The organism is Longimicrobium sp., from assembly GCF_036399255.1.
Classification (GTDB): Bacteria; Gemmatimonadota; Gemmatimonadetes; order Longimicrobiales; family Longimicrobiaceae; genus Longimicrobium.
The window spans coordinates 1-55,511 of record NZ_DASWNM010000040.1 but is presented as its reverse complement, the minus strand read 5'-3'; the positions used below and the strand labels follow the sequence as shown (position 1 = coordinate 55,511).

Below are 55,511 nucleotides of genomic sequence, written 5' to 3'. Positions count from 1 at the left end.
CGCCAAAGCAGGCGCCATAGCGGCCGGGACGGAAAAGACGCAGGCGCGGAGAGAGATCTCTCCGCGCCTGCGCGTGCTCTCGCCCAGATGATCTGGGTGCGGCTGCACCCTGGTGACCGAGCGTCAGACCGGGTTTTCCGCGGCCTGTTCGTCTTCGGCGGCGGGCTGCGCATCGGACGCGTCCTCCACCTCGTTCTCCGAAAAGCCGACCACGGTGCCGTCCTCGAACTGCACCATGAAGCCGTCGCGGCCCTCCTGGTTGTTGTCGGCGCCCCAGTGGCCGATCACCTCGCCCACCTTACCGACGTGCGGCTCCGACTGGTCGTAGAACGACCGCACCACGCGCACCCTGTGCATTGCGACTCTCCGGTTTTCGTCCGCCGTTCGCGTTCTCCGGCGGGCAGAGCATGCATGGAGTGCGCCCGGCAGGGGAAACGCGAGATTTCCCGGGCATCGGGCTGCGTCCGACGCGGTGCCCCTCCCCCGGCCCCTCCCCGTTCGTTCCTCACGGAGAGGGGAGAATTCGATCGCGCGGCGGAGGGATCACGCTGCGTCCGCGGGCGGCCCCCTCCGGCTCGCTTAGGCTCGCCACCTCCCCCAAAACTGCTGGGGGAGGTTGGGGTTGCCGCTCGATCCTCGCGGAGAGGGGAGAATTCGATCGCGCAACGGATGGATCACGCTGCGTCCGCGGGCGCCCCCACCGGCTCGCTTAGGCTCGCCACCTCCCCCAAAACTGCTGGGGGAGGTTGGGGTTGCCGCTCGATCTCGAGACTCGACGAAAAGGCTTTGGGCTGGCGTCCGAAAGGCCCCCTCTCCCCCGCCCCCCTCCCCACTGCGCGGGAGAAAGGGGAGAATTCGATCGCGATGCCGCGGCTCACGTGCCTGGCGGCTGACTCAGAACTCGCCACGTGGCAGGTACTTGACCGTACTGCAGAGCCGCCAGTCCGCGAAGGCGGTCTTCGTGTGGTTGTTGCAGCGAATTCATTCGCCCGTGCCGCCCGTGCCCGCCGCACCCTGCCGCCCCCCCAAAAACCTCCGCCCTCCCCCCGGAAGCACCGGAGGAGGGCGGAAACCATCCATCGAGGCCCATCTGAACCGTCAGAGCCCGTTGTTGCGCTGGGCCTGCTCGGCGGCGGCCTTGCGGAGGTTGGCTTCACGCAGCGCCTCCTCGGCGCGGGCGGCGTCCTGCTCGGCCACGCCCTCGGCCTGCTCCAGCTGGCCCTCGGTCTTCAGCTGCCGGTCTCCCAGCAGGTCGCCCAGCCCTTCCTTCAGCTTGCCGCCCAGGTGGGTGGCCTTGCCGGTCACGTCGTCCGCCATCGTTCGCCTCCGGGGTATGGCGTACAGATCTCCCGATTCACGGGGCTGCTGACACGGTGGCAAACAATATGCCCTGCAACGGATTGCGTCTTATCGACACGCGCCGGGGACCACGCTTGGAGGGGTTGGGGATGGGGGATGATCGGCGGCCGGGGCCGTGGGAGGTGGTGCGCGACGAGGACAAGGGCGACTTCGAAGTGTTTCGCGTGCGGGCGCTCCACGCCCGCTCGCCGCAGGACGGCTCGGTACAGGCCTTTCACGTGGCCCAGGCGCCCGACGGCGTGGCCGTGCTGGCGCTGACGGACACAGACGAGCTGGTGATGGTGCAGCAGTGGCGCCATCCCGTGCAGTGCGTGACGCTGGAGCTCCCCGCCGGGATCGTGGAGGAGGGCGAAGCCCCCGGCGACGCCGCCGCCCGCGAGCTGCGCGAGGAGACGGGGTACGCGGGGGGCGAGCCGGTGTGCATCGGGTCGCTCATCATCAACCCCTCGTGGACCACCGCGCGCCTGCACGTGGTCGTGGTCCGCGGCGTGCGGCGCGCGGGAGAGAAGGAGCTGGACGAGGGCGAGGACACCCGCGTCTGCTGCGTTCCGCTGGCCGCGGCCCGCCGGCGGGTGCTGAGCGGGGAGATCGACACCGCCCCGTCCGTGGCCGCGCTGGCGCTGTACGACCTGTGGCGCGCGGACGCCCGGGACGGTGCGTGACGGAGAACCGGGCGCGCGTTCCTTGCGGATGCGTGGCCCTGACCTTATTTCTGCTGAATTGCCCAGCGTGTGCGCGTGACCGATTCAATGTTCGTGTTCATCTCCCACCTCACCGTTCCCGAGGAAGACCAGCCGGAGCTGGAGCGCCACTTTCGCGAGCGCTCCCGGCTGGTGGACGGGTTTCCCGGCTTTCTGTACCTGCAGCTGATGCGGCCGCAGGCCGGCGGGGCCACCCACACCTTCCTGACCGCCTGGGAGAGCCGCGAGGCCTTCAGGCGCTACATGGGAAGCGAGGAGCACGCCGTCTCGCACGGCCGCGAGCCGGGCGAGATCATGGCCCGCACGAGCGTGCGGCACGAGGCGTTCGAGGTGCTGATGGACTCGCGCGCCGCGCCGGAATGGGTGCAGTGAGCGCGGGCCCCGCCGCCGCCGTGGCGCTGCTGGACCTCAAGGAGGTCGTCGCCCGCTCCGTCACCGGCCTGCTGTACGCCGAGATGCCGTGGATGGTGGAGAAGTACGGCGAGCGCGGCCGGCTGAAGTGCCTGCAGGACATGCGGTACAACCTGGAGTACCTGGCGCCCGCGGTAGAGCTGGACGACCCCGCGATGTTCGCCCGCTACGCCACCTGGTGCGACGGCGTGCTGCGGTCGCGCGGCGTGCCCACGGACGAGCTGGCCCGCTCGTTCGAGCTGATGGAGTCGGACGTGGCCGCGCGCCTGCCCCCCGAGCAGGCCCAGGCCGTGGCCGGGTGCCTGCGGGCGGGGGTGCAGGTGCTGCGCGCGGCGGGCGAAGGATGACGGCCGAGGAGGTGCGCGAGGAGTACCTGCGGGCGCTGCTGGCCGGCAGCCGACGCGACGCCATGGCCGTGGTGGACGGGGCGGTGCAGGACGGGATGGGGATCCGTCCGCTGTACCTGGAGGTATTTCAGCCCGTGATGCGCGAGATCGGCCGGCTGTGGCAGGAGAACCAGATCACCGTGGCCGACGAGCACCTGGCGACCGCCATCACCCAGGCGGCCATGGCGCGGCTGTACGACCAGCTCTTCGCCGGGGGCGCGCAGCCGGGCCCGCTGCTGGTTGCCGCCTGCGCCGACCAGGAGCGGCACGAGCTGGGGCTGCGGATGATCTGCGACGTGCTGGAGATGGAGGGGTGGGACACCGTCTTCCTGGGCGCGTCCGTCCCCGTGGAGGACCTGGTGCAGATGGTGGTGGAGCGCCGGCCGCAGGTGGTGGCGCTCTCGGCCTCCATCGCCCCGCACGTGGCGCGGGTGCGGGCGGCCATCGACGGCATTCGCGCGGCGGTGCCGGAGGGCGGGCCGGTGATCGTGGTGGGCGGCCGCGCCTTTGCCGACGACGCGGGGCTGGCGGAACGGCTGGGGGCGGACCTCACCGCCGCGGATGCGGTAGAAGCCGCCGAGCGGCTGAAGGAGCGGTTCGGCGGCATGAAGGACGCTGCATGAAGGAGAGATTCGCGGGATGAAGGAGCTGGCTTCCCTTGGGCTGCACCCGCTGCTGCGCGGCTTTCCCGGCTTCGTGCTGGAGCTGGCGCGCGACGGCACCGTCCTGGACTCCAACGGGCGCCTGGAGCGCGCGCTGGAGCGCGGGGTGGTGGGCGCCCCCTTTGGAGCCGTGCTCGACGAGGCCTCGCGCCGCAAGCTGGACACCATCCTGACCCGCGCCGCCTACGAGCCGTGCGACGACCTGGGCGCCGCGTGGGAGCTCATGCTGGAGGGGCGCGACACCCTGCAGCCGCACTCGTTCTACCCCGTCTGCGACGAGGAGGGCACGCGGCTGTGGCTGGTCGAGGCGCCGCGGGACCCGCGCTTCGACCAGATGTACGAGGAGCTGGCCAGCGCCAACAGCGAGCAGGCCAACGCGCAGCGGCAGCTGGCCAAGGAAAAGGCGCGCCTTGCGCGGGCCCTGGACGAGCTGGAGCGCGAGTTCAGCCAGAACGAGCGGCTGGCGCGCACGCTGCAGGCGCAGAACGAGGAGATGCAGGCGCAGAACGAGGAGCTCCTGGCCATGACCGAGCAGCTGCACTCCGGCCAGGACCACCTCCTGAGTGCCAATCAGCAGCTGGAGCGCCGCAGCCGCGAGCTGCAGATCGCCCTGGGCGCGCGCAACCGCTTCTACGCGTCCATGAGCCACGAGCTGCGCACCCCCATCAACGCGGTGATGGGCTACAACGACCTGCTGCTGGCCGAGGTGTACGGCTCGCTGAACGAGCAGCAGGAGCTGGCCGTGGAGCGCGCCCAGCGCGCCGCGCGGCACCTGCGCGAGCTGGTGAACGATGTGCTGGACCTGTCGCGCCTGGAAACCGGCCGCCCCGACGTGCAGCCCGAAGAGGTGCACGCGGCCGAGGTGGTGGAGGACCTGCTGGAGAGCCTGCGTCCGTTGGCGGAGAGCACGCGCACCCAGCTGCGGCTGCTGCGTCACGGCGAGGTCCCCGTCATCCGCACGGACCCGCGGCGGCTGCGGCAGATCCTGATGAACCTGATCTCCAACGCCATCAAGTTCGGCGCGGGGTCGCCGGTGTGGGTGCACGTGTCGCCCGGGCGCTCGGGGGGGATCACCATCGAGGTCACCGACGGCGGCCCCGGCATTCCCGACGAGGACCAGGCGCGCATCTGGGACGAGTTCGTGCAGCTGGGGCGCGCCGACAACGTGGCCAGCGCGCGCGAAGGCACCGGCCTGGGCCTGCCCATCTCGCGCCGGCTGGCGCGGGTGCTGGGCGGCTCGCTGGACGTCAGCTCCACCGTCGGGGTCGGCAGCACCTTCCGCCTCACGCTCCCCACCGCGCCGCCCAAGGGCGAGTAGCGGTCGATACGAGGGATCGGAGCGGCGCGGATGTCGCTTCGTTGCGGACGCGCAGGTGCGTTGGACGCCGCGCACCGCCGGGCCGCCGAGTCCGCGCAGGCGGACTTTGCGATTTTCCAGCGGCGAATTCATTCGCTCCAGCGGGCGGACGGCACGCTACCGCATTAGAACCGCAACGGGCATCATTCGCTCCCGCAGGCGGACGCCCGTTACCGGTCCGAATCGAGGCGAGCGCCGCAATCCATTCGCGCGAACCGCGGCGGAGCATCGGCCGGGGACACGGCACAACCCTGCCCGAGCGGCGGGCATCGAACGAAAGACCCGCGGCCGGCGGCACGCGCGCGGCCGGGTCCACGATAAGAAACACGTCCACAGGCAACGCATGTCGCAGCAGACGGAGGAAGGGCCGCAGCACCCGCCCCGCGCGGGCGACCGCCGCGGAAACGACCGCAGGCGGGTGGAGCGCCGCTCGCCGGCCCCGCCCTGGCGGCGGCCGTGGGCGCTGGTGGCGTACGGCGTCATCGGCACGCTGGCCGTCGTCATGCTGCTTCGCGGGGGCGGCGACGAAGAGCCCGTGGCGCCCCGCGACGAGACGCTGGTGGAGCGCCCGGCCGAGGGCGGCACCACCGTGGCCCCGGCCAACCCGCAGGCCGCCGCGGGCGGCCCGGAAGACGCCTACGGCACCGCCGGCTACGAGCGGCTGGTGGTGGAGGGCGAGGCCGCGGTGGGCAAGGTGGTGCGCGCGGAGGTGTTCTGCGAGGCGCCCCAGAACTTCACCATCATCGTGGGCCACACGGCGCCGCGCTCGGTGGCGTCGCTCATCCGCGACGGCAGCGTGCCCGCCGCGGTGTGCAAGTACGGCCGCTCCGGCGAGCCCCGGCGCGAAGACCTGCTCCTGCTGGTTCCCCCGGACAAGGCGCAGGAGTTCTCCACCGCGCCGGTGGTGAACGACGCCTTCGTCGAGCGGCGCCGCGTGGTGGCCGAGATGGAGTGGGTGGGCCGCTCCGAGACCCTGGCGCTGCGAACCGCCGCCGTGTTCCGCGGCATGATCGCGCAGTAAACGTTGCGCGCCGAGGATCCCGCGGCGGCGCCCGTTCCGTCCCCACACCCTCCCCAGATGAAGCATCGCATGATCGTGGCGGCCGCGCTACCGGCCGCCCTGGCCGCCGCCGTTCCCGCCGCCGCCCAGGACGACGCGCTGCTGGAGCGCGCGCGCCGCATTCACGCCGCGGCGCCGCTGGTCGACGGGCACAACGACCTGCCGTGGGAGATCCGCGAAAAGGCGCAGGGCAACCTGTCGGTGATGAACCCCGGCGGCGGCCTGCCGCGGCAGCACACCGACATCCCGCGGCTCAGGGCGGGCGGCGTGGGCGGTGTGTTCTGGGCCGCGTACGTCCCCGTCGAGCGCATCGGCAACGGGGCGGCGGCGTTCGCGCTCGAGCAGATCGGGCTCATCAAGCGGATGACGGACGCGTCGCCGGAGCTGGAGCTGGCGCGCACGGCCGACGACGTGGTGCGCATCCATCGCGCGGGAAAAGTGGCGTCGCTCATCGGCATCGAGGGGGGGCACGCCATCGAGAACTCGCTGGACGCGCTGCGCCAGTTCCACGAGCTGGGCGTGCGCTACATGACGCTTACGCACACCAGCACCATCGACTGGGCCGACGCGGCCACCGACAGCGCGCGCCACGGCGGACTGACGAAGTTCGGCGAAGAGGTGGTGCGGGAGATGAACCGGCTGGGGATGCTGGTGGACCTGTCGCACGTGTCGGACGAAGCCATGGCCGACGCCATCCGCGTGTCCGCGGCGCCCGTCATCTTCTCGCACTCCTCCGCGCGCGCCCTTGCGGACCATCCGCGCAACGTGCCCGACGACGTGCTGCGGATGCTGCCGGCCAACGGCGGCATCGTGATGATCAACTTCTACTCCGGCTTCGTGGAGCCCACGGCGGCGGCGCAGGCGCGCGGGATGTACGCCGTGCAGCGCCGCTTTCGCGAGCAGTTTCCCAACGATCCGCCGGCCGCGCAGCGTGCCTACGACGAGTGGCGCCGCGCCAACCCCGTCCCGCGCGGGACCACGGCCACGCTGGCGGACCACATCGACCACGTGGTGAAGGTGGCGGGCATCGACCACGTGGGGCTGGGCTCCGACTACGACGGCGTGACCTCGCTCCCCGCGGGGATGGAGGACGTCTCGCGCTTCCCGTACCTCACCGCCGAGCTTCTGCGCCGCGGCTACTCCGAGGCGGACGTGCGCAAGGTGCTGGGCGGCAACGTCATCCGCGTCATGCGCCAGGCGGAGGAGGTGGCCGGGCGCCTGCAGCGCGAGCGCGGCCCCTCGCAGGCCGTCATCGACGTGATGGACGGCTGGCTGGTGCAGCCGAAAAGATAGGGGACAGGGGATAGGTTACAGGTTACAGGGGACAGGTTACAGCCTGCACGAGAAGGGAGCCGCGGTCGCCGCGGCTCCCTTTTCCGTGTGATAGATGGTCCGCCCTGCCGTTGCGATTATTTCGATTGTGGCTATACTTGATGCAGATGAAGAGGTACGCTGAACCAGAAGGAACGAGCCATGACTTCGACCGAGACGCTGATGACGCCGATCCGGCCCAGCGAAGAGGATGTGCGCCTGGCACGGCGGAGCTCGTCGCAGATGAGCCGCCTCGACAGCCGGCCGAGTGAATTCAAGGTCACGGTGGCTTCGGGCGAAACGGAAGAGGAGCTTACGATTCCGGCGATCGCGTTTCGCATGCTGGAGATGATCCTTGGCGAGCTGGCGCAGGGACATGCGGTGGCGCTGTCTCCCATCGACCGGGAGATCACGACGCAGAAAGCCGCGGATCTCCTGAACGTGTCCCGCCCGCACCTGATCAAGCTGCTGGAGTCCGGCCGCATTCCGTTCAAAAAGACCGGCTCGCATCGGCGAATCCGGGTTGCGGACGTGCTGGAGTACAAGGCGCGTATGGATGCGGAAGCGGACCGCGCGTTCACCGAGCTCGTGGAGCAGGCACAGGAGCTCGGGATGGGCTACGAGTGACGGCGACGCCGGTCATCGCGGTCTACGATGCCAACGTCCTGTATCCCGCCGCGCTCCGGGACTTCCTGATTCGGCTGGCGCGCCAGGGACTGGTCAGCGCGCGATGGTCGAGCGTGATCCACGAGGAGTGGATCCGGAACCTGCTGATCAACCGCCCTGATCTGACCCGCGAACAGCTGGAGCGCACCCGCAGGTTGATGGATGCGGCCGTTCCGGGAGCGGTGGTGGAAGGATTCGAGCGGCACATGACCGACATCACGCTGCCCGACCCTGATGATCGGCACGTCCTGGCGGCGGCGATCGAAGCATAGGCGGAAGCGATCGTGACCTTCAACACCAGGGACTTCCCGAGGCGCGCCGTCGCGCGCTACGGCATCGAAGTCCGCCGCCCTGACGCGTTCGTCCTGGACCTGCTGGGGCGCCATCCCGAAGAAGTCTACGCCGTCGCTCGCCGTCACCGGTCCGAGCTCCGCAAACCGCCAAAGACGGTGGAGCAGTACCTGGATCACCTAAGCCAATCCGGGCTGAAGCGAAGCGCCGAGTATCTGCGGGAGGCCGGCGTGGATCTATAGCTGCCCCCCGACGAACGACAGCCCCCGCCGGCATCTCTCGCCGGCGGGGGCCGTCCCCCGTAACCTCTCCCCTATCCCCTGCAGTTACACCACGCCGGCCGCCGTCTTCGCCCACTCCAGCCGGCGGCGCAGCTCCTTCTCGCTCATCGTGCGGATGGCGAAGCCGGCGGCGTCCAGGCTGTTGAAGTCGATGGGCGCGGTGACGGTGGCCCCGGCCTCGCCGCGAAAGGCCAGCTGGGCGCCGTCGCGCAGGTGCGCCACCTTGGTGGGGATGGCGATGGCCTCCCAGGGGCGGCCGTGGTCGTCGTTGATGGTGCGCATCGTCCTCGTATCCTCCAGTACGGTCGCGCCTGATGATCGTGGCGCGGCGGTTTCTGATGATGTGCGTCAGCGGCGGATGGCCTTGAGCAGCCCCTCGCCGGCGGCCTCCACCTGCCAGCGGCGCACGCCGGGCACCGCCTCCAGCGCCTCCAGCGTCCTGGGCTGCGCCCGGCCGATCTCTTCCAGCAGCGCCTTGCTGATCAAAAAGCCGGGGTCCAGCTCCAGCTCGTTGGCGATGCGGGTGCGCGCGTCCTTGAGCGCCTCCACGCGCGCCTCCAGCTCCACGTCGCGCTCCCAGCGCTGCGAGCGGGGCCAGCGCGGCAGCTCCTCTTCGGGCACCGCCAGGCCGCGGCCGATGGCGGCCATGATCTCGCGCCCGCGCCGCTGCGCCATCCCCTCGGACAGGCCGGTGACGCGCGGCAGGTCGCGCACGTCGGCGGGGGGCGAGGCGCTCATCTCCAGCAGCGCCTGGTTGCCCAGGATGCGGAAGGTGGCCTGGTCGCGCTCCTTGGCCACGCTCTCGCGCCACTCGTGCAGCTCGCGCAGGATGGCCAGGCCGCGCGGGGCCAGGTCGCGCGCGCCCTTCATCCGCATGAACGCCTCGCGCCCCTCCTCGGGCTCCGTCCAGCGGGTCTGCTCGCGGCGCAGGAACTCTTCCTGGGCCCAGTGCAGCCGGCCCTTCTGCTCCAGCGCCTCCTTCAGCCGGTCGCGCAGGTCCGGGAGGTGGGCGGTGTCGGTGGCCGCGTACTCCTTCATCCCGTCGCTCAGCGGGCGCTCGGCCCAGTCGGCGCGCTGGAACTCCTTGGGCAGCTTGAGGCCCAGGTACTTTTCGGCGATGTTGCCCAGCCCCAGCTGCCGCTCGCCCAGGAACGCCGCGGCGATCTGCGTGTCGAACAGCCCCGACAGGTGCAGCCCCGCGTCGCGGTCCAGGATGCGGACGTCGTAGTCGGCGTCGTGGAAGATCTTTTCGACGGCGGGGTCGGCGAACAGCGCACCCAGCGGCGCCAGGTCGCCTACGGAGAACGGGTCGACCAGGTAGTTGCGGGTGCGCGACGAGATCTGCAGCAGGCTGAGCCGGTCGAAGTAGCGGTGGTACCCCGCGGCCTCGGTGTCGACCCCCAGCAGCGTCTCTCCCCTCAGCTCGTCCACCAGCGCCAGCAGCTGGTCGGGACGTTCGATGTATTCGTGGTCCATGCTCTCGGCGTCGAGGAAGCCCGCAAAATCGCCGCGCGGTGCAGCCGTCGCAAGGTCCGCGCTCGTTTCGCGGCCTCAACCGGAACGCCCCGCGCTCCACCGGGCGCCTTCGGCCACCGCCGGGGGACGTGCACCGCCGGGATGACCGTTGTAGAATTCCGCCGACCGTGTGTAGAACGACTCGCTCATCCTTTCCTTTCCGAGGGGCATCCACTCGCAACCGTCGCAAGGTCCGCGCTCGTTTTGCGGGCTTTTCCATCGGCCAGCGCGGGTTGGGGGGCGAAGGGACGATGCCTCGTCGAAGGGCACTGGACTGGCGCCCGCCGGGGTGCCCCTCCCCCGGCCCCTCCCCGTTCGTTCCTCACGGAGAGGGGAGAATTCGATCCCGCTCCGGAAGCACGTGGGTCGCGTCACCCTCCCCCGCGTTGTTTGCGGGGGAGGGCCGGGGTGGGGGGCGCCCGCGGACGCAGCGTGATCCCGACCGAAACCACCCACTCCCTGCCCCACGGTCCGCAGCCGGCAGAACATCGAAGGACGCAGGGACGACCCGGTCCCTGCGTCCTTGCTCGTTTCCGCCGCGGGTTGCACGGCGCGGGGGCGCGGGCGCATCTTCGGCGGATTGCTCCGAGCATCCGCATCCACAGATCGCGAATCGCATGTCCACGTATCCCGCGCCCGACCTGGTCCTGACCGCCCGCCGCATCCACCTGCTGGGCGACCGTCCCTCCGTCACGGCGCTGCTCATCCGCGGCGGGCGCGTCGCCGCGGCGGGGACGGAGGACGAGGTGCGCGCGGCGGCGCTCCCCGGCGCCCGGACGGAGCACGTGGACGGCGTGGTGACGCCCGGGCTTACGGACGCGCACGTGCACCTGACCACGTGGGCGCTGGCCCGCCGGCGCGTGGACCTGAATGCCGCGCGCACACTCGAGGACGGCGTGGCCGCGGTGGCGCAGGCGGCGCGCACGGGCGAGGGGTGGGTGCGCGGCCTGGGGTGGGACCGGCACCGCTGGGGCGGGCTTCCCACGAAGGAGGCGCTGGACGGCGCGGTGCCGGACCGGCCCGTCTTCATGCTGAGCCACGACATCCACGGCGCCTGGGTGAACACGGCGGCGCTGCGCCGGTGCGGCATCACCCGCGACACGCCGGACCCCGCCGGCGGCGAGATCGTACGCGACGCGGGGGGCGAGCCCACCGGCGTGCTGCTGGAAAAAGCCGTGCGGCTGGTGGAGTCGCATCTCCCGATCGAGTCGGCGGAGGAGATCCGCGGCGCGCTGCTGGAGGCGCAGGCCGAGGCGCACCGGCTGGGGCTGACGGGCGTGCACTCGGTGGAGGTGACGGGGCTGGAGGACTTCACCGCCATGGAGCTGGACGGCGTGCTGCGGCTGCGCGTGCTGCAGTCCATCCCCCTTCCCCGGCTGGACCACGCCATCGGCGCGCGGCTGCGCAGCGGCTTTGGCGGCGAGTGGCTGCGCATCGGCGGGGTAAAGATGTTCACGGACGGCGCCCTGGGATCGCGCACCGCCTGGATGCGGCAGCCGTACGAGGGCGGTGGGGCGGCGGACCTCGGGATCTGCACGCTGGAGCCGGACGAGTTCCGCGACCACGTGCGCCGCGCCGCCGCTGCGGGTATCGCGTCCACGGTGCACGCCATCGGCGACGCGGCGGTGGAGATGGCGATCGACGTGCTGGGCGGCGCGGACCGCTTGCCCGCGATGCCGCACCGCATCGAGCACGTGCAGCTGTGCCCGCCGGACCTGTGGGAGCGCGCCGGCCGCTCGGGCGTGGTGGGGTCGATGCAGCCCATCCACCTGATGACCGACATTCCCACCGCCGAGCGCCACTGGGGCCACCAGCGCTCGCGCGGCGCGTACCCGTTCGCCCCCCTGCAGCGGGCGGGGATGACGCTGGCGTTCGGCAGCGACGTGCCGGTGGAGTCGTGCGACCCGCGGCTGGGGCTGTTTGCCGCCGTGCGCCGCGTGGGGTGGGACGGCGCGCCGGCCGAGGGGTGGTGGATGGAGAACGCCGTCACCGCGGAGCAGGCGCTGCGCGCGTACACCGAGGGCCCGGCGTTCGCCGCCGGCCTGCCGCACCGCCAGGGCCGCCTGCTCCCTGGCTACGATGCCGACCTGGTGGCCTGGGACACCGATCCGCTGAACTGCGAGCCCGACGCCCTCCGCGAGATGCGCTGCCTTCTGACCATGGTCGCCGGCGAGGTGGTGCAGCGGGTGTGATCCAGGTGGACGGGGATGAGGGTTTTGGCTGCGGGGCGGGAGGATCGTCGAACGGCATCGAGCTGACGCCGGACGGGGGGCCCCTCCCCCGGCCCCTCCCCGTTCGTTCCTCACGGAGAGGGGAGAATTCGATCGCGTGGCGGATGGATCACGCTGCGTCCGCGGGCGCCCCCTCCGGGCTCGCATTACTCGCCCACCTCCCCCAAAACTGCTGGGGGAGGTTGGGGGGGCACTGGTGGCGGAGGCTCGCCGACCGGTGTCGAGTTGGTGCCCGGACGGAGCCCCCCCGGCCCCTCCCCTCTCGTTCCTCGCGGAGAGGGGAGAATTCGATCGCGCGGCGGACGGATCACGCTGCGTCCGCGGCGCCCCCTCCGGGCTCGCATTACTCGCCCACCTCCCCCAAAACTGCTGGGGGAGGTTGGGAGTGCCGCTAAATTTTGAGACCCGACGAAAGGCTTCGGACTGGCGTCCGAAAGGCCCTGCTCCCCCGCTGCGCGGGAGAGAGAGGAGGGTCCAATCACGATGCCTCTGCTCACGGCCCGGCGGTTTGCTCCCAACCCGCCACGTGGCAGACACTTGCCCGTACCGCGGGGCCGCCAGTCCGCGAAGGCGGCCTTCGTGTGGTTGTTGCAGCGAATTCATTCGCCCTTGCCAGCCCTTGCCAGCCGATACCCCCACGCAGATTTGACCCGCCCGGCGCCGCGCGGCTATCTTCCCGGCCGATTCCTGTTGATGTCGGGCCGCGGGCGCGGGGAGAAATCCGCCGCGCCTTCTGCCATCCCCTACCGAACGCACGAGCGATGATGCGCATCCGTGTGCCGCTTCCGCGGCGCTTTTGCACCCTGGCCGCCGCGGCCCTGCTGATCACGGCCACCCTGGCGACCAGCGCCTGCGGCCAGTCGCAGGGCGCCACGCCCGCGTCCGGCGCCAGCGCCGTGAACCCCGATTCCGTGCTGGGGCGCGCGGACCGCGGCCGCATGAAGGGGGCGGAGGGCGCGCAGGTCACCATCATCGAGATCTCCGACTTCCAGTGCCCGTACTGCCGCGAGTTCGCGGCGGGCACCTACAAGCAGATCGACAGTGCGTACGTGCGCACCGGGCGGGCGCGCATCATCTACATCAACCTGCCGCTCTCGTCGCACCAGCAGGCGTTCTCGGCGGCCGAGGCGGCCATGTGCGCCGGGGCGCAGGGCAAGTTCTGGCAGATGCACGACCGCCTCTTCGCCACGCAGCGCGAGTGGAGCGGCCAGGCCGACGCAGTGACCCGCTTCGAGCGGCTGGCGGGGGAGCTGCAGCTGGACATGGCCGCGTGGCGCGACTGCACCGTCAACGACCGCACCGCATCCATCATCGTCTCCGATGCCATGCAGGCGGCCGAGGCGCGCATCAACGGCACGCCCACGTTCATCATCAACGGGCGCGGTGGCCAGCGCAGCCTGAGCGGCGCCGTGCCCTACGACCAGTTCGCCCGCGAGATCGACGCCGTCCTCAACGGCCAGCCCGCCGCCCCCGGCGCGCAGACGCCGCCCGCCGCGACGCCGCCGCAGCCGTAGCGCGGCTTTACGCATCAGCGGGACGCACGTCGCCCCTCCTCCGCGCCGCGGGGAGGGGCGATGTGTGTTCGGAGGATGCGTCGTTCCGGTCTGGCCCCGCACCGCGTCCGCCGGCGCCTCCTCCTCCGCAGACCGCGCGGGCAGGGTGACGCGCACGACAGCGTTTCGAAGCGGGATCGAATTCTCCCCTCTCCGTGAGGAACGAACGGGGAGGGGCCGGGGGAGGGGCCCCCAGCCGGCGCAGGGAGAAGCAGCCGAAGCACGATCGAATTCTCCTCTCCCCCATGCAGTTTATGGAGGAGAGGCCGGGAGAGGGGGGCCGCGTTGGGCGCAGTGCGATTCCCGCCACCGCACCTCGACCCGGCCCATACGAGAAGCGCATGATTCAAAACCGTTGACAAGCACAGTCGCCAAAGGCACACTGATCGATCCTTTCACGTCCCGCCGATCGGTCCCGTTCATGCGCCCCACTCCCCTCCTCGCCCTCCTGCTTCTCAACACCACAGCCACCGCCTGTGATCGCGTACAGCCGGAGCGGGCGCCCACCATGGCGGCCACTCCGTTCGATTCCGTATTCCGGCTCGCCGATACGCTGACGCCCGAGCAACCCGACAGCGTGCCCATCGGCCTGGTTTCCGGGATCGACTTTGCGCCGGACGGCAGCTTTGTGCTTACCGATGTCAGAAGCGTGCGGGTGATGCGCTACGCGCCTGACGGGCGCCTCCTGGGCCGCATGGGCCGGCTTGGCTCCGGGCCCGGCGAGTTCCAGATGCCCATGTTCCCCAAGGTGGATGATCGCGGACGGGTTCACGTGCTGGACCTGCAGGTACCCAGGATCACCGTCTTCGACGCCGACGGCTCATTCCTTCGCACCGTCTCGACCCTCCATCTGGGGAACCGGATCGGCGAGATGACGGTGCTCCCCGGCGGCGACTACCTGCTGGTTGCGTGGCACGGCCCGACGCGCGACCTGCTGTTCCGCACCGACAGCCTGGGGCGGGTGCGCGACAGCTACGTTCCGCACGCGCAACTCATCCCGGAAGGGGAGCCGGCAAAGCCCGTCTGGGGCAACATGCGCAGCGTGTCGCTGTCCGTTGTTGGCGAGCAGGCGTTTGTGGTCACTGCGCTGTCCGACAGCCTGTGGACCGTGAACCTGCGGGATGGACGCAGCTCGGCGCAGCGAATCACGCCGCCCACGTACGTCACGCCAAAGGCTCCACATGGGGACCTGTCGGCCGAGGGCGCCTTTTCGCGCTGGGCTGATTCGTGGACTTCGAACATCCTGGTTCGCGCGAGCGACAAAGCCGTAATGGCGATGTTCGTCCGCGGAATTCTGATGCGCGGTGACTCGGCGGTCGCTGCCTACCGCGGTCCCGACGGCACGTGGCGGGGGCTGACGAGCGCCCCCATCGTGCTCGCCATCCGGAACGACACCGTTGTCAGTCTGCTGGATCCCAACGCGGAAACAGTGCGCTTTGGCGTTCACGTTCGCCGGTAGATTGGCGGGCGCGTATGCCGCGCGCTCATGTTCAGCACCCTCAATCTCACAGGAGACGGATCATGCTGCGGAATCAATTTGGCCGGCTGACGTCGGGAATCGCGCTCGCCACGCTGATCTCGGTCGGCAGTGCGACGACACAGACCAAGTGCCGTGGGTACAAGACGCGCAGCCCTTTTGGCGAAGTATGCTCCTGGGGATGTGGAGGATCGATTCTATGCAACTGCATCGTGGGCGCGTGCGCAGACGGAACGGTCGTGGTGATCTGATCGCGCAGTCCGCCTATCGAGGAACACGAAAAAGCCCCGCCGCCGGATCTCCGGCGGCGGGGCTTCGTCTCGAGTGTCTCGATGGCGCGGCGGCGGGCTACTCCTCGTCGCCCACTACGTAGGCGCTGACCAGGCGGCCCATGTCCACGAACAGCTGGCGGGTGACCGCCTCCTCTTCGCGCAGCAGGTCCACCAGCCGGTCGTAGCGGCCCAGCATGTCCATGGGCACGTGCACCGTCTCGGCGTGGAACGTTCCCTGGTCGGCGAACACCAGGCGCACGCGCACCGTCTGGCCGGGGGTCTGCGACATCCGTCTATCCTCTCTGGTTCAGCGGGCCTGCCGCAGCCCCGGAAGGCTGAGCAGAAAGATCAGGGTGATCAGGATGGCCGAGATCACGCACCACTGGCACCATGCGTGGATCACGAACGCTTCCAGGTACGTAAGGTAGGCGCTGAACACCACCCCCACCGCCGACATCGCGAACAGCGCCAGCGCCACCCACCGCTCGCGCATGAACCGCGGCTGCACGCCCAGCAGCGCCACGGCCAGGATGGCGACGTAGGCGCCCACGCCCCACGCCGAGACCGGCAGCCCCAGGAAGTACGACCAGCGCGAGGTCTGCACCTTCTCGCACCCGCCGATGGTGCACTGGATGGTGCCCAGCAGCCCCACCTTGTACATCGTCAGGTAGCTGGAGATCAGCAGCCCGGCCAACGCCAGCAGGGCGATGGCCATGCGGCTGAGCGGCGGACTGGCCTCCAGCTCCTCGGCCCCCGTGAGCTCGTCGCCGTGGGCGCCGTCCAGGGCCGCGTCCATCAGCCGGCGGCGCTGTCCGCGGGCGCCGCGGCGGGAGCGGAGCCGGTGGTGGCCGGCGCGGGCGCGGCCGGGGTGGCGCCACCGGCGGCCGGGGCCGCGCTCCCCGCTTCCTGGCGGATCAGCTCGTCCCAGGCGGCGCGGGTGCGGGGCGTCTGCTGCACCTTCTTGCCGTTGATGAGCAGCGTGGGCGTGCTCGTGACGCCCAGCGTGTTGCCCAGCTCGTAGCTCTCCGACACTTCCTTCTGGTACTTTTCGCTGCGCAGGCAGGTGGCGAACGCGTCGCGGTTCAGCCCGGCCTGCTGCGCGTACCCCTCGAACAGGTTCGCCGCCTTGTTGGATTCGGACCACTCGCCCTGCTGGCCGAAGAGGTGGTCGTGGAAGGGCCAGAACTGGTTCTGCTCGTTGGCGCAGCGGCCGGCGCGCGCCGCCAGCATGGCGTTCTTGTGGATCTGGACCAGCGGGAAGTCGTACCAGACGAAGCGCACGGTGCCGTTGTCGATGTGGTCCTGCAGCAGCGGCTCCGAGAAGCGCGCGAAGTCGCCGCAGCCGGGGCACTGGAAGTCGGCGAACTCCATGATGACCACCGGCGCGTTGGGCTGGCCCTTGCTGATGCCGGGCACCCGCTGCAGCTGCGCGGGCGTCATCACCACCGGCGTAAGCGTGGTGGCCGGGGTGCCACCGCCGCCCATCTGCCTGAACAGGAACCAGGCGCCGCCAAGGGCCACCACGCCCAGGACCACGTAGAACAACGGAAGCGAATTACGCCGGGCTTTGGGCGCGGGACGGGGCACGGGTGTTTCTCCGGTCTGTCTCGTTGCGGCGCGCGGTCGCGCGAAAGTAGTGTGGGGCGCGAAATGATAACGGGAGCGCGGCGCCCGGTGCAAGCCGCGCCCGGAACGCTCCTTGCACCCCCGGCACCGGTTTAACGCGACTCTCACGAACGGTTTTCCGATGGACATTCGGCTGGTGCGCGGGCGCGAGTCCCGCGTGTGGCTCTGGGTGGGGCTGCTGGCGGGCCTCTCCATCGCGGTGCTCATCGGCGCCGCGGTCTTTGGCGACCAGACCATGGCGGCCAAGCGGCGGGTGGGCGCCGCCGCCAACTTCGGCGCCGACCGCGCCGAGGTGCTGCCCATGCGCACCGAGGAGTTCGAGACCCTGATCCCGCTGGACACGCGCGAGCTGGGGCGGCTGGTGCACCTGACGGCCACGGCCGAGTCGGTGGTGCGGGCCAACGCGGTGTGGGTGCGCACGCCCTCGGGGCGGCGCATCCTGGTGCGCTTCGAGCCGGACCCGCCGGCGGGGGCGCTGCGGGCGCTGGGGCCGGGCGGGCGCGTGGAGGTGAACGGCTACCTGCAGAAGGTGTCGCGCGCCGAGTTCGACATGTGGGCCGACACGCTGAACGTGGTGATTCCGCGGCCGCGCCCCGGCACCAAGTTCGGCGACGTGCCCGACAGCGGGTTCGCCAAGATCGACTCGCTGTTCATCCGCGACTTCTACGTTTCCGTCCGTCCCGAAGGGCTGCGCCGCGCCCGCACCACGGCCACGCTGCGCCCCGACACCACGCTGGTGCGCTACGACAGCGCCGTGGCCCACGCCGCCGACAGCGCGCGCGCCGACAGCGTTCGCCGCGACAGCGCCGCCCGCACCGCCGACACCGCGACCGCCGGCACGTGAACTGGACGCCCGACGCGCTGGACCGGCTGGAGCGCGCCATCGACGACGGCTCCCGGGTGCGGATGCGCCGCCTGGGGGCCGAGCTGGTGGTGCTTCCCGACCGCCTGCGCCACGACTACGGCGGCGAGATCCTGGTGGGGCGCCACGTGGGCACCGGCGACCGGGTGGAAGTGCCGCTGGACGAGGTGGAGTGGTTCACGGTGGTGGAGTAGGGCGGGGCGGCGGAATGAGGACGGCGAGTTCGGGATGGGGATGCGCGGCGGGCATCACCATCCCGAAATTCGTTTCGGGGACGGGTTCGAACTGCGCCCGCCGGGGTGCCCCTCCCCCGGCCCCTCCCCGTTCGTTCCTCACGGAGAGGGGAGGATTCGATCGCGCTCCGGCGATTCTCCGCGCTTGAGCGTGGGATTCCGCCGGACTCATCCGAGCCAGCCGACGGGCGACGAGCCTTCGACACGGATCAACCTCCCCCGGCAGTTTCGGGTGAGGTGCGAGCCTAAGCGAGCGGAGGGGGCGCCGCGCGGTACACTCTCCGGATCACCGCGAAGCCAGCACGCCTTTCGCCCGCGAAGAACCGTCCGATGCCACCGCCGGGATGGCGAAGGCGCGGCCGGCGCGGCGCTTGACCACGCGGATGGCGCCGGGCACGCCGCACCGCACGCACAGTTGGTCGAACCGCGCGCCGATGCGGGCCTCCGACTCCACCCCCCACCGGCACAGGCGCTCGCGGTACACGTCCAGGTCCGCGGGGCGCGCGCGGCGGAACGCGAACAGCTCCGGGCGGCAGAGGAGGTCGACGTCGGACTCCGGATGGGTGGCGGAGCCTGCGCCGGCGTGCACCCAGCGGCTCCACCAGCCATCGTCTTCCGCCAGCGGCTGCCAGTCTTCGGCGTGGCCCACCAGGCACCGCGAGCCGTCGGGCCCGCTCACGGCCGCCACGCACCAGTCCTGCGCCTGGATCAGCCGGTCGCGCGCGTGCGGCGGCAGCCCGTCGATGTAGCGTCCCAGCACTCCCATCATCCCCTCCCCTCGCACTCGTTCCATCTCGCGGGGCGGCACGGCTTTGCGAAGACCGTTCCACGCCGCCGCGTCCGCATCCGCATCCCTCCGCCTCCCCCTTTGGTACGTGGGATGTAGATTCAGGAGATCTCCATCAGAATACCCACTTCTCGCTCCGATCCCATGCGCATCCACCGCCCCGCCCGCATCGTTTCCGCGCTCCTGCTGGCCGTTGCCGCCTCGACCGCCGCGAGCGCGCAGACCGCGCCCGCGGCGGATGCCGCGCGGGTGACGGCGCTGGCGGACGACTTCGTGCGCGCGTTCGTGGCGTCGTTCCCGGAAGAGGCGCACGTCTCCGGCCTCACCATCGAGCGCCACGACGGGCTGAGCGACAACTCGCTGGCCGGCGTGCGCGCGTGGCAGGCGCGCGAGGACGCGTGGGCCGCGGAGCTGGCGCGCATTGACGGGGCGGCGCTGCGGGGGCGGCCGGAGTGGGTGACGTTCGGAATGCTGCGCGAGCGGCTGGAGGCGTCGCGCGCGGCCCGCGTGTGCCGGAGCGAGCTGTGGCCGGTGAACCAGATGTCCGGCTGGCAGGTGGGATTTTCCACCATCGCGGCGCTGCAGCCGGTGGGCACGCCCGCGCTGCGCGAGCAGGCGCTGGCGCGGTGGCGGCGGATGCCCGACTACCTGGACAACGAGCTGGCCAACCTGCGCGAAGGGGTGCGGCTGGGATACACCACGCCCCGCCGCAACGTGGAGCTGGTGATCGAGCAGCTGGACGCGCTGCTGGGCGCGCCGGCGGAGCAGGGCCCGTTCTGGTCCCCGGCGGAACGCGATTCCACGCCGGAGTTCCGCGCCGCCTGGGCCGCCCTGCTGCGCGGCCAGGTGATGCCGGCCGTGGCGCGCTACCGCGCGTATCTCGCGGACGAGTACCTGCCGGCGGCGCGCACCACCGTGGGCGTGGGCGCGCTGCCGGACGGGCGCGCCTGCTACCAGGCTTCGTTCCGCGCCTTTACCACGCTGGACCGCGCGCCGGAGGAGACGTTCGCGCTGGGTCAGCAGCGGGTGGCGCGCAACCAGGCGGAGGCGGTGGAGATCGGAAGGCGGGCGTACGGCACGGCGGACCTGGACTCCATCCGCGCGCGGACCACGGCGGACGGGTTCGCCTCGCGGGACGAGATGCTGGCCTTTGCCAACGCCGCGGTGGACCGGGCGCGGGCGGCGGTGCCGCGGGGCTTCGGCGCCATGCCGCGCGCGGGGGTGGTCATCGCGCCCCATCCGCCGTTCCTGGAGGCGACCGCGTCGGACCAGTACTTTCCCGCGGCGGAGGATGGAAGCCGCCCCGCGGAGTACCGCATCAACCTGGGCAAGGCAACCACCAGCTCGCGCGCGCAGGCCGAGATCACGGCGTTCCACGAAACGTATCCCGGCCACCACCTGCAGATCGGGATTGCGCAGGAGCTGCCGGGGGCGCACGTGGTCACGCGGCTCATCTCCAGCGGCAGCTTCGTGGAGGGATGGGCGCGCTACGCCGAGGCGCTGGCGGAGGAGATGGGGCTGTACACCAGCGACGCGGCCCGCGTGTCGCGGCGGATGTGGCCCGCGCGGGGGATGGTGCTGGACCCCGGCATTCACCTGTTCGGCTGGACGCCCGAGCAGGCGCGGGAGTACATCGTGCGCAGCGGGCGGATGGGCGCGCACGAGGCCGACGCGCTGGTGGACCGCGTGGTGGCCTGGCCCGGCCAGCTGACCGCGTACGACACCGGCGCGCTGGAGTTCTTTGCCCTGCGCGAGCTTGCCGAGCGCGAGCTGGGCCCCCGCTTCGACCTGCGCGAGTTCCACGAGGTGCTGCTGCGCAACGGCGCCGTGACGCTGCCCATGCTGCGGGAGAGCGTGGAGGCGTGGATCGGGGAAAGGAAGTAGTGCGGAAGTGCGGGAGTGCGGGAGTGCGGGAGTGCGGGAGTGCGGGAGTGCGGGAGTGCGGAAGTGCGGAAGTGCGGGAGTGCGGGAGTGCGGGAGTGCGAAAGTGCGGGAGTGAAACGCCCCCGCTCTCACGGTGAGAGCGGGGGCGTTTCGAGAGCAGAATCCTGGTCGAGCGTGGTTGCGGACGCGCAGGTGTTTCAGGCGCCGCACACGTCCGGGCCGCCGAGTCCGCGCAGGCGGACTTTGCGTAGTTCCAGCGGCGAATTCATTCGCTCCAGCGGGCGGACGGCACGGTTCCGTTTAGAACCGGAAGGAACATCATTCGCTCCGCGCGCTCCCGCGCAGGCTGTAACCTGTCCCCTGTCCCCTATCCCCTATCCGCTAGTTGCTCCCCGGCAGCACCACCACGATGGCGCCGGCGACGCGGCGCGAGCCCAGGCCGGGAAGGGTGTTGCTGGCCGTGGTACCATCCAGGAACCGAAGCGACTCGGCGTAGCCGGGCGACATCTGCCGCAGCGCCTCGAGCCCGCCCAGCTGCGTGCTGTTCTGGTACACCACGTAGCCGCCACCACCACCCCCGAAGTTGCTGGCGTTGCCGCCGCGCAGCCACGCCGGGCGAATCCGCTGCACCACCTCGTACAGGTTGGTGGCGCCGCTTTCGGCCATCTCTTCCTTGGTGATCACGTCGCGGCGGCGGCGCGGCTCCCGGCGGCGCTCCACCTGTGTCTGCGCCGCGGCGGCGGGCGCGGCCTGCACCTGCGGGGCCGGGGCCGGCTCCTGCGTCTGCGCGGCGGCGGTGTCCACCGCGGCGAACATGGCAAGGGCGCCGGCGACGACGAGCGTGCGGGAAGCTATGGTCTTCATGGACGTGGCTTTTCGTTGAGGTCCGTGTGGGGCGGGCAATGGAATCCGCACCTCCTGAACGCAAATCCCAACCGCTTGGAACCCGCGGGGGACGCCAGAGTTGCCTGGCTCCCGCGGCACCAGTACGGCGGCGGCACACAGAGGTTTCAATCCACCGACACCCGGGGGACAAATTTAATCCGGAGCTCATCCTCGCGCAAAAGGAAAACCGGATAGCTGCCAACGCCCCGCACGACTGCTTTCTGACGGAGGCGCCGATCGGCAACCCGGCCGTACCATGCACTCTGGCGCCGACCAAAGGATCTCGCCGGCAGAACCGAGGGGCTGGCTCCCGCACCCGGGAGCCAGCCCCTCGACGAGGCAGACGAAGTCCTTCGGTCGCGCACAATGGGTCGTGCGACTTCTGGTTACACGCGGCGCGCTCCCTGAGTGGAAACCTTCCCGGCCTCGCGCCGGACTGTCATTTCGAAGGAGGCGCCACACGGCACCCTCCTCTCACCGGAATCCTTGCGCGCCGACTGAGAAATCTACTCGCCCCAAGCGGGTGACCCATCGCGCGCCACGGCACCGGCCCTGTCCGGCCGCGGCGCAATCGCGAGTCTTCCGCGGGCTGCCGCGCCCACCCTCCAGCAACCCGACAGTAGATTCCTCGGCCCTGCAACCTGTCGAGCGAACGGCAGGCGCCAGCGTGGCCGGGCCTCGGAATGACAGCCGGTTTTCATCCTCCCGGAGTGCGCTTCGCGCCGAATGACTCGGGACCGGAGTCTCGCAATCCCTCGGAAACCCTGTTCTTCAGGAGCGTCGCCTCAGTAGGCCATCAGCGCGTGGACGGGAAGGCCAGGGAGCGCGGCGCGGCCGTTCAGGAAGGCGAGCTCGATGACGAACGCCACCTCGGCGATCTGGCCGCCCAGCTCGGCGACCAGCTCGGCGGCGGCGCGGGCGGTGCCGCCGGTGGCCAGCAGGTCGTCGATCAGAAGCACGCGCTCGCCGGGACGCACGGCGTCGCGGTGCATCTCGAGCGCGTTGGTGCCGTACTCCAGCGCGTACTCGCGGCTGATGCACTCGGCCGGCAGCTTGCCCAGCTTGCGGATGGGGACGAACCCCACCCCCAGCGCCAGCGCCAGCGGCGCGCCGAACAGAAAGCCGCGCGACTCGATCCCCGCCACCAGGTCGATGCGCTGGTCCCGGTAGCGTTCGGCGAGCGCATCCACCACCTGCCGCAGGCCGCCGGGATCGCGCAGCAGGGGGGTGACGTCGCGGAACAGGATGCCCGGCATGGGAAAGTCCGGCACGTCGCGGATGAGCGCCTTGAGGTGCTCCATCAGGCCCGTCCTGTAGGGTGAAAGGGGAACGCGGGGGATGCGTGGACGGCGCCCAATCTAGCGCGCGCCCCGGCGCATCGACAAACCGGCGGCGTTGACCGGCCGGTGCGGGCGCCGTATCGTGCCCTGCGGAGCCGCACGTTCACCCGCCTGGGACCCCCATGCTCTTTCACAGCATCACCGAGGGCATTCGCGTCACCGTGACGCCCTTCTACCTGGACCGGCAGTCGGACCCGGGGGAGCCGCGCTTCGTGTTCACCTACCGCATCCGCATCGAGAACGTGGGCGACGTGGCCGCCACGCTGCGCTGGCGCCACTGGTACATCCACGACGCGGCGGGGACGGACAGCGAGGTGCAGGGCGAGGGCGTGGTGGGCGTCGAGCCCGAGCTGCGCCCCGGCGGCGTGCACGAGTACGAGAGCTTTTGCGTGCTGCAGGGCCCCGAAGGCCACATGGAGGGATACTACGTGATGGAGCGCCCCGACGGGTCGCAGTTTCGCGCGGCCATCCCGCGCTTTCTTCTTCGCACGATCACGGCATGAGGCACGCGTTCTTTCTGGCGGCCGCGCTGGTGCTGGCGGGGTGCGGCGACGGCGGCACGGACAGCAGCAACCTGCCGCTGCGCCTGACCGTGCAGCCCTCCGGCCCGGTGAACCCCGGCGACAGCCTGCGGATGACGGCGCACCTGGTGAACCCGGGGCGCACGCCGGTGCGGCTGGAGTTCGACGACCAGTGCCAGGTGGTGTTCTACGTGATGGCGCCCGACAAGACGGTGCTGCACCCGGCGGGCGGCGGCGCCAGCTGCATGGGCGGCCCTACCGTGCTGGAGCTGCCGGCGCGCGACTCGCTGCCCTTTTCCGACGTCTGGCTGGTGGCCTCGACCTTTGCGCGGGAGCACACGGCGTACGCGGTGCTCTGGGAGCATTACGAGGCCGTGGGCGGCGAGCGCGAGTACGAGAAGGGGCACCGCTCCAACATCGTCACGTTCAGCCTGGCGGCACCGGCGCAGTAATACCAGATCCTGGAAAAGAATGATCGTACAGAGGAACAGAGTCAGACAGAGGAAACGAGATCATGCTTCCACTCGCTTTCTCTGTCTGACTCTGTTCCTCTGTACCCCAAAGCTGTTGTTTTTCTGGATCTGGTACAACCGGATTCCACCCAAGCGGACGCGCCTACGCCGCGCCGGCCGGCGCGGCGGCGGGGGCGGCGCGCAGGTTGTGGCAGGTGACCGTGTCGGTGCCCTCCAGGTCCGCGCCCGTAAGATCCGCGTCGCCCAGGTCGGCGCCGTTCAGCGTGGTGCCGCGCAGGACGGCGGCGTTCAGGCGCGCACCCTCGAGGTTGGCCTCTGTAAGGTCGGCGCCGCTGAAGTCCGCGCGCTCCAGCCGGGCGCCGTCCAGGTTGGCGCGCGCCATCCGCGCGCCGATGAAGCGTGCGCCGGCGGCGCTCGCGTTGGCCAGGTCCGCCGTCTCCAGCCCCGCGCCGCTGAAGTCGGCACCGTCGGCGCGGGCGTGGCGCAGGTTGGCGCCGTCGAGCTCCGCGCGCTGCAGCCGCGCGCCCGTCAGGTCCGCGCGGCCCAGCGCGGCCTCGCACAGGCGCGCACCGGTGAGCGTGGCCTCGCGCAGGTTGGCGCGGGTGAGGTCCGCCCCGGTGGCGTCGGCGTCGGTAAGGTCGGCGCGCTCCAGCACCGGCGGGCCCTGCGCGCCGGAAACGGTGGTGTTGGCGTCGCGCAGGATGGCGCCGGCCAGGTTGGCGCCGGTGAAGTCCGCCTCCTGCATGCAGGCGCCCGTCAGGTTGGCGCGTGACAGGTTGGCCCCGGCGAGCGACGCCCGGCTGAGCTCCGCGCCGGAAAGGTCGGCGCCCGACAGGTCCAGCCCGGAGAGGTCCGCCCGGCTCAGGTTGGCGCCCGCCAGCGAGCGCCCGCCGCCCCGCAGCCGCGCCTCGACCTCCGCCCGCGACAGGGCGGGAGACGCGGGCGAGGAGGATGCGCCGTCGCCCCTGAAGATTCCGGAGATTCGATCGAACAGCTGCATGTGGGCCTCCCGGTGAGCCGTGGGCGGTGCCGCCGGGGAAGCGGCGGCGGAAAGGCTCGACCGGCGCCCCAGGGACGCCGGTGCCGATCACGGATGATCTCGCCGCACGCTTCGTTCCGTCAGGATTATTCCCACTCCTCGGGTAGGGAAAACTCCCACAGCGCCAGGTCGATGGGGATGATCCACATCAGGCCGATCATCCCCGCCCCTCCCCTGGATTCGCCGCGAACGGCGACACGCTGTCCCGCCGCGCGACAGCGTTCGTCATCATCCGCAGAAACGAGAAGGCCTCACGCGGAGACGCGGCGGCACGGAGAGATGCTTCCTCTCCGCGCCCCCGCGTCTTGCGTGAGGCCCGTCTTTTCCAGGGTGCGGATCAGCTGTTGGCCTGCTCCAGCACGGCTTCCATCTGGATGTCGACGCCGGACAGGGCCTTGGAGACGGGGCAGCCTTTCTTGGTGGCTTCGGCGGCCTGCTGGAAGGCGGCGTCGTCGATGCCGGGCACCTGTGCGCGCACGCGCAGCTTGATGGTGGTGATCTTGAAGCCGTCTTCCACCTTTTCCACCGTGCAGGCGGCGTCGGTGTGCACGCGCGTGGCGGGCGTGCCCGCCTGCTCCAGCCCCACCGCCAGCGCCATGCTGAAGCACGCGGCCTCGGCGGCCGCCAGCAGCTCTTCGGGGTTGGTGCCGCCGGAATCGCCAAACCGCGAGCCGAACGAATAGCTCGCGTCGATGGCGCCGCTCTCGCCGCGGAAGCTTCCCTTGCCCTCCCGAAGTCCCCCCTCCCACGTCGCGCTCGCGTTGCGTGTAGGCATCCTGCCCCTCCCTGTCCCGTGGTTCGCCGTGATGATGTGCGGATGTCGGTCTCCCGCCCGGTGAACCTACACGACGCGTGCGCCGGCGACCAGACGGAGGGGCGGGATGCCGGCGGAATGCCGGCGGAATGCCGGCGGAATGCCGGCGGGGGAGCCGGGATCGGCGCGAACGGCGGGGGGCCCCTCCCCCGGCCCCTCCCCGTTCGTTCCTCACGGAGAGGGGAGAATTCGAGCGCGCGGCGGATGGATCACGCTGCGTCCGCGGGCGCCCCCTCCGGCTCGCCTAGGCTGCCACCTCCCCCAAAACTGCTGGGGGAGGTTGGGGGTGCCGACGGATCCGCGCTCTGCGACTTACATCGAACTGCGCCGGACGGGGGCCCCTCCCCCGGCACCTCCCCCCTCGTTCCTCACGGAGAGGGGGAGAATTCGAGTGCACGGCGGATGGATCACGCTGCGTCCGCAGGCGCCCCCTCCGGCTCGCTTAGGCTCGCCACCTCCCCCAAAACTGCTGGGGGAGGTTGGGGTGAGGATGGGGCGCGGCTCGGTGACTGGACTCGCGTTGCGCCGGACGCGCCCCCCCGGCCCCTCCCCCCCCTCTCGTTCCTCAGGGAGAGGGGAGAATTCGAGCGTGCTTCGGAGAGCCTGTCGAGCGCGTCACCCTTCCCCGCGCTGTTTGCGGGGGAGGGCCGGGATGGGGCCGCGGGCGGACGCAGTGAGATGCTTACGCCTGCTGCACGTCGGTCGTCGTGGGGCGGGAGGGCGGCACCTCGTCTTCGGGAAAGGCGCTGCCGTCGGCGGCTTTCTGGGTGATCTCGGCCAGCCAGGGGGGCGGGGTTTCGCTGTGCTCGGCGTACAGGATGTTCAGCGTGTCCAGCAGCGAGTGCAGGGCGCGCTCGCGCCGGTCGGGCGGCAGGTCGCGCACCAGCGAGCCCAGCGCGGCGGCAATGCCGTCCACGGTGAGGTCCGCGCCCAGGTTGGCGCGCTCGCGGTGTAGCCAGTCGAACAGCTTGCGCCGGCTCTTCTGGTACGGCATGCCCCCGGCCAGGAACTTGTCCAGGCCGCTGGGGCTCATCCCCACCTGCCGCGCAACGGACCGCAGCGAGGTGGCCTGCACCCGGATGGTGACCGCCTCGCGAAGGCGGCTGATGGAGGTTGGCGGACGATCGGTCATGCGTGACCCTCGCTGTGCGATAGTAGCCATTGTGGACGTGAATCCCCGTAAGGCTACTTTGTCCACTATCAGAGCGCAAGGCCAGTGGCTGTGCGCCTCTTGGCGCATGTGGGGCGGTCATGTTAGGGTGTAGACTGGCCGCCCGGCCACGCTTAGAATGAGCCTCAACGCCGGGCGCGGCTCTGGCGCGATCATGCCCACACTCATAACCCGACGCACTCCGTCAGGAGGCTCCATGCCCGCCAGCCCGCTACGCCCCGGCCATGCCCTTCGCGGCGCGGATTTCACGTCTCCGCTCACTATTCCTGGCGGAGAAGTGGCGGGCACGGAGGTGGTGCGCGAGCTGCCGGCGGAGCTGGCGCTGACGGTGTGGCAGGTGCTGCGCAGCGTGCTGATGTGGGCTGCGGAGATCCCCGCCCAGCGCGGCGACCTCTTCGAGCCACGGGCCATGGAGCAGTGGGAGCGCGAACTGCTGGAGGGCACCTTCGACAAGGAGTTGCGCTACCCCCTGGCCGTCATCGTCGGCGAGTTGGCGGCGCTCGAGTCCGCCTCGCCCGAGCAGCTGGCCCACGCGTGCCTCTGCGTCACGGAATGGGGCCTCGCCCGCAACGCCACGCGTACGGCGCTCGCCTACACCGAGGCCGCGGCGCTCTGCCGTCCCGATCAGCCGCGGTTTGCGTGGATGGCCGGACGGCTGCTCAGGACGCACGGCTTTCTGCGCGAAGCCGAGCAGTGGATCAAGCGCTCCGTCCGCGTCGCCGCGAGCATGGGGGATTGGGAGACGCAGACGCTGGGGCTGAACAGCTTGGGAAACGTGTTTTATGAGGCAGGCAACTACCCGATGTCCGGGCGCACGCTGCGGGAGGCGCTGCGGGTGGCACGTAAGCATCGGTATGTACAGCGGGAAGGTGAGATTCTGCACGATCTATTCGTCCTCGCGACCTGGTGCGGAAAACTGGAGGAGGCGGAACAGTTTGCACGTGATGCCTACGAGATTTACCGGCACGGCCACCACCGTCTTCCCGCCCTTGCTCATGACGTGGCCGTTCTCTGGATGAAGCGGGGGCACTTCTCCCGCGCGCTCTTCGTTCTGAGGGAACTACCTGCGTATATCACTGCTCCGGAAGAGCGAAGCCGTGTGTATGCGGTACTGGCGCGTGCAGCCGCGGCGTGCGGCCACGAGCGGCTTTTTCTGGAAGCATGGAAGGAAGCCTGGGACTTCTTCGAGGATCCAATCGCTGAAAGGCGGGCTGCTCCAGACCTTGTAGAACTCGGACTCGGAGCCTCCAGCCTCAACAAGTGGGAGATGGCGGAATCCGCCCTCAATCGCGCGCTTCTTCTCGCGGAAAGAACTGGCGAGGCGGATATTCGCATTCGCGCCGAGACTGCACTTGCGGCGGTATCGGCCCGGCGCGTGGCGGAGCACGAACAAAGCCTTTCCGATGCCCGCCTAGAACCCGAAGAAGATCGGTTCGCATCGGGCTTTCTCCTGTCTCTCCAGAAGCAGGAACACAGCGCCGCGGCGGCATGAGCCAGGGCCGGCACGTGTACTACGCGCCGGCCCTCGTTCATCAGTTCCCCGAGCCGAGACTGCCGCCGCCGCGCTGTGTTCCCGTGGTGTCAGACCCAGCCGCCCCGCTGCCCGAGCCCAGCATGCCACCGCCGTCCTGCGTCGCGTCGTTGCCGGACCCGATCGTGTTGCCGCCGTCCCTGTTCCCTGAGCCGAGCGAAGCACCACCGTCGAAGCTGGCAGAGCCGGCCTGGGCGGGCTCGGTGGGGGCGGAGGTGGAGCAGGCGGAGAGCAGCAGGGCGGCGGCGAGAGCGGAAAGGCGCAGCGACTTCATGGATTCATCTCCTGAGAACGGAATACGGGGCAGGGTTGCCGTGGCTGGAATGTTGTCCGCTTTGCCTGCGGGTCAACGCGACCCCCGTCGCAGATGACCGCTCTTGCTGCGCCACTATTTCCATCCTTCCCCGCCAACCTGCGTCCAGTGCTGGTGATGGAGCCGGCGCTGCTCCCCCTGTTCTCCGCGGCCGGCGAGCCCTTCCGCGTGATGGGCGACGTGGCGTGGAGCGAGCTGGACGCCGCGCTGCGCCGCGCGCCCGCCACCACGGTGGTGGTGGTGGACCCGTACGCCGGCACCCACCCGGGCGACTGCTTTCCGCGGGTGCGCACCCTGCTGCGCAGCTTTCCCTCGGTGCCGGTGGTGGCCGCGCTGCAGATTCGCCCCGAGATGACGGGCGACGTGGCGATGCTGCTGGAGTGGGGGGTGAGCGAGGTGGTGGCGCTGGGGCCCGAGAGCACCCCGCGCGCCCTGTCCGCGCGGCTGCGCCTGGCGCACGCGCGGCCGTTCAAGCGCGCGCTGGAGCGGTCGCTTTCGACGTACGTGAGCCTTGAGGCGCGGCAGATGCTGATGGCGGCCGCCGAGGTGGCGGCGGAGGGCGGGCTGGCGCCGGAGCTGGCGGCGCGGCTGGGAGTGACGCCCCGCACGCTGACGGTGCGGTGCGCGCGGGCGGACCTGCCGGCGCCGCGGCAGGTGCAGGCATGGATGCGGATGCTGCTGGCGTGCGTGCTGCTGGACGACCCCGGCCGCACCGTGTACGGCGCCGCGTACGCCAGCGGCTACCAGACCGAGCGGTCGCTGCGTCGGGCCATCACCGCGTTCCTTGGGATGGACAGCACCACCCTGCGCAAAGCCGGCGCCTTCGCCACCGCCGCCGAAGCCTTCAACGCCACGCTGCGGGATGCCCGGGAAGCCGCCCGCGAGCGGAGGGATAGGTGACAGGTTACAGGGGACAGGTTACAGCGGGCATTGTTTCCGCCGGTTGCGGAGCCGGGGCGTGGCAGGCACCTGCTGCCAGCCAACCGCCGCCAGCCCGCGAAGGCGGTCTTCGTGTGGTTGTTGCAGCGAATTCATTCGCCCTTGCAAGCTTTGCAGGTCCTGCAGGCCGCTTGCCGCCCACCCACACTCCCCTCGCGGAACGAGCCCACCCGGCACGCAGATGCCCGGGCAGGCTGTAACCTGTCCCCTATTCCCTATTCCCTATTCCCTATTCCCTATCTCCCAGCGGAACCAGCCCACCCGGCGCGCAAAGGCCCGGGCAGGCTGTCCCCTGTACCCTATCCCCTGTAACCTATTCCGAGTACCAGCCGCGGACTTCGGCGATCCAGGCGGGCACCGGCGTCTGGCTGTCGACGCAGCGGCGCTCCAGCACGTCCACCAGCTCCAGGGTGGTCTCGCGGGCAAAGCCGGCGGCAAAGTGCCCCACCAGCAGCCTGAGCGCGTTGTTGGCGGCCTCGGGCGAGACCGCCTGCACCTGGCGCTGCGCCTCGCGCAGGTACCACGCGCGCAGCTTCCGCTCCGTCTTTACGTACGGCGCGGCCCCGTCCAGAAATCCGCGCAGGCCGGTGGGGCTCATGCCGATGTCGCGCGCCGCCTGGCGCAGCGACGTGGCGTCCATGAACGTGCGCGCGGCCTCGCGAAGCGTCTCGACGGAGGCGTCGTCTTTACGCGGCGGCATCCGTATCCGTTCCGTCCCGCCCGCGAACGGGCATCAGGGTTTTGTGTCAGGACTGCGTCCAGGCGATAGAGTAGAGCCCTGCCCGCTCGTTCACAAGAGGAGCGGGCTATCTGCGCCACCCCCGGCCCCAAGTGGCCACCCCGAAGAAGGCGGAGTAGACGCGCCGGGGCGCGCCGGATTCTGCCGCGAGATGGAGCGCGTCCGCCGCTACTTCTTCTTGCGGGTGCGCTTGCGGCGGGCGACGTCGACCGCCTTGTCCATCCAGGGGCGCAGGCGGTCGGGGTCCTCCAGCAGGTCGGCGGGCACCTCGTAGTACTGCATGGCGCCCTCGCCGTCGAAGGGGCGAAAGGGGCCCATGCCGGCCGCCTCGAAGTCGGGGCGGTTGGTGTCGTCGACCTTGAAGTACAGCGCGTCGCCCCCGATAAGGGCAAAGAAGAACCCGCCGGAGTAGATGCCCACGCCGCCGAACATGGGGCGCGCGGTGACCGGGGCCACGCGCCCCAGCTGCTCCAGCACGAACTCGCGGTACGCGGGGGTGACTGCCATGGGGCGCTCCGTACGCGTCAGCTCCGGCGGCCGGAGCGGCTCCAGAAGTAGGCGTGCCGGGTGCGCGGGTCCACGGCCAGGTAGCCGCGGTCCGGCCCGGAATCGATCTCGTACACCTGCAGGTACTCGCCCTGCCCGCCGGAGAGCGTGCGCGAGGTGATGGGCCACCATTCGCTCCACCCGGGCGTGGGCACCATCACCTTTTCGACCTGCTCGGGCGGCAGGCGCCGCATGCCGCGCGTGATGGCGGGCAGCGCCTCGTCCGCGTAGGTAAAGCGCACGAAGCGTTGCCCTGAGTCGCGGTTGTTGCGCGCGTGGATCTCGGTCGCCGTGGCGGGGACGAACGCGGGCACGTCGCCGGCCTCCACCGCGGGACGGGCCTCGGCGTGGGTGGCGTAGAACTGCTCCGGCTGCTGAAACCGGCGGTACGTGGCGGGGATGGCGGCCAGCACGGCCACGACGATCACCAGGATCCCCATGGTCTTGAGGTTCTTGCGGCGCACCGCCGGATCGTACGGGTCCGGCCCCCTGCCGTCTGGATGGATGGTATCGGTCACGGAAACTGCCTGGTCTTCGCTGTTGATGGACTCGGTCGGACGGATTCGGGCTCGGCGAACGGCGCCCCCTCCGGCTGGCTTAGGCTCGCCACCTCCCCCAAAACTGCTGGGGGAGGTTGGTGGATCGGAGAGATTGGGGCGCAACGAACGGGATCGAACTGCGCCCGACAGCGCCCCTCCCCCGGCCCCTCCCCGTTCGTTCCTCACGGAGAGGGGAGAATTCGATCGCGCGGCGGATGGATCACGCTGCGTCCGCGAGCGCCCCCTCCGGCTCGCTTAGGCTCGCCACCTCCCCCAAAACTGCTGGGGGAGGTTGGTGGATCCGGAGAGATTCGGGCGCGGCGAACGGGATCGAACTGCGCCCGACAGGGCCCCTCCCCCGGCCCCTCCCCGCTCGTTCCTCACGGAGAGGGGAGAACTCGATCTCGCGGCGGATGGATCACGCTGCGTCCGCGAGCGCCCCCTCCGCTCGCTTAGGCTCGCACCTCCCCCAAAACTGCTGGGGGAGGTTGGGGGATCGGAGAGATTGGGGCACGACGAACGGGATCGAACTGCGCCCGACAGGACCCCCTCTCCCCCTGCCCCTCTCCCCCGCGGAGCGGGAGAAAGGGGAGAATTCGATCGCGCTCCGGCACGGCTCCGCACGCGGAATGCGTTCGCGGCCATCAAGATATGCATCGCCGCCGCGCCCCGCGAGCCGCAAACGCAAAGACGCCGGCCGGGAAAGCTCCCTGGCCGGCGTCATCGTCATCCCCGCCCCCTTCACCCCTTCACCCCTTCACCCCTTCACCCCTTCACCCCTTCACCCCTTCACCCCTTCACCCCTTCACCCCTTCACCCGCTCACCGTCACTCCGCCTCCCGCACCCGCGAGCAGTCATCCCGCTCCGGCGACGGCTTGCGCGCGTCCACCAGCTCCGTGACCGCCATCCCGCGGCGGTATCCGCCCATGTGGCCCCACTGGCCCTCGGTGGTCAGGTCCACGCGCACCGTGACGAAGATGGTGCCCCAGTCGCCCTCCACCAGATCGCGGTAGGGCCCCATCATGGGCCCCGGGTTGTTGACCCACCACTTCTGCCGGCTGCCGCACGGCGTGAACGACTGCTCTTCCCAGCCGACCGTGTAGTAGCCGGACACCAGCTGCTCGTCGGACATGGCGGGCGCGGCGAAGGGAAAGAGGGAAACGAGCGGGAGAAACAGGGAACGGAGGCGCATCTTCTGGCTTCGCAACGGGTTGGCTGTGTCCATCAACCCCCTTTGAACCCCGTTTGGCCCATAAGGTTGCCCGGTCAGCGCCCCTGCTCGATGGCCCGGCGCGCAATGCGGTCCACCACGCCGGGCGCGACCAGCTTGATCCACTGCCCCACCTTGCCGCGCGCCGTCATCACCAGCTCGCGCCGCCGCCCCGCCATGGCGGCGATGGTCTGCCGCGCGCACTCCTCCGGCGTCATCACCTCGCTCTCGCGTACCGGGCTGCTGGCCAGCACCCGGCCATCCGGACCGTACGCATGCTGGCGGATTGCGGTAGAGACGAAGCCGGGAAAGACCATCGTCACCGTGACCCCTTCGTCCACCAGCTCGATGCGCAGCGAGTCGAAGAAGCCGGTCATGGCGTGCTTGCTGGCCGCGTAGCCGCTGCGGGTGGGCACGCCGGTGCGGCCGGTGAGGCTGCTTATGCCCACGATGCGCCCGCGCGACTTCTTGAGGTGCGGCAGGGCGGCATGGGTGCAGTACACGCCGCCCATGTAGTTGACGCGCATCATGGTTTCGAACGGCGCCAGGTCCGTCACCTGGTCGAAGCGCGCCCACATGCTGACGCCGGCGTTGTTCACCAGCGTGTCCACCCGGCCGAACTCCGCCACCGTGCGGTCGATGAGCGCGCGGCACTGCGCCTCGTCGCCCACGTCGGTGCGGACGGCGACGGCGCGGCCGCCGCGCGCGCGGCACTCGGCGGCCACGGCCTCCAGCTTTTCCGCGTCGCGCGCGGCGAGCGCCAGCCACGCGCCCTGCGCCGCCAGCTGCCGCGCCATCTCGGCGCCGATGCCTTCGCTGGCGCCGGTGATCACCACCACGTTGTCGCGAAAGAGCGCGGCCATCGTCGTCTGCCCGTCAGCTCTTGGGGGCGGGCTGCTCTTCCTCCATCGCCTCCATGATGGCCTGCATCAGCTGCGGCATGGCGGCCTGCAGGCGCTCCATGGCAATGCGCTGCGAGGCGGCGGTGATCTCGGGAAGCGTCTCCACCACCCGCTGGCCCAGCGGCGTGCGGTAGAAGGCGGCCAGGTCGCGGATCTCCTGCTCGGTAAAGGCGTCGGCGTAGACCTTTACGAACTCGGGCTCCAGGTCCTCGTAGCGAAAGTGCTCGTCCATGAACGCCCGCAGCACGGCGCGAATCTGGGGCGTCATCTCGCCCATCCCGCCCTGCTCCATTCCCATCTCCATGGCCGCGATGAAGTTCTCGCGGGTGCGGCTGGCCTCCAGCAGCTCGCGCACGGCCGCCACCTCGCCCGGCGTGGGCTCGCCCTGCGCGGCGGCGGGCGCGGCGCAGAACAGGGCAAGGGCCAGCATCGTCAGCAGCTTCTTCATCAGTCTTTCTCTCCAGTGGATGAACAAAAGGGATTGGTTGCGGCCCTCAGCCGCGGCGGCGCTCCAGCAGCAGCATGGTCAGCAGGCTCAGCACGCCCAGCGCCTCGGCCTCCACCGAAAGGTCGGCCGTCTTCTGCACGGTGTACAGGCCCTCCCACAGGGCGGGCTGCTTGGCGGCGCGCAGCACCTCCACCCCGTCGGCGCGGGACACCACGTACACGGGGTGGAACACGTAGCCGGCAAAGATGCCGATGACGGGGATCTCGCCGAACAGGGCGTCGCCCACCTTGGCCCAGGGGTTGGCCTCGCGGATCAGCAGCACCACGTCTTCGCCCTGCATGACCTCGTAGTGCGCGCGCAGCAGCGACTTGCGTCCGCGCCGGCGCACGCTGCCGATCTGCCGCCCGTCGGCCGTGGTGAAGTCGTAGCGCGCGTTGAAGTCGATCACGCGGTCGGCCTTGATGTGGTACAGCGGCTGCCCCTGCGACTCGTCGCCGAAGACGGTGACGTTCTCCTTGAGCTTGAACATCTTCTGCTTGACGTACATCCGCACCCGGCCGGCGGCGTCGCGCACGAAGATCTGCGGCGTAAGGGCCATCAGCTTGAAGGAGAGCTGCAGCGGGTAGTCCATCCGTGCTCCGGAGTGTGGGGGCGGGCGAAGGGCCGGATCCTGCGGCGGGATGAATGGTACGGCGGCGGGTGCGCGGGGGCCAGAGCGGCGGTGTGGGGGATGGGGGAGGGCTTGAGGATCGGGCGGGCACGGGCGAATGAATTCGCTGCAACAACCACACGAAGACCGCCTTCGCGGACTGGCGGCTCTGCAGTACGGTCAAGTACCTGCCACGTGGCGGGTTCTGAGTCAGCCGCCAGGCACGTGAGCCGCGGCATCGCGATCGAATTCTCCCCTTTCTCCCGCGCAGTGGGAGGGGGCCGGGGGTGAGGGCGGGGGAGAGGGGGCCTTTCGGACGCCAGCCCAAAGCCTTTTCGTCGAGTCTCGAGATCGAGCGGCAACCCCAACCTCCCCCAGCAGTTTTGGGGGAGGTGGCGAGCCTAAGCGAGCCGGTGGGGGCGCCGCGGACGCGGCGTGATCCATCCGTTGCGCGATCGAATTCTCCCCTCTCCGCGAGGAACGAGCGGCAACCCCAACCTCCCCCAGCAGTTTTGGGGGAGGTGGCGAGCCTAGGCGAGCCGGAGGGGGCGCCCGCGGACGCAGCGTGATCCATCCGCCGCGCGATCGAATTCTCCCCTCTCCGTGAGGAACGAACGGGGAGGGGCCGGGGGAGGGGCACCCCGCCCGCGCAGTGCGATCCGCTTCGACGAACTTCCTCCCAGAAAAGCAACGACCTCCCCCGGCAGGCCCCGGAGGAGGTCGTGAAGATCGAGCGGGGCGAGCCCTTCGGCTCCGCCTACAGCCAGAAGGGAATGTAGTGCGGCTCCTGCGGGGTGCCGCGCACGCGGTCGCGGATGCGCTGGTCGTCCAGGTCGCGCGGGGACACGCCCACGGTCAGCAGGTTCTCGCCGCGGGGCAGGCCGGCGGCGGGAATGTAGGCCATGATGCCGCGCAGCCCCGACTCGGGGTGCGTGTAAAAGCGAAAGTCCGGGCGCAGCGGCCGGCCGTTGAGCGTGACCGGCTGCAGGCGCGTCCAGCATTCCAGCACCGCCCGCACCTGCGCGGCCGGCGGCGGCTCGTCCACGTTCATCCGCAGGCCGCCGCGCGAAAGCCGCGGCGCGTCGGGGCAGCCCTCCACGAACGCTTCGCCGTGGCGGACGGGGGTGTAGGGGATGAACAGCTTGATGTACGGGTCGCGCACGATGTCGGACTGGATGGACGGGGTGCGGTCGTACACGGCGCCGGGCTCGCGCTGGCTCTCGTAGTACTCGGCCCCCACGCCGAACTTTCCGGGATCGTCCGGCAGGTACAGGTGGTCGGCGGCCAGCAGCACGCCCCGGCCCAGGAACACGTCCTTGGTGATGAAGAACCCGAACAGCACCGCCATCAGCGCGTACATCACGGGGTAGCGCGCGCCCTTCCGGGCGTTGGTGAACAGCGTCATGAACACGGTGCCGTACGCCGGCATGGCGTTCACGTAGTACGACGCCAGCGACAGCCGCCGGATCACCCGCTCGCCCCGGTCGCCGGGCCGCACCCGGCCGCCGATGGCCTTGTCCAGCGCCCACGCCGTCAGCGGAAGCAGGAACGCCAGCAGAAAGATGACGGCGGACACGCGCATGAAGTGCTCCCCGTTCAGCAGCAGCCGCGACACGCCGAACGCCAGGGCCGCCACGATGGCGATCATGGCGGTGGAGTACACGCACAGCATCACCAGCGTGAACGCCAGCGGAAACAGGATGCTGCAGAAGCGGTCCGCCGCGTCGATGCGGGGCTGCAGGCGGCCCAGCTTCTTGCGGTACACCTCCGTCATCACCGGCCCGTACGAGCTGTCTTCCCAGCGCACGCCGTGCGGAAACACCGTCTCGAGCCCGATCAGCCCCACCCAGTACGCCCGCATCCCCAGGTGCAGGATGAAGCACGAGATGAGCGTGTAGAGGGCGATCTTGACGTACGTGTACATCATGAACGCGCCCAGGTGGGCGCGCCCGGCCAGGTGCGGCTGCGCGTGGTTGAAGATGCCGTCCACCACGCCGGGCATCTGCAGCAGCGAGAACACCACCGCGCCCGAGATGAGCAGCTCCAGCTCCCACGGCCGCACGGCGGGCTCGTGGATGGACGTTTCGGGACCGGTGACGATGGGCGCGGGCGGCGCCTGGATGCGCTCCGGCGCGGGCGCGTCGGCTCGGGTGGTTTCCATCGGGAGAGACTGCGTGGATGGGCGTTTGATGGGGAAGTGCGGTGGAAGAACGCGATGCGGGGGCGTAAAGTCAAGGGCTGGTGGGCGTTGGAGGGTGAACGGGTGAACGGGTGAAGGGGTGAAGGGGTGAAGGGGAATGATGCCGAACGGCGTCCGCGGGGACCTCACCCTGCTCCTTCCCTCGCAAACCGCGCAGGAGGGGGAGAATTCGATCCCTCCTCAACCCAGTTCGCATCCTCAGCACCATCATCCCTCCCCCCACACTTTGCTCTGTCATTCCGAGGGAGCGCCGCGCGGAACCATCCGCATCCTCCTCACCCGGCGCGCGACCGAGGAATCTACCGTCGGAATTCTCGTGATCCGCCGAAGCGCACAAGACCGGCGGCCACATCCGCCATTCGCACCGGGCCTCCGTAAACCGCCTCTTTTACAAGAAAGTGCACCAGCCACCCACATGCACTCCGCGGCGGCACAGAATGGTGCACCCGGACCAAATCCGGTGCAACCGTCGCAGAAACACAGCGCACCTGATCAACACTCAAGTGCCTGTGATTACATGATTTACGTAAATTTCGCCATGTGGCCCGCGCAGTGCAAAGGCTCTCCACCGTTCAGGCATGCAATCCCCATCCCTCCCCCGGCGGCACCGTCTGCCGTGGAGAGTCAGCCCAGCGGGCGGTGGATGCACGGCCGTGGCAGCGCACTATGCGCCGCGGCGGCAGCCTGATCGGCAGGGCGGCATCCCCCGCCTCCGTCATCCCCCCAGATGGGAGAAGCTCCGATGAAGCGCAGCCTTACCCCCCTTGCCATGGCCGCCCTTGGCCTGGCCGCGGCGTGCTCCGACGCCGACGTCACCCAGCCGGCGGCCGCCCCGGGCGGCACGGCGCCCCTGCTGGCCGCGCAGGCCGGCGGCATCGAAGGCCAGTACATCGTGGTGCTGAACCCGGGCGCCAACCCGCGCTCGGTGGCGGCGGTCGCGGGCGTGAGCCCCCGGTACGTGTACACCACCGCGGTCAACGGCTTTTCGGCCGCGCTCAACCAGGGCCAGCTGAACGCGCTGCAGCACAACCCCGGCGTGTCGTACATCGAGCAGGACCAGGTGGTGCAGGCGTCGGTCCTGCAGGCCGGCGCCACCTGGGGGCTGGACCGCATCGACCAGGCGAGCCTGCCGCTGAGCACCACCTTCAGCTACAGCAACACCGGCCTGGGCGTGCGCGCCTACATCGTCGACACGGGCATTCACCTGGCGCACGGCGAGTTCACGGGCCGCGTCAGCAGCGGCTTCGACGCGGTGGACGGCGGCAGCGCCGACGACTGCAACGGGCACGGCACGCACGTGGCCGGCACCGTCGGCGGCACGGTGTACGGGGTGGCCAAGGCGTCCAGCCTGGTGGCCGTGCGCGTGCTGGACTGCGCCGGCAGCGGCACCAACGCCGGCGTGATCGCGGGCGTCGACTGGGTGGCGGCCAACCACGTCAAGCCGGCGGTCGCCAACATGTCGCTGGGCGGCGGCGCCAGCACCACGCTGGACAACGCGGTCAAGAACGCCATCGCCAAGGGCATCACCTTCGCGGTGGCGGCGGGCAACGGCAACTTCCTGGGAATCGCCGCCAACGCCTGCAACTACTCGCCGGCGCGCGTGCCCGAAGCCATCACCGTGGGCGCCACCGAAAAGACCGACAAGAAGGCGTCGTACAGCAACTACGGCACGTGCGTCGACATCTTTGCCCCGGGCAGCGGCATCACCAGCGCCTGGTACACGGGCGTGGCCGCCACCAACACCATCAGCGGCACGTCGATGGCCTCGCCGCACGTGGCGGGCGTGGCCGCGCTGTACCTGCAGAGCAACCCGGGCGCGACGCCCGCGGGGGTGGCCAGCGCGCTGATCGCGGGCTCCACACTGAACAAGGTGACGTCGCCGGGCACCGGCTCGCCCAACCGCCTGCTGTTCACGGCGTACTGAGCCTGAAACCGGCAGTCTGACAGGAGGACGCAGAGAGCACCGGTTGCTCTCTGCGTCCTTCGCGTTTTCCGCGAGTGCGGTGGCACATACCGGCTCCGGAAGAAGAATGTCTCGTGCCAGATCCTGAAAAAGAATGATCGTACAGAGGAACAGAGTCAGACAGAGAAAGCGAGCCGAAATATCATCTTGGCTCCTCTGTCTGACTCTGTTCCTCTGTACCCCCGTGAAGGTGTTGTTTTCCCGAATTCGGCATCACGCAGTGGAACGACGGATACGCAGGGGCCACTCTGCCGCACCGCCCCGGTGCACCAGATCGGTGCGCCCGCACCATTCCACGGCACCTCACCGATCCGGCCCCAAAACGTTAATACCAATCGCCGCAACGGGTTTGTCGCAGATTTCGCCGCGGCCCAGCCTCTGCGCTGCATCGGTCCACCTCATCAAGAGACGGCGTGGCGGATCGGGGAGGACTGCACGGGCCCCGTGCGCCATCGCGTGGGCACCTGAAGGCCGGGTGTGGAGGACGTGGGAACGCGGAGAATCCTTCGGGCGGGTCCGGGGGGCGTGCCGCGGCAGGAGACGCAGGTTGATCAAGGGAAGCCCAGGCGCACGACGCGGCCTGTTTCCGCGGCACGGCACCCCCGCCGGACGCCGCCAACCCACCCTGTTGGAGGAGCCTGATGAAACGCACCCTCACCCCCTTCGCCCTGGCGGCGCTGGCCGTTACGGCGGCCTGCTCCGACGGCGGCCCCACGCAGATCGCGGCCCCCGGCACCGGCGGCGCCCCCCTGTTCGCCGCGGCGCCGGGCACGGGCGTGGACGGCGAGTACATCGTGGTCCTGAAGGACGGCGCCAACCCCCATTCGGTGGCCGCCATCACCGGCGCCGGCCCCCGCCACGTGTACACGGCGGCGCTCAACGGCTTCTCCGCTTCGCTGAACCAGGGCCAGCTGAACGCCCTGCGCAACAACCCCGCGGTGGACTACATCGAGCAGGACGCCCGGGTCGAGGCCAGCACCACGCAGACCGGCGCCACCTGGGGCCTGGACCGCGTGGACCAGCGCAACCTGCCGCTGAACGGCAACTACGACTACACGCCCACCGGCGCGGGCGTGCACGCGTACATCATCGACACCGGCATCCTCACCTCGCACACGCAGTTCACCGGCCGCATCGGCAACGGATACGACGCGGTGACGTCGGGCGGCAACGCGGTCGACTGCAACGGCCACGGAACGCACGTGGCGGGCACGGTGGGCGGCACCACCTACGGCGTGGCCAAGGGCGTGACCCTGCACCCGGTGCGCGTGCTGGGCTGCAACGGCAGCGGCACCAACGCCGGCGTGATCGCGGGGATGGACTGGGTGGCCAGCAACCACGTGAAGCCGGCCGTGGCCAACATGTCGCTGGGCGGCGGCGCCAGCACCGCCACCGACGACGCCATCAACCGCATGCACAACGCGGGCGTCACCGTGGTGGTGGCCGCCGGCAACGAGAACCAGAACGCCTGCAACGTGTCGCCGGCGCGCGCGCCCAACGCCATCACCGTGGGCAGCACCACCAACACCGACGCGCGCTCGTCGTTCAGCAACTACGGCACCTGCGTGGACGTGTTTGCCCCGGGCAGCAGCATCACCAGCTCGTGGTACACCAGCACCACCGCCACCAACACCATCAGCGGCACCAGCATGGCCAGCCCGCACGTGGCGGGCGTCGCCGCGCTGTACCTGCAGGGCGCGCCGGCGGCCACGCCGGCCACGGTGGCCAACGCCATCGTGACCACCTCCACCACGGGCGTGGTGACCAGCGCCGGCACGGGCTCGCCCAACCGCCTGGTGTTCTCGCTGCTCACCGGCGGCGGCACCACGCCGCCTCCGACCGGCACCACCTACACGGGCTCGCTCAGCGGCACCGGCGCCAACAGCTACCAGCCCAGCACCACGGGCTACACGGTAACGGTGTCGGGCGCGCACACCGCGCAGCTCACGGGCACGGGTGCCGACTTCGACCTGTACCTGCAGAAGCTCAGCGGCAGCACCTGGAGCAACGTGGCCAGCTCGCTGGGCACCACGTCGTCCGAGAGCATCAACTACAGCGGCACGGCCGGCACCTACCGCTGGCGCGTGTACTCGTACAGCGGCAGCGGCACCTACACCCTGGTGACGACGAAGCCCTGAGCCTCGTCCCGCTGAACGCACCCCGGGCCGCCCGGCGCACCGTTGCGCCGGGCGGCTCTTTTCATCCCCGAATCCCCCAGACAGCGGGACTCATCCCCATACCAGATTCTGGAAAAGAATGATCGTACAGAGGAACAGAGTCAGACAGAGAAAGCGAGCTGAAATATCATCCTGGCTCCTCTGTCTGACTCTGTTCCTCTGTACCCCTGAAGGTGTTGTTTTCCCGGATTCGGCATGAGGCCAGTTTTCCAGGAACCCCGGAACGCAACGGCTCTCCAGTGTCGCGCGCACTGCACCGCAACGGTGCACCGGATCGGTGCGATCGCCCCATTCTCTCCCGCCAGTTTTCACGGTGTGGTAGAACTATGTCGTTGCACGCACCGGAGATAGGCAAACAAGGATTTGCGGTCCATCGCCTGCACTTGGAGGACGCACTTCCATCAGCGATGGCGCCTGCGCGAAGCCGGGGCAAAACTGCCCGGCACGTGGCCGCGTTCGTGGATGAGGGGGGATCCGGCACCCGGGATCGGGACGGCGGGCGCGGAAGGGATTTGGGATGGGATCGGGAGCTACGGGCCGCGGACGCGGCCTTTGCACGCGCCGCGGCACCCCTGCCGCCGACGCCACACCACCCTGCTGGAGGACTGATGAAGCGGACCCTCGCACCCCTCGCACTCACGGCGCTGGCCTTTGCCGCGGCCTGCTCCGACGCCGGACAGGCGCCGACGGCCGCCCCCAACGGCCGCACCGCCCCCCTGCTCTCCGCCGCCGAAGGGCGCGGCGTGGATGGACAGTACATCGTGGTGCTGAACGACGGCGCCAACCCCGCCTCGGTGGCGGCAGTGGCCGGCGTGAGCCCGCGCTTCGTATACACGGCGGCGCTCAACGGCTTTTCGGGCGCGCTGAACCAGGGCCAGCTGAACGCGCTGCAGCACAACCCGGCGGTGGCGTACATCCAGCAGGACGGCCGCGTGGCCGCCAGCACCACGCAGAGCGGCGCCACCTGGGGGCTGGACCGCGTGGACCAGCGCGACCTGCCCCTGAACAGCACCTACACCTACACGCCCACCGGCGCGGGCGTGCACGCGTACATCATCGACACGGGCATCCTCACCTCGCACACGCAGTTCACCGGCCGCATGGGCAACGGCTACGACGCCGTGACGTCGGGCGGGAGCGCCAACGACTGCAACGGCCACGGAACGCACGTGGCGGGCACGGTGGGCGGCACCACCTACGGCGTGGCCAAGGGCGTGACCCTGCACCCGGTGCGCGTGCTGGACTGCGCCGGCAGCGGCACCGACGCCGGCGTGGTGGCCGGCATGGACTGGGTGGCCAACAACCGGGTCCTTCCGGCGGTGGCCAACATGTCGCTGGGCGGCGGCGCCAGCCAGGCCATCGACGACGCGGTGAACCGCATGCACAACCGCGGCGTGACCGTGGTGGTGGCGGCCGGCAACGAGAACCAGAACGCCTGCAACGTGTCGCCCTCGCGCGCGCCCAACGCCATCACCGTGGGCAGCACCACCAGCACCGACGCGCGCTCGTCGTTCAGCAACTGGGGCAGCTGCGTGGACGTGTTCGCCCCGGGCAGCAACATCACCAGCTCGTGGTACACCGGCACGTCGGCCACCAACACCATCAGCGGCACCAGCATGGCCAGCCCGCACGTGGCCGGCATCGCCGCGCTGTACCTGCAGGGCGCGCCGTCGGCCACGCCGGCCACGGTGGCCAACGCCATCGTGACCACCTCCACCACCGGCAAGGTGACCAGCGCCGGCACGGGCTCGCCCAACCGCCTGGTGTTCTCGCTGCTCACCGGCGGCGGCACCACGCCCCCGCCCAGCAACAGCTTTACCTACACGGGCACGCTGAGCGGCACCGGCGCCGCGGCCATCCAGCCCAACGGCACGTACTACCAGAGCACGGTCTCGGGCGCGCACACGGGGCAGCTCACGGGCACGGGCGCGGACTTCGACCTGTTCCTGTACCGCTGGAACGGCTCGTCCTGGGTGATCGCGGCCAGCTCCGAGGGCGCCACCTCCACCGAGAACATCAGCTACAACGGGGCGGCCGGGTACTACTACTGGCGCATCCTGTCGTACAGCGGCAGCGGCTCGTACACGCTGGTCACCACGCGCCCCTGAGCCACGCCGGGGTCGCTGGATGAAGAAAGCCGCCCGGCGCAGCACGCGCCGGGCGGTTTCTTCGTATCCTCCAGGAAAAAGAGGGGGGTACAGAGGAACGGAGAAGGGCCAGAGGAACAGAGGAAGATCGTCCTCTGCTCCTCTGGCTTTTCTCTGCCCCTCTGTACTTTCGCGGTTGTCTCTTCAGTGACTCGGTGGATCGACGACGGCGAGCGACAGATGTTTCTATCCACTTTCTCTAAACGACACAAAGTCCACCAAACGGATGCCGGATGATTTCGGCAGAGTTCAGTACATATCAGGGGCTGCGTGCGCAGGACCGCCAGCCTCACGATTCCGTGTCGCTCCTTTGTCGACGTGCCATTGCGTCTTTCCTGCATCATTCTGGTCCGCCACCGCACCATTCTGCACCACCCCGGAGACGTCCGCTTTGGCTCTTTTCGTTGCGCGGCAAGCACTTACCGCTGGTCACGCCCATGGCCCGGTGCGTGCCTCGTAAGGGACCCGCCTTTCAAACGGATATGATGGTGCGCAGCGCCCCCCGCCGCAGGCATTTTCGCTTGCGGCGCCGGGCACTCTTCGCGCCCCCGCCCCCCGGCGGGCGCCGGCCGGTATACGGGATTTTTCCCGGGACCGCCGCCGTGCAGAGGCACACCCCGTGACGGAGGAACCCCCATGCGCGCCCTTCGCTCCACCGCCCTGCTGGCCGCCGCCGCCGCGCTGGCCGCCTGCGCGGACCAGACGCCCGCCGGCGCCCGCGCCGCGGACGCCGCCCCGCTCCGCTCCGCCCAGGCGGGGCACGGGGTCGAGGGACAGTACATCGTGGTGCTGCACGAGGGTGCCGACCCGCGTTCCGTGGCCGCGGTGGCCGGGGTAAGCCCGCGCCTGGTCTACACCTCGGCGCTCAACGGCTTTGCGGCCGCGCTCAACCAGGGGCAGCTGAACGCCCTGCGCCACAACCCCCAGGTGGACTACGTGGAGCAGGACCAGGTGGGCGGCATCGCCGTGACGCAGAGCCCCGCCACCTGGGGGCTGGACCGCATCGACCAGCGCCCCAACGCGCTGAACAACGCCTACGTCTACAACACCACCGCGGGCGCCGTCCGCGCGTACGTCATCGACAGCGGCATCTACACCGCCCACGCCCAGTTCGGCACCCGCGCGCAGAACGTGTACGACTACGCGGGCGGCAGCGGGGCCGACTGCAACGGGCACGGCACCCACGTGGCGGGCACCATCGGCAGCACCACCTACGGCGTGGCCAAGGGGGTGCTGCTGCGCGGGGTGCGCGTGGTGGACTGCAACGGCTACGGCACCACCTCGGTGGTGACGGCGGCGATCGATTGGGTGCGGCTGAACCACCTGAAGCCCGCGGTGGCCAACATGTCGCTGGCCTACCCGTACTCCGCGGCGGTGAACACCGCGGCGACCAACCTGGTGAACGCGGGCGTGTACACCGCCGTGGCCTCGGGCAACGCCAACGCCGACGCCTGCAACACCTCCCCCGCCAGCGCATCCGGCACGCTTTCGACCAACGCGGTGGGAAGCAACGGCGCGCGCGCCACCTTCAGCAACTGGGGCGCGTGCACCGACCTGTACGCCCCCGGGGTGTCGGTGACCAGCACCTGGCACAACGGCGGCACCAGCGTCCTGAGCGGCACCTCGATGGCCAGCCCCCACGTGGCGGGGGTGGCGGCGCTGTACAAGGCCACCTACGGCGACCTGACCTCCGTCACCATCACCAACTGGATCCTGAACAACGCCAGCAACGGCTACGTGACCGGCAACCCCGCCGGCACCCCCAACCGCGTGCTGTACAAGGCGGCGATGTAACCGGACCAGGCAGATCCCCCGGCGCGCCGCTTCCCCCGGCGGCGCGCCCCACACCCCCGCGAAGCCGAGGACGCACGATGCTGAACCGCTCCACCCTTTCGGCCGCCGCGCTGCTGGCGCTGGCCGCCTGCGCCGACGGCACCCCCGTGGCCGGCCCCGCCGCCGGCGCCGCCCCCCTGCAGTCGGCGCAGTCCGGCCGCGGCATCGACGGGCAGTACATCGTGGTGCTGAACGAGGGCGCCGACCCGCGCTCCGTGGCGGCCATCGCCGGCGTGAGCCCGCGCTTCGTCTACACGTCTGCCGTGAACGGATTTGCCGCGGCGCTGAACCCGGGGCAGCTCACGGCGCTGCGCCACAACCCGAACGTGGCGTACGTGGAGCAGGACCAGCGGGCGGAGACGTACGCCACGCAGACGGGCGCCACCTGGGGCATCGACCGCATCGACCAGCGCAACCTGCCGCTCAGCAACAGCTACACCTACACGGCCACGGCCTCCACCGTCTACGCCTACATCCTCGACACGGGGATCCAGGCCAACCACCCGCAGTTCGGCACCCGCGCGGCCTCAGCGTACGACTACGCGGGCGGCAGCGGGGCCGACTGCAACGGGCACGGCACCCACGTGGCGGGGACCATCGGCAGCACCACGTACGGCGTCGCCAAGAGCGTGCGGCTGCGCGGGGTGCGGGTGATGGACTGCAACGGCAGCGGATCGATCGCGCAGATCGTCGCGGGGGTGGACTGGGTGCGGCTGAACCGCACCAACCCGGCGGTCGCCAACATCTCGCTGGGCGGCGGCTTCTCGGCGACGCTCAACACGGCGGTCACCAACCTGTCCAGCTCGGGCGTGTTCGTGGCCGTGGCCGCGGGCAACAGCAACAGCGACGCCTGCAACTACTCGCCGGCCAGCGCCGCGGCGGCGTTCACCACCGCCTCGTCCGAGAGCAACGACGCCAAGCGCACCAGCAGCAACTGGGGAAGCTGCGTGGACGGCTACGCGCCGGGCGGAAGCATCACCAGCACCTGGATCGGAAGCGCCACCAACACCATCAGCGGAAGCTCGATGGCCAGCCCGCACGTGGCCGGCGTGGCGGCGCTGTACAAGGCGGTGAACGGCAACGTGTCGTCGGCGACGATCGACACGTGGATCAAGAACAACGCGACGGCGGGCGTGATTACCGGCAACCCGGCCGGCACGCCCAACCGCCTGCTGTACAAGGCGGCGCTCTGACCCCCAGCGCGCCGCGACCCGTGCGCCGCCCCCCCTCTGCGGGCGGCGCGCACAACTCACCCGTAGGGAGGATGCAAATGAAGCTGAGCAAGACCGCAGTGGCAGTCGGTGCGCTGGCCCTCGCCGCGTGCTCGGACCAGTCGCCGGTGGCCGGCCGCGCCCCCGAGGCCGCGCCCCTGATGGCCGCGAGCGCCAACGGGATCGAGGGGTCGTACGTGGTGGTGCTGAAGGACGGCGCCAACCCGCGCTCGGTGGCGGCGGTGGCGGGCGTGGAGCCCGGCTTCGTCTACACGGCGGCGGTGAACGGCTTCTCGGCCACCCTGAACGCGGGCCAGCTGAACGCCCTGCGCCACAACCCCAACGTGGAGTACGTGGAGCAGGACCAGGTGATGTCCATCGACGTCACGCAGAGCGGCGCCACCTGGGGGCTGGACCGCATCGACCAGACCAGCAACACGCTCAACGGCACCTACATCTACAACACCACCGCGTCCAACGTCACCGCCTACGTCATCGACACGGGCGTGACGCCCGGGCACACCCAGTTCGGCGGGCGCGCCTCGAGCGTCTACAACGCGGTCGGCGGCAGCAACGACGACTGCAACGGGCACGGCACGCACGTGGCCGGCACCATCGGCGGCAGCACGTACGGCGTGGCCAAGGCCGTCCGCATCCGCGGCGTGAAGGTGCTGAGCTGCTCCGGCTCGGGCTCGACCTCGGGGATCATCGCGGGCGTCGACTGGGTGCGCCTGAACGCCACCAAGCCGGCGGTGGCCAACCTGTCGCTGGGCGGCGGCTTCTCGTCGGCCACCAACACGGCCGTCAACAACCTGGCCAACTCGGGCGTGTACGTGGCCGTGGCCTCGGGCAACAGCAACGCCAACGCCTGCAACTACTCGCCGGCCAGCGCGGCGAACGTCACCTCGGTGAACGCCTCCACCAGCACCAACGCCAAGGCCTCGTTCTCCAACTACGGCAGCTGCACGCACCTGTACGCGCCGGGCCAGAACATCACCAGCGCCTGGTACACCAGCAGCACGGCCACCAACACCATCAGCGGCACCAGCATGGCCAGCCCGCACGTGGCCGGCGTGGGCGCGCTGTACCTGGCGGGGAACCCCACGGCCAGCAACGCGACCGTGCGTTCGTGGATCATCAACAACGCCACGCCCAACGTGATCAGCGGCAACCCCACGGGCACGCCCAACCGCCTGCTCTTCAAGAGCACGCTGTAAGCACCTGGCGGGCAGGACCGGCGCGCCGCTCCCCCGGGCGGCGCGCCGCGACGGAGAAACCCATCTCAAACACCCCCCTGGAGGATGCAATGAAGCTTAGCAAGACCGCGGTGGCAGTTGGCGCGCTGGCCCTGGCCGCGTGCTCGGACCAGTCGCCGGTGTCGTCGGCCCGCGCCCCCGAGGCCGCGCCCCTGATGGCCGCGAGCGCCAACGGGATCCCGGGCTCGTACGTGGTGGTGCTGAACGAGGGCGCCGACCCGCGCTCGGTGGCGGCGGTGGCGGGCGTGGAGCCCAACTTCGTGTACTCGGCGGCGGTGAACGGCTTTGCCGCCTCGCTGAACGCGGGCCAGCTGAACGCGCTGCGCCACAACCCCAACGTGGCGTACGTGGAGCAGGACCAGGCGTACCAGGCCGACGCCACGCAGTCCGGCGCCACCTGGGGCATCGACCGCATCGACCAGCGCGCCCGCCCGCTGAGCGGCACGTACAACTACACGACCACCGCCTCGACGGTGTACGCGTACGTCATCGACACGGGCATCTACGCCAGCCACAGCCAGTTCGGCGGCCGGGCCAGCAACGTGTACGACGCGCTGGGCGGCAGCGGCAACGACTGCAACGGGCACGGCACGCACGTGGCCGGCACCATCGGCAGCTCCACGTACGGCGTGGCCAAGGCGGCGCGGCTGCGCGGCCTGCGCGTGCTTGACTGCAACGGCTCGGGCGCCACGTCGGGCATCATCGCGGCCATCGACTGGGTGCGCGTGAACCGCACCAACCCGGCGGTGGCCAACCTGTCGCTGGGCGGCGGCTACTCGTCCACGCTGAACACGGCGATCAACAACCTGGCCAACAGCGGCGTGTTCGTGGCCGTGGCCGCGGGCAACGAGAACCAGAACGCCTGCAACGTCTCGCCGGCCAGCGCCGCGTCGGCCACCACGGTCGCCGCCAGCACCAGCACCGACGCCAAGGCCAGCTACAGCAACTACGGCAGCTGCGTCGACCTGTACGCCCCGGGCAGCAGCATCACCAGCACCTGGCTGAACGGCGGCACCAACACCATCAGCGGCACCAGCATGGCGAGCCCGCACGTGGCCGGCGTGGCGGCGCTGTACAAGGCGACGTACGGCAACGCGGCCACGTCGACCATCGACTCGTGGATCAAGACCAACTCCACGGCCAACGTGATCACCGGCAACGTCACCGGCACGCCCAACCGCCTGCTCTTCAAGAGCACGCTGTAAGCGGCTGACGCAGGACCCGGCGCGCCGCTCCCCCCGGGGGCGGCGCGCCTTTCCACCCGCAGGAAACATTCTTTTTACGCGAGTATTCGAAAATGATGAAACGCAGCCTCGTCCTTGCCGTGGGCGCCGCGCTGTCGCTGGCCGCCTGCTCGGACGCGTCGCCCGTGGCCACGCGCGCTTCGCAAGCGCCGCTACTGGCCGCGGGGTCCGGTGGGATCGGCGGATCGTACGTCGTGGTGCTGAACGAAGGCGCCGATCCGCGGTCGGTGGCCGCCGTGGCGGGGGTGAGCCCGCGCCACGTCTACACGGCCGCGCTCAACGGCTTCAGCGCCGCGCTGAACGCGGGCCAGCTGAACGCCCTCCGCAACAACCGCAACGTCGCGTACGTGGAGCAGGACCAGGAGGTGCGCGGCGCGGCCACCCAGTCGGGGGCTCCGTGGGGGATCGACCGGATCGACCAGCCCAGGCTGCCCCTCAACGGGACCTACACCTATACACAAACCGGGTTCAACATCTACACCTACGTGATCGATACCGGCATTCAGACCAACCATCCCGAGTTCGGCGGCCGCGCGGCGGTGGCATACGACGCGCTGGGCGGCAACGGGCAGGATTGCCACGGCCACGGCACCCACGTAGCCGGGATCATTGGCGCTAAGACCTACGGGATCGCCAAAGGGGTGCGGCTGCGGGCGGTACGCGTTCTCGACTGCTCGGGAAGCGGAACCACGTCGGGGGTCATTGCGGGCGTCGACTGGGTGCGCGTGAACCGCACGAACCCGGCGGTCGCCAACATCTCGCTGGGCGGCGGCCTTTCGGCGGCCCTGAACACAGCGGTGAACAACCTGGTGAACTCCGGCGTTTTCGTGGCCGTGCCCGCAGGCAACAGCAACGCCGACGCCTGCAACTTCTCCCCCGCCAGCGCCGCGCCGGCCATGACGGTGATGGCCAGCAGCAGCACCGACGCACGGTGGCCGTCCAGCAACTATGGAAGCTGCACGGACATCTACGCGCCGGGCGTCAACATCCTCAGCACCTGGATCAACAGCGGCACCAATACGCTTAGCGGCACCTCGATGGCCAGTGCGCACGTCGCAGGCGTAGCGGTGCTCCACAAGTCGGGCAACACCGTCGCGTCACCGGCCATCATGACCTCGTGGATCATCAACAACGCGATCACGAACGTCATCACCGGCAACCCAGCCGGCACTCCGAACCGGCTGGTGAACAAGAATACGCTGTAGCCGTAGCCCGCAGTACGGCGGCGCCCACGCACCGCCCCACTTCAGCCAAAGGACGTGAAGATGAAACCGATTCGAATTCCGATCGCCGTCGCCGGGCTGGTAGCCCTCGGCGCCTGCGCGGACCAGTCGCCCGTCACCGTGAACGCGCCGGATGCCGCCCCGCTGCTGGCCGCGCAGTCCGGCGGCATCGAGGGATCGTACATCGTGGTGCTGAACGACGGCGCCGACCCGCGCTCGGTGGCGGCCGTCGCCGGGGTGAGCCCGCGCTACGTCTACACCGCCACCCTCAACGGCTTCAGCGCGTCGCTGAACGCGGGCCAGCTGAACGCGCTGCGCCACAATCCCAGCGTGGACTACGTGGAGCAGGACCAGGTGGTGCGCGCCACGCAGACGTCGGTGCCCTGGAACCTGGACCGCATCGACCAGCGCAGCCTGCCGCTGAACGGCGCCTACACCCCCATCGGCACGCCCGGCACCGGGGTGCGCGCGTACGTCATCGACACGGGCATCTACACGGCCCACACGCAGTTCGGCGGGCGCGCCAGCAACGTGTACGACGCCACGGGCGGCAACGGCGCCGACTGCAACGGCCACGGCACCCACGTGGCGGGGATCATCGGCGCCACGTCGTACGGCGTGGCCAACCGGGTGACGCTGCACGGCGTGCGCGTGCTCAACTGCACCGGCAGCGGCACCAGCGCGGGCGTCATCGCGGGGGTGGACTGGGTGCGCGTGAACCGCGTGAACCCGGCGGTGGCCAACATGTCCGTGGGCGGCGGATTCTCGACCGCGCTGAACACGGCGGTCAACAACCTGGCGAACAGCGGCGTGTTCGTGTCGGTGGGAGCCGGCGCCGACAACGCGAGCGCCTGCAACGTCTCGCCCGCGAGCGCCGCATCGGCCATGACGGTGGCGGCCAGCACCAGCACCGACGCCAAGGCCAGCTACACCAACTACGGCAGCTGCGTCGACATCTACGCGCCGGGGAGCAGCATCATCAGCACCTGGCACACCAGCACCACCGCCACCAACACCATCAGCGGCACCTCGATGGCCGCTCCGCACGCCGCGGGTGTGGCGGCGCGCTACAAGGCGACGTACGGCAACGCGGCCACGGCCACCATCGACACGTGGATCAAGAACCGCGCGACGGCCAACGTCATCACCGGCAACCCCACCGGCACCCCCAACCGCCTGCTGTACGTGGGCCTGTAACGGCGGCGGGACGTAAATGCGGACGGGCGCGGCGCACCGGAGCGCCGCACCCCCGTGCCCCCAGCAAGAAAGGACAGCCAGATGAACCCGACCAGACACACCCTTCCCGCCCTGGCCCTGCTGGCGCTGGCCGCCTGCGCCGACCAGCCCACGCGCGCCGCCGACGCGTCCCCAAGCGCCCCGCTGGCGAGCGCCGCGCCCGGCAAGGCGGTGCAGGGCGAGTACGTGGTGGTGCTGAAGGAGGACGCCGATCCGCGCGCGGCCGCCGCCGTCGCGGGCGTGGCGCCGCGATACGTGTACACGGCGGCGCTCAACGGTTTCGCCGCCACGCTCAACGAGGGGCAGCTGAACGCGGTGCGGAGGAATCCCGCCGTCGCGTGGGTGGAGCAGGACCAGCGGGTGGCCGCGCAGGCCATCCACTGGGGGCTGGACCGCATCGACCAGCAGTTTCTGCCGCTGAACGGCATCTACAACGCCAACACGGGGGCGCCCGGCGTGCACGTGTACGTCATCGACACGGGGATCACGCCCACGCACGCGGAGCTTTCGCCGCGCGTGGTGAACGTGTACGACGCGTTCGGCGGCAGCGGCGTGGACTGCAACGGGCACGGCACCCTGGTGGCGCGCACCATCGGCAGCAACACCGCGGGCGTCGCGAAGACCGTGCGGCTGCGCGGCGTAAAGGTGCTGGACTGCAACGGCTCGGGCACCACCTCGGGGATCATCGCCGCGGTGGACTGGGTGCGCATCAACCGCGTGAACCCCGCGGTCGCCAACATGTCGCTGGGCGGCGGCGCGTCGCTGGCGATGAACACGGCGGTCAACAACCTGGCCAACAGCGGCGTGCCGGTGGCGGTGGCGGCCGGCAACGGCGGCACCAACGCCTGCAACACCTCGCCCGCGGGCGCCACGGCCGCGCTGGCCGCCGCCGCGTCCACCATCACCGACGCCAGCTCGGCGGCCACCAACTGGGGAAGCTGCGTAGACCTGTACGCGCCCGGCTCCGCGCCCGGCAACGTGTCGGGCGCCACCTCGTTCTCTTCGGCGTACGTGGCGGGCGTGGCCGCGCTGTACAAGCACTACGTCCCCACGGCCACCACCGCGCAGGTGAGCTCGTGGATCGTCGGCAACGCCACCCCCGGCATCCTGACCGGCGTCCCCGCCGGCACGCCCAACCTGCTGCTGTTCAAGAGCACCCTGTAGCGATCCTCCCCGATCCTGAAAAAGGATGATCGTACAGAGGAACAGAGTCAGACAGAGAAAGCGAGCCGAAACATCATCCTGGCTCCTCTGTCTGACTCTGTTCCTCTGTACCTATAAAGGCTTTTTTCCCGGATCGGTATCAACCGCCACATCCGCTTGGGATCTGCGTCCTTCCCGGTGCACACAAAAACGTGGAATCTGGCATCCGTTGATGGCTATTCCCTATTCCCTGTTCCCTATTCCCTCGCCGTCTGCCCCCCGGGGCCTGCGACTTGCTGCCCGGCTCGCCCCACACCGAACCACGAACGAGCACGGGAGAGACCGGAATGGCGGGGATGCTGGAGGGAAAGACGGCGATCGTCACGGGGAGCAGCAAGGGGATCGGCTACGCCATCGCCGAGGCCATGGCGCGCGAAGGGGCCAACGTGGTCGTCAGCGCCCGCGACGAGGCCGAGGTGCAGGCCGCGGCAAAGCGGCTGGACGCGCTCGGATCCGGCAACGTGGCCGCGGTGCGCTGCGACATGCGCAAGCACGACGACGTGCGGCAGCTGGTGGCGGCCGCCATGGACCTGGGCGGCCTGGACGTGCTGGTGAACAACGCCGGCGTGGGCCGCTTCGGCACCGTGGACGAAATGTCGCCCGAGCACTGGCACCAGGTCATCGAAACCAACCTGACCGGCGTGTACTACGCCTGCCACGAGGCCATTCCCCGGCTGCGGGAGCGCGGCGGCGGGTGGATCATCAACATCGGCTCGCTGGCGGGAAAGAACCCGTTTGCCGGCGGCGCCGCGTACAACGCCAGCAAGTTCGGCCTGCTGGGCTTCAGCGAGGCGATGATGCTGGACGTGCGCGACGAGGGGATCCGCGTGTGCTGCATCATGCCCGGCTCGGTGGATACGCACTTCAACAACAAGGAGCCGTCGCCCGAGAACGCCTGGATGATCCAGCCCCAGGACGTCGCGCGCCTGGTGATGGAGCTGCTGGCCTTTCCCGAGAACGCGCTCCCCTCGCGCATCGAGATCCGCCCCTCGCGGCCCAGGAAGCGGGCGTGAGCGAAGCAGGAGCGGGCGGGCGGAGCGATCCCGCGCAGGGCGGAGCCGGAAGGACGCACCCGCGGCTCCGCGCCGTCATCTGGGACCTGGACGGCACGCTGAGCGACGACAAGGCGCGCGCGCACTTCGTGGAGGTGGAGCGGGGGCGCGCGCGCGACTGGAAGTCGTACTTCGACGCCATCGACACCGATCCGCCCATCGCCGCGTCCATGGAGGTGCTGCGCGCCATGCACGGCGCCGGCCTGCGCATCCTCTTTCTTACCGGCCGCCCGGAGTACACCCGCTCCAAGACCGTGCGCTGGCTCGAGGCCAACGGGCTCACCGAGTACGACGCGCTCATCATGCGGCCCGACGGCGAGTATCGCCCGGCCGGCTTCTTCAAGGCCGACGTGGTGGAGGAGCTTCGGCGCGAGTACGAGCTGGTGTGCGCCTTCGAGGACCGCATCGACGTGGCCGAGCAGCTGCGGCGGGCCGGCGTCCCCGTCTTTCTCTACGGCGCCGGCGCCGAGGCCGCCGCCGAGGCACTGGAAGCCCTCGACGTGCGCCAGGACGACCTCGTCTCCGGCGGCGACCCTCTCGAAGGAAAGCGCAAGCGCGAAGGCGGGGACGAAGACGCGTAATTCGCGGGATTCCCACCTGGCGCATCCGGAGCGGTTTTCACCCCGGATCGGGATGGATACTGGAGATCCGGCGTGTCGCACCTGGGCCGGTGGGAGCGGCGCAAAGCGGCCACATCAAATCACTTGCGTTCGGCTTGAACGCGGCGGACATTTGCGTGCACTTCGTTCCCTTCCGCGCAACTCCGCCGCCCCATGTCCGAGCGCTCATTCAAGCAGGCACAGCAGCGATACGCCCGCATCCGGCAGCACGCGTACGCACTCGCGCGTGACGACGCCTTCGCCACGGGACGGGTCGATGCGCCGCTCCGGCTGGCGGATTGCGATCCGTACACGCTCTCCGTCTGGAAGACGACCTGGGCAGGTCCACACCCGTCCGGCTGGGGCGGATGGGATTGGGAGCCGCTGCTCCGGCGCGCATGGAAGCATCCATCCGCCTTTCATCTCGCGATCTGGAGCGACAGGATCCTGTGTGGGCTGGCGGTGGGGCGAGTCTCTGATCGCGATCCCGCCGGACTGCGCCACGCGGTCTCCATCGATTTCATCGAAAGCGCACACGACCCCCATCACCCGCTGCACGGGAACATCGCAGTTCTGGCAACCAGTGCCGCGGACGCCTACGGGCACGCCCTCGGTGCTCGCTGGCTGCGGTTGATACAGCCGTTGCCCGGCGTGGTCACTCTGTACACCAATCTTGGCTTCGACGTTGTACGAGAAGGAGATCGGGTGTTATATTGTGAACGGAGGATTGAGCCATGACGAATCACGCCACAGCCCTGATCTCTCAACCCGTCCGGAGGCACGCTTCACGCCCCCGGTTCGCGTGCGCCGCCGGCTGCCGGCGGGGCATCCGCCGCATACGCGCGTCGTGGGAATTCATGCCGCTGCCCACGATGGAGGAAGTCGAGGAGCGGATGCGGGGCTACCGCGGCTTCATCGCGTCGCTGACGCCAGAGCAGATCGCGGCCATGGACGCCTACGACGGCCCCGAGGTGCTGGGTCCCGCGAACGGTCCCAAGCGCAAATTCTAAGAGGGTGTTTAAGAATCCCTGCGGTCGCGCCGGTCTGTCATTTCGAAGGAGGCGCCACACCGCACCATCGGCTCGCACGAAATCCGGCGCGCCGACTGAGAAATCTACTGTCTGCTGCTGGTGCCCCGCCGCACCGCTCCGGCACTGGCCCTGTCCGCCCGTGTCGTAGCCG

At 70.1% G+C, this 55,511-nt stretch carries 55 protein-coding genes and 1 pseudogene (1 of these 56 running past the window's edge); 34 read left to right on the top strand and 22 right to left on the bottom strand.

The window, feature by feature from the left end:
- On the top strand, window positions 1-20 hold the final stretch of the coding sequence (locus VGC13_RS06850; protein WP_331124482.1) for an Ig-like domain-containing protein. Its footprint begins 1,348 nt before the window's first position; 20 of the gene's 1,368 nt are visible here — the last part of the coding sequence; the start codon falls outside the window, past its left edge; it ends in the stop codon at window positions 18-20.
- Between the two features lie 103 nt (window positions 21-123).
- Here the strand turns inward: VGC13_RS06850 and VGC13_RS06845 are convergent, their stop codons facing one another.
- Both VGC13_RS06845 and VGC13_RS06840 read right to left on the bottom strand, forming a co-directional pair.
- Entirely contained in the window at window positions 124-357 is a 234-nt protein-coding gene (locus VGC13_RS06845; protein WP_331124481.1) for a hypothetical protein, read from the bottom strand.
- A 741-nt stretch (window positions 358-1,098) separates the two neighbouring features.
- On the bottom strand, window positions 1,099-1,317 hold the full coding sequence (locus tag VGC13_RS06840; RefSeq protein ID WP_331124480.1) for a CsbD family protein: 219 nt from the start codon (window positions 1,315-1,317) through the stop codon (window positions 1,099-1,101).
- Between the two features lie 131 nt (window positions 1,318-1,448).
- Between VGC13_RS06840 and VGC13_RS06835 the strand changes: the two genes are divergently transcribed.
- The 9 genes and pseudogenes from VGC13_RS06835 (at window position 1,449) to VGC13_RS33410 (ending at window position 8,446) form a co-directional block, all read left to right on the top strand.
- Window positions 1,449-2,021, top strand: coding sequence for an NUDIX hydrolase (locus tag VGC13_RS06835; RefSeq protein WP_331124479.1), 573 nt, complete (start codon window positions 1,449-1,451; stop codon window positions 2,019-2,021).
- 75 nt (window positions 2,022-2,096) lie between these two features.
- Window positions 2,097-2,432, top strand: a complete 336-nt coding sequence (locus tag VGC13_RS06830) for an antibiotic biosynthesis monooxygenase (protein WP_331124478.1) — start codon at window positions 2,097-2,099, stop codon at window positions 2,430-2,432.
- The gene (locus VGC13_RS06825) at window positions 2,429-2,818 is read left to right on the top strand and encodes a hypothetical protein (RefSeq protein ID WP_331124477.1); all 390 of its coding nucleotides are present in this window, start codon (window positions 2,429-2,431) and stop codon (window positions 2,816-2,818) included. The genes VGC13_RS06830 and VGC13_RS06825 overlap by 4 nt, the downstream gene beginning before the upstream one ends.
- The gene (locus tag VGC13_RS06820) at window positions 2,815-3,480 is read left to right on the top strand and encodes a cobalamin B12-binding domain-containing protein (protein ID WP_331124476.1); all 666 of its coding nucleotides are present in this window, start codon (window positions 2,815-2,817) and stop codon (window positions 3,478-3,480) included. Before VGC13_RS06825 ends, VGC13_RS06820 begins: the two co-directional genes overlap by 4 nt.
- A gap of 16 nt (window positions 3,481-3,496) precedes the next feature.
- On the top strand, window positions 3,497-4,837 hold the full coding sequence (locus VGC13_RS06815; RefSeq protein WP_331124475.1) for a sensor histidine kinase: 1,341 nt from the start codon (window positions 3,497-3,499) through the stop codon (window positions 4,835-4,837).
- Window positions 4,838-5,219: 382 nt separating this feature from the next.
- Window positions 5,220-5,897, top strand: a complete 678-nt coding sequence (locus tag VGC13_RS06810) for a hypothetical protein (protein ID WP_331124474.1) — start codon at window positions 5,220-5,222, stop codon at window positions 5,895-5,897.
- A gap of 57 nt (window positions 5,898-5,954) precedes the next feature.
- Window positions 5,955-7,229, top strand: a complete 1,275-nt coding sequence (locus VGC13_RS06805; protein WP_331124473.1) for a dipeptidase — start codon at window positions 5,955-5,957, stop codon at window positions 7,227-7,229.
- 180 nt (window positions 7,230-7,409) lie between these two features.
- Window positions 7,410-7,874 (top strand): helix-turn-helix domain-containing protein, encoded by a 465-nt coding sequence (locus tag VGC13_RS06800; RefSeq protein WP_331124472.1) that lies wholly within the window; start codon window positions 7,410-7,412, stop codon window positions 7,872-7,874.
- Window positions 7,871-8,446 (top strand): annotated as a pseudogene (locus tag VGC13_RS33410) (PIN domain-containing protein). Before VGC13_RS06800 ends, VGC13_RS33410 begins: the two are co-directional and overlap by 4 nt.
- A gap of 84 nt (window positions 8,447-8,530) precedes the next feature.
- On the opposite strand, the gene VGC13_RS06785 reads toward VGC13_RS33410, so the two are convergent.
- Together VGC13_RS06785 and VGC13_RS06780 are read right to left on the bottom strand one after the other, a co-directional pair.
- Window positions 8,531-8,767, bottom strand: a complete 237-nt coding sequence (locus VGC13_RS06785; RefSeq protein ID WP_331124469.1) for a hypothetical protein — start codon at window positions 8,765-8,767, stop codon at window positions 8,531-8,533.
- A 66-nt stretch (window positions 8,768-8,833) separates the two neighbouring features.
- Entirely contained in the window at window positions 8,834-9,961 is a 1,128-nt protein-coding gene (locus VGC13_RS06780) for a ribonuclease D (protein WP_331124468.1), read from the bottom strand.
- Window positions 9,962-10,617: 656 nt separating this feature from the next.
- Here VGC13_RS06780 and VGC13_RS06775 point away from each other — a divergent pair.
- The 3 genes from VGC13_RS06775 (at window position 10,618) to VGC13_RS06765 (ending at window position 15,243) form a co-directional block, all read left to right on the top strand.
- On the top strand, window positions 10,618-12,192 hold the full coding sequence (locus VGC13_RS06775; protein ID WP_331124467.1) for an amidohydrolase: 1,575 nt from the start codon (window positions 10,618-10,620) through the stop codon (window positions 12,190-12,192).
- 800 nt (window positions 12,193-12,992) lie between these two features.
- On the top strand, window positions 12,993-13,745 hold the full coding sequence (locus VGC13_RS06770) for a DsbA family protein (RefSeq protein ID WP_331124466.1): 753 nt from the start codon (window positions 12,993-12,995) through the stop codon (window positions 13,743-13,745).
- Between the two features lie 460 nt (window positions 13,746-14,205).
- The gene (locus tag VGC13_RS06765) at window positions 14,206-15,243 is read left to right on the top strand and encodes a hypothetical protein (protein ID WP_331124465.1); all 1,038 of its coding nucleotides are present in this window, start codon (window positions 14,206-14,208) and stop codon (window positions 15,241-15,243) included.
- A gap of 366 nt (window positions 15,244-15,609) precedes the next feature.
- On the opposite strand, the gene VGC13_RS06760 is transcribed toward VGC13_RS06765, so the two are convergent.
- From VGC13_RS06760 to VGC13_RS06750, 3 genes are read right to left on the bottom strand one after another with little or no spacing between them, the layout of a single operon-like run.
- On the bottom strand, window positions 15,610-15,822 hold the full coding sequence (locus VGC13_RS06760; protein ID WP_331124464.1) for a hypothetical protein: 213 nt from the start codon (window positions 15,820-15,822) through the stop codon (window positions 15,610-15,612).
- Between the two features lie 18 nt (window positions 15,823-15,840).
- The gene (locus VGC13_RS06755) at window positions 15,841-16,329 is read right to left on the bottom strand and encodes a vitamin K epoxide reductase family protein (protein ID WP_331124463.1); all 489 of its coding nucleotides are present in this window, start codon (window positions 16,327-16,329) and stop codon (window positions 15,841-15,843) included.
- Entirely contained in the window at window positions 16,329-17,120 is a 792-nt protein-coding gene (locus VGC13_RS06750) for a DsbA family protein (protein WP_331124462.1), read from the bottom strand. The genes VGC13_RS06755 and VGC13_RS06750 overlap by 1 nt, the downstream gene beginning before the upstream one ends.
- 160 nt (window positions 17,121-17,280) lie before the next feature.
- On the opposite strand from VGC13_RS06750, the gene VGC13_RS06745 reads away from it, so the two are divergent.
- Both VGC13_RS06745 and VGC13_RS06740 read left to right on the top strand, forming a co-directional pair.
- Complete coding sequence (locus tag VGC13_RS06745; protein WP_331124461.1) at window positions 17,281-18,003, top strand: hypothetical protein; 723 nt, start codon at window positions 17,281-17,283, stop codon at window positions 18,001-18,003.
- Window positions 18,000-18,215 (top strand): hypothetical protein, encoded by a 216-nt coding sequence (locus tag VGC13_RS06740; RefSeq protein ID WP_331124460.1) that lies wholly within the window; start codon window positions 18,000-18,002, stop codon window positions 18,213-18,215. The genes VGC13_RS06745 and VGC13_RS06740 overlap by 4 nt, the downstream gene beginning before the upstream one ends.
- Before the next feature lie 325 nt (window positions 18,216-18,540).
- Here VGC13_RS06740 and VGC13_RS06735 read toward each other — a convergent pair whose 3' ends face one another.
- Entirely contained in the window at window positions 18,541-19,020 is a 480-nt protein-coding gene (locus tag VGC13_RS06735) for a hypothetical protein (protein ID WP_331124459.1), read from the bottom strand.
- Window positions 19,021-19,185: 165 nt separating this feature from the next.
- On the opposite strand from VGC13_RS06735, the gene VGC13_RS06730 reads away from it, so the two are divergent.
- On the top strand, window positions 19,186-20,925 hold the full coding sequence (locus VGC13_RS06730) for a DUF885 domain-containing protein (RefSeq protein ID WP_331124458.1): 1,740 nt from the start codon (window positions 19,186-19,188) through the stop codon (window positions 20,923-20,925).
- A 381-nt stretch (window positions 20,926-21,306) separates the two neighbouring features.
- Here VGC13_RS06730 and VGC13_RS06725 read toward each other — a convergent pair whose 3' ends face one another.
- Together VGC13_RS06725 and VGC13_RS06720 are read right to left on the bottom strand one after the other, a co-directional pair.
- Complete coding sequence (locus tag VGC13_RS06725) at window positions 21,307-21,789, bottom strand: hypothetical protein (protein ID WP_331124457.1); 483 nt, start codon at window positions 21,787-21,789, stop codon at window positions 21,307-21,309.
- Between the two features lie 806 nt (window positions 21,790-22,595).
- On the bottom strand, window positions 22,596-23,111 hold the full coding sequence (locus tag VGC13_RS06720; RefSeq protein ID WP_331124456.1) for an adenine phosphoribosyltransferase: 516 nt from the start codon (window positions 23,109-23,111) through the stop codon (window positions 22,596-22,598).
- A 161-nt stretch (window positions 23,112-23,272) separates the two neighbouring features.
- On the opposite strand from VGC13_RS06720, the gene apaG reads away from it, so the two are divergent.
- Window positions 23,273-23,653, top strand: a complete 381-nt coding sequence (apaG, locus tag VGC13_RS06715) for a Co2+/Mg2+ efflux protein ApaG (protein ID WP_331124455.1) — start codon at window positions 23,273-23,275, stop codon at window positions 23,651-23,653.
- The gene (locus VGC13_RS06710) at window positions 23,650-24,123 is read left to right on the top strand and encodes a hypothetical protein (protein ID WP_331124454.1); all 474 of its coding nucleotides are present in this window, start codon (window positions 23,650-23,652) and stop codon (window positions 24,121-24,123) included. Before apaG ends, VGC13_RS06710 begins: the two co-directional genes overlap by 4 nt.
- A 163-nt stretch (window positions 24,124-24,286) precedes the next feature.
- On the opposite strand, the gene VGC13_RS06705 is transcribed toward VGC13_RS06710, so the two are convergent.
- From VGC13_RS06705 to VGC13_RS06695, 3 genes are all read right to left on the bottom strand, one after another.
- Window positions 24,287-25,144 carry a pentapeptide repeat-containing protein gene (locus tag VGC13_RS06705; RefSeq protein ID WP_331124453.1) on the bottom strand — a complete coding sequence of 286 codons (858 nt, stop codon included), beginning with the start codon at window positions 25,142-25,144 and terminating at the stop codon, window positions 24,287-24,289.
- Window positions 25,145-25,520: 376 nt separating this feature from the next.
- A complete protein-coding gene (locus VGC13_RS06700; protein ID WP_331124452.1) occupies window positions 25,521-25,958 on the bottom strand; it encodes an OsmC family peroxiredoxin in 438 nt (145 codons plus the stop codon).
- Between the two features lie 721 nt (window positions 25,959-26,679).
- The gene (locus VGC13_RS06695; protein WP_331124451.1) at window positions 26,680-27,129 is read right to left on the bottom strand and encodes a hypothetical protein; all 450 of its coding nucleotides are present in this window, start codon (window positions 27,127-27,129) and stop codon (window positions 26,680-26,682) included.
- A gap of 235 nt (window positions 27,130-27,364) precedes the next feature.
- Between VGC13_RS06695 and VGC13_RS06690 the strand changes: the two genes are divergently transcribed.
- Window positions 27,365-28,660, top strand: coding sequence for a hypothetical protein (locus VGC13_RS06690; protein WP_331124450.1), 1,296 nt, complete (start codon window positions 27,365-27,367; stop codon window positions 28,658-28,660).
- 40 nt (window positions 28,661-28,700) lie between these two features.
- Here the strand turns inward: VGC13_RS06690 and VGC13_RS06685 are convergent, their stop codons facing one another.
- Window positions 28,701-28,973: a hypothetical protein gene (locus tag VGC13_RS06685; protein WP_331124449.1), complete on the bottom strand. Its 273-nt coding sequence runs from the start codon at window positions 28,971-28,973 to the stop codon at window positions 28,701-28,703.
- 93 nt (window positions 28,974-29,066) lie between these two features.
- Here VGC13_RS06685 and VGC13_RS06680 point away from each other — a divergent pair, with 93 nt between their 5' ends.
- Window positions 29,067-29,912 (top strand): helix-turn-helix domain-containing protein, encoded by an 846-nt coding sequence (locus VGC13_RS06680; RefSeq protein ID WP_331124448.1) that lies wholly within the window; start codon window positions 29,067-29,069, stop codon window positions 29,910-29,912.
- 352 nt (window positions 29,913-30,264) lie between these two features.
- Here VGC13_RS06680 and VGC13_RS06675 read toward each other — a convergent pair whose 3' ends face one another.
- The 8 genes from VGC13_RS06675 to VGC13_RS06640 all read right to left on the bottom strand — a co-directional run bounded on the left by VGC13_RS06675 (window position 30,265) and on the right by VGC13_RS06640 (window position 37,146).
- Entirely contained in the window at window positions 30,265-30,651 is a 387-nt protein-coding gene (locus VGC13_RS06675; RefSeq protein WP_331124447.1) for a hypothetical protein, read from the bottom strand.
- Window positions 30,652-30,858: 207 nt separating this feature from the next.
- Entirely contained in the window at window positions 30,859-31,197 is a 339-nt protein-coding gene (locus VGC13_RS06670; protein WP_331124446.1) for a TfoX/Sxy family protein, read from the bottom strand.
- A 17-nt stretch (window positions 31,198-31,214) separates the two neighbouring features.
- Complete coding sequence (locus VGC13_RS06665) at window positions 31,215-31,754, bottom strand: hypothetical protein (RefSeq protein ID WP_331124445.1); 540 nt, start codon at window positions 31,752-31,754, stop codon at window positions 31,215-31,217.
- Window positions 31,755-32,602: 848 nt separating this feature from the next.
- On the bottom strand, window positions 32,603-32,968 hold the full coding sequence (locus VGC13_RS06660) for a hypothetical protein (RefSeq protein WP_331124444.1): 366 nt from the start codon (window positions 32,966-32,968) through the stop codon (window positions 32,603-32,605).
- A 74-nt stretch (window positions 32,969-33,042) separates the two neighbouring features.
- Window positions 33,043-33,849, bottom strand: coding sequence for an SDR family oxidoreductase (locus tag VGC13_RS06655; protein ID WP_331124443.1), 807 nt, complete (start codon window positions 33,847-33,849; stop codon window positions 33,043-33,045).
- Window positions 33,850-33,862: 13 nt separating this feature from the next.
- Window positions 33,863-34,336 (bottom strand): DUF2059 domain-containing protein, encoded by a 474-nt coding sequence (locus tag VGC13_RS06650; protein ID WP_331124442.1) that lies wholly within the window; start codon window positions 34,334-34,336, stop codon window positions 33,863-33,865.
- Window positions 34,337-34,382: 46 nt separating this feature from the next.
- Window positions 34,383-34,967: a hypothetical protein gene (locus tag VGC13_RS06645; protein WP_331124441.1), complete on the bottom strand. Its 585-nt coding sequence runs from the start codon at window positions 34,965-34,967 to the stop codon at window positions 34,383-34,385.
- A gap of 775 nt (window positions 34,968-35,742) precedes the next feature.
- Entirely contained in the window at window positions 35,743-37,146 is a 1,404-nt protein-coding gene (locus tag VGC13_RS06640; protein ID WP_331124440.1) for a hypothetical protein, read from the bottom strand.
- A gap of 781 nt (window positions 37,147-37,927) precedes the next feature.
- Here VGC13_RS06640 and VGC13_RS06635 point away from each other — a divergent pair.
- The 14 genes from VGC13_RS06635 (at window position 37,928) to VGC13_RS06570 (ending at window position 55,339) form a co-directional block, all read left to right on the top strand.
- Window positions 37,928-39,109 carry a S8 family peptidase gene (locus tag VGC13_RS06635; RefSeq protein ID WP_331124439.1) on the top strand — a complete coding sequence of 394 codons (1,182 nt, stop codon included), beginning with the start codon at window positions 37,928-37,930 and terminating at the stop codon, window positions 39,107-39,109.
- Between the two features lie 680 nt (window positions 39,110-39,789).
- Entirely contained in the window at window positions 39,790-41,286 is a 1,497-nt protein-coding gene (locus tag VGC13_RS06630; RefSeq protein ID WP_331124438.1) for a S8 family peptidase, read from the top strand.
- A 647-nt stretch (window positions 41,287-41,933) separates the two neighbouring features.
- Complete coding sequence (locus VGC13_RS06625) at window positions 41,934-43,433, top strand: S8 family peptidase (RefSeq protein WP_331124437.1); 1,500 nt, start codon at window positions 41,934-41,936, stop codon at window positions 43,431-43,433.
- A 675-nt stretch (window positions 43,434-44,108) separates the two neighbouring features.
- Window positions 44,109-45,266, top strand: a complete 1,158-nt coding sequence (locus tag VGC13_RS06620; RefSeq protein WP_331124436.1) for a S8 family peptidase — start codon at window positions 44,109-44,111, stop codon at window positions 45,264-45,266.
- 77 nt (window positions 45,267-45,343) lie between these two features.
- Window positions 45,344-46,498 (top strand): S8 family peptidase, encoded by a 1,155-nt coding sequence (locus VGC13_RS06615; RefSeq protein WP_331124435.1) that lies wholly within the window; start codon window positions 45,344-45,346, stop codon window positions 46,496-46,498.
- A 77-nt stretch (window positions 46,499-46,575) separates the two neighbouring features.
- On the top strand, window positions 46,576-47,733 hold the full coding sequence (locus tag VGC13_RS06610) for a S8 family peptidase (RefSeq protein WP_331124434.1): 1,158 nt from the start codon (window positions 46,576-46,578) through the stop codon (window positions 47,731-47,733).
- 89 nt (window positions 47,734-47,822) lie between these two features.
- Entirely contained in the window at window positions 47,823-48,977 is a 1,155-nt protein-coding gene (locus tag VGC13_RS06605; RefSeq protein WP_331124433.1) for a S8 family peptidase, read from the top strand.
- Between the two features lie 95 nt (window positions 48,978-49,072).
- Window positions 49,073-50,221, top strand: coding sequence for a S8 family peptidase (locus tag VGC13_RS06600; protein WP_331124432.1), 1,149 nt, complete (start codon window positions 49,073-49,075; stop codon window positions 50,219-50,221).
- A 60-nt stretch (window positions 50,222-50,281) separates the two neighbouring features.
- A complete protein-coding gene (locus tag VGC13_RS06595; RefSeq protein ID WP_331124431.1) occupies window positions 50,282-51,436 on the top strand; it encodes a S8 family peptidase in 1,155 nt (384 codons plus the stop codon).
- A gap of 81 nt (window positions 51,437-51,517) precedes the next feature.
- The gene (locus VGC13_RS06590; protein ID WP_331124430.1) at window positions 51,518-52,639 is read left to right on the top strand and encodes a S8 family peptidase; all 1,122 of its coding nucleotides are present in this window, start codon (window positions 51,518-51,520) and stop codon (window positions 52,637-52,639) included.
- A gap of 326 nt (window positions 52,640-52,965) precedes the next feature.
- Window positions 52,966-53,691, top strand: coding sequence for an SDR family oxidoreductase (locus VGC13_RS06585; protein ID WP_331124429.1), 726 nt, complete (start codon window positions 52,966-52,968; stop codon window positions 53,689-53,691).
- A complete protein-coding gene (locus tag VGC13_RS06580) occupies window positions 53,688-54,311 on the top strand; it encodes an HAD family acid phosphatase (protein ID WP_331124428.1) in 624 nt (207 codons plus the stop codon). Before VGC13_RS06585 ends, VGC13_RS06580 begins: the two co-directional genes overlap by 4 nt.
- A gap of 192 nt (window positions 54,312-54,503) precedes the next feature.
- Window positions 54,504-55,067, top strand: coding sequence for a hypothetical protein (locus tag VGC13_RS06575; RefSeq protein WP_331124427.1), 564 nt, complete (start codon window positions 54,504-54,506; stop codon window positions 55,065-55,067).
- Entirely contained in the window at window positions 55,064-55,339 is a 276-nt protein-coding gene (locus VGC13_RS06570) for a hypothetical protein (protein ID WP_331124426.1), read from the top strand. The genes VGC13_RS06575 and VGC13_RS06570 overlap by 4 nt, the downstream gene beginning before the upstream one ends.
- Window positions 55,340-55,511: the final 172 nt, after the last annotated feature.

Bases quoted from the DNA above. Each gene is read 5' to 3' on its own strand.
- VGC13_RS06705 (WP_331124453.1), bottom strand. From the start codon at position 25,144: ATGCAGCTGTTCGATCGAATCTCCGGAATCTTCAGGGGCGACGGCGCA.
- VGC13_RS06570 (WP_331124426.1), top strand. From the start codon at position 55,064: ATGACGAATCACGCCACAGCCCTGATCTCTCAACCCGTCCGGAGGCAC.
- apaG (WP_331124455.1), top strand. From the start codon at position 23,273: ATGCTCTTTCACAGCATCACCGAGGGCATTCGCGTCACCGTGACGCCC.
- VGC13_RS06810 (WP_331124474.1), top strand. From the start codon at position 5,220: ATGTCGCAGCAGACGGAGGAAGGGCCGCAGCACCCGCCCCGCGCGGGC.
- VGC13_RS06775 (WP_331124467.1), top strand. From the start codon at position 10,618: ATGTCCACGTATCCCGCGCCCGACCTGGTCCTGACCGCCCGCCGCATC.
- VGC13_RS06805 (WP_331124473.1), top strand. From the start codon at position 5,955: ATGAAGCATCGCATGATCGTGGCGGCCGCGCTACCGGCCGCCCTGGCC.
- VGC13_RS06635 (WP_331124439.1), top strand. From the start codon at position 37,928: ATGAAGCGCAGCCTTACCCCCCTTGCCATGGCCGCCCTTGGCCTGGCC.
- VGC13_RS06845 (WP_331124481.1), bottom strand. From the start codon at position 357: ATGCACAGGGTGCGCGTGGTGCGGTCGTTCTACGACCAGTCGGAGCCG.
- VGC13_RS06690 (WP_331124450.1), top strand. From the start codon at position 27,365: ATGCCCGCCAGCCCGCTACGCCCCGGCCATGCCCTTCGCGGCGCGGAT.
- VGC13_RS06695 (WP_331124451.1), bottom strand. From the start codon at position 27,129: ATGACCGATCGTCCGCCAACCTCCATCAGCCGCCTTCGCGAGGCGGTC.
- VGC13_RS06615 (WP_331124435.1), top strand. From the start codon at position 45,344: ATGCTGAACCGCTCCACCCTTTCGGCCGCCGCGCTGCTGGCGCTGGCC.
- VGC13_RS06730 (WP_331124458.1), top strand. From the start codon at position 19,186: ATGCGCATCCACCGCCCCGCCCGCATCGTTTCCGCGCTCCTGCTGGCC.
- VGC13_RS06755 (WP_331124463.1), bottom strand. From the start codon at position 16,329: ATGGACGCGGCCCTGGACGGCGCCCACGGCGACGAGCTCACGGGGGCC.
- VGC13_RS06780 (WP_331124468.1), bottom strand. From the start codon at position 9,961: ATGGACCACGAATACATCGAACGTCCCGACCAGCTGCTGGCGCTGGTG.
- VGC13_RS06660 (WP_331124444.1), bottom strand. From the start codon at position 32,968: ATGCGCCTCCGTTCCCTGTTTCTCCCGCTCGTTTCCCTCTTTCCCTTC.
- VGC13_RS06685 (WP_331124449.1), bottom strand. From the start codon at position 28,973: ATGAAGTCGCTGCGCCTTTCCGCTCTCGCCGCCGCCCTGCTGCTCTCC.
- VGC13_RS06680 (WP_331124448.1), top strand. From the start codon at position 29,067: ATGACCGCTCTTGCTGCGCCACTATTTCCATCCTTCCCCGCCAACCTG.
- VGC13_RS06625 (WP_331124437.1), top strand. From the start codon at position 41,934: ATGAAGCGGACCCTCGCACCCCTCGCACTCACGGCGCTGGCCTTTGCC.
- VGC13_RS06785 (WP_331124469.1), bottom strand. From the start codon at position 8,767: ATGCGCACCATCAACGACGACCACGGCCGCCCCTGGGAGGCCATCGCC.
- VGC13_RS06760 (WP_331124464.1), bottom strand. From the start codon at position 15,822: ATGTCGCAGACCCCCGGCCAGACGGTGCGCGTGCGCCTGGTGTTCGCC.
- VGC13_RS06710 (WP_331124454.1), top strand. From the start codon at position 23,650: ATGAGGCACGCGTTCTTTCTGGCGGCCGCGCTGGTGCTGGCGGGGTGC.
- VGC13_RS06655 (WP_331124443.1), bottom strand. From the start codon at position 33,849: ATGGCCGCGCTCTTTCGCGACAACGTGGTGGTGATCACCGGCGCCAGC.
- VGC13_RS06820 (WP_331124476.1), top strand. From the start codon at position 2,815: ATGACGGCCGAGGAGGTGCGCGAGGAGTACCTGCGGGCGCTGCTGGCC.
- VGC13_RS06650 (WP_331124442.1), bottom strand. From the start codon at position 34,336: ATGAAGAAGCTGCTGACGATGCTGGCCCTTGCCCTGTTCTGCGCCGCG.
- VGC13_RS06745 (WP_331124461.1), top strand. From the start codon at position 17,281: ATGGACATTCGGCTGGTGCGCGGGCGCGAGTCCCGCGTGTGGCTCTGG.
- VGC13_RS06600 (WP_331124432.1), top strand. From the start codon at position 49,073: ATGAAACGCAGCCTCGTCCTTGCCGTGGGCGCCGCGCTGTCGCTGGCC.
- VGC13_RS06575 (WP_331124427.1), top strand. From the start codon at position 54,504: ATGTCCGAGCGCTCATTCAAGCAGGCACAGCAGCGATACGCCCGCATC.
- VGC13_RS06765 (WP_331124465.1), top strand. From the start codon at position 14,206: ATGCGCCCCACTCCCCTCCTCGCCCTCCTGCTTCTCAACACCACAGCC.
- VGC13_RS06835 (WP_331124479.1), top strand. From the start codon at position 1,449: ATGGGGGATGATCGGCGGCCGGGGCCGTGGGAGGTGGTGCGCGACGAG.
- VGC13_RS06585 (WP_331124429.1), top strand. From the start codon at position 52,966: ATGGCGGGGATGCTGGAGGGAAAGACGGCGATCGTCACGGGGAGCAGC.
- VGC13_RS06595 (WP_331124431.1), top strand. From the start codon at position 50,282: ATGAAACCGATTCGAATTCCGATCGCCGTCGCCGGGCTGGTAGCCCTC.
- VGC13_RS06725 (WP_331124457.1), bottom strand. From the start codon at position 21,789: ATGAAGACCATAGCTTCCCGCACGCTCGTCGTCGCCGGCGCCCTTGCC.
- VGC13_RS06675 (WP_331124447.1), bottom strand. From the start codon at position 30,651: ATGCCGCCGCGTAAAGACGACGCCTCCGTCGAGACGCTTCGCGAGGCC.
- VGC13_RS06620 (WP_331124436.1), top strand. From the start codon at position 44,109: ATGCGCGCCCTTCGCTCCACCGCCCTGCTGGCCGCCGCCGCCGCGCTG.
- VGC13_RS06630 (WP_331124438.1), top strand. From the start codon at position 39,790: ATGAAACGCACCCTCACCCCCTTCGCCCTGGCGGCGCTGGCCGTTACG.
- VGC13_RS06720 (WP_331124456.1), bottom strand. From the start codon at position 23,111: ATGGAGCACCTCAAGGCGCTCATCCGCGACGTGCCGGACTTTCCCATG.
- VGC13_RS06735 (WP_331124459.1), bottom strand. From the start codon at position 19,020: ATGGGAGTGCTGGGACGCTACATCGACGGGCTGCCGCCGCACGCGCGC.
- VGC13_RS06815 (WP_331124475.1), top strand. From the start codon at position 3,497: ATGAAGGAGCTGGCTTCCCTTGGGCTGCACCCGCTGCTGCGCGGCTTT.
- VGC13_RS06840 (WP_331124480.1), bottom strand. From the start codon at position 1,317: ATGGCGGACGACGTGACCGGCAAGGCCACCCACCTGGGCGGCAAGCTG.
- VGC13_RS06605 (WP_331124433.1), top strand. From the start codon at position 47,823: ATGAAGCTTAGCAAGACCGCGGTGGCAGTTGGCGCGCTGGCCCTGGCC.
- VGC13_RS06700 (WP_331124452.1), bottom strand. From the start codon at position 25,958: ATGCCTACACGCAACGCGAGCGCGACGTGGGAGGGGGGACTTCGGGAG.
- VGC13_RS06670 (WP_331124446.1), bottom strand. From the start codon at position 31,197: ATGGCAGTCACCCCCGCGTACCGCGAGTTCGTGCTGGAGCAGCTGGGG.
- VGC13_RS06770 (WP_331124466.1), top strand. From the start codon at position 12,993: ATGATGCGCATCCGTGTGCCGCTTCCGCGGCGCTTTTGCACCCTGGCC.
- VGC13_RS06800 (WP_331124472.1), top strand. From the start codon at position 7,410: ATGACTTCGACCGAGACGCTGATGACGCCGATCCGGCCCAGCGAAGAG.
- VGC13_RS06640 (WP_331124440.1), bottom strand. From the start codon at position 37,146: ATGGAAACCACCCGAGCCGACGCGCCCGCGCCGGAGCGCATCCAGGCG.
- VGC13_RS06610 (WP_331124434.1), top strand. From the start codon at position 46,576: ATGAAGCTGAGCAAGACCGCAGTGGCAGTCGGTGCGCTGGCCCTCGCC.
- VGC13_RS06645 (WP_331124441.1), bottom strand. From the start codon at position 34,967: ATGGACTACCCGCTGCAGCTCTCCTTCAAGCTGATGGCCCTTACGCCG.
- VGC13_RS06590 (WP_331124430.1), top strand. From the start codon at position 51,518: ATGAACCCGACCAGACACACCCTTCCCGCCCTGGCCCTGCTGGCGCTG.